The organism is Bradyrhizobium sp. 4 (genome assembly GCF_023100905.1).
Lineage (GTDB): Bacteria > Pseudomonadota > Alphaproteobacteria > Rhizobiales > Xanthobacteraceae > Bradyrhizobium.
Genome location: NZ_CP064686.1, coordinates 1,021,033 through 1,078,703 on the forward strand (window position 1 = coordinate 1,021,033; position 57,671 = coordinate 1,078,703).

Annotated in this window: 40 protein-coding genes, 7 pseudogenes and 1 other annotated feature (2 of these 48 only partly in view); of the genes and pseudogenes, 36 read left to right on the forward strand and 11 right to left on the reverse strand. The window is 60.1% G+C overall.

What is annotated here, in order from left to right; all coding sequences use genetic code 11:
* From IVB45_RS04770 to IVB45_RS04805, 8 genes and pseudogenes are all read left to right on the forward strand, one after another.
* Positions 1-219: the 3' end of a S26 family signal peptidase gene (locus tag IVB45_RS04770; RefSeq protein ID WP_247356746.1), read on the forward strand. The gene continues 261 nt to the left of window position 1, outside the view; 219 of the gene's 480 nt are visible here — the last part of the coding sequence; its start codon lies off the left edge, out of view; the stop codon is at positions 217-219.
* A 305-nt stretch (positions 220-524) separates the two neighbouring features.
* On the forward strand, positions 525-1,118 hold the full coding sequence (locus IVB45_RS04775; RefSeq protein WP_247356702.1) for a lytic transglycosylase domain-containing protein: 594 nt from the start codon (positions 525-527) through the stop codon (positions 1,116-1,118).
* Between the two features lie 193 nt (positions 1,119-1,311).
* Positions 1,312-2,400, forward strand: coding sequence for an IS110 family transposase (locus IVB45_RS04780; protein ID WP_247357292.1), 1,089 nt, complete (start codon positions 1,312-1,314; stop codon positions 2,398-2,400).
* Between the two features lie 500 nt (positions 2,401-2,900).
* Positions 2,901-3,990, forward strand: a pseudogene (locus tag IVB45_RS04785) (IS110 family transposase).
* 547 nt (positions 3,991-4,537) lie between these two features.
* Positions 4,538-6,265: a DUF3363 domain-containing protein gene (locus IVB45_RS04790; RefSeq protein WP_247363313.1), complete on the forward strand. Its 1,728-nt coding sequence runs from the start codon at positions 4,538-4,540 to the stop codon at positions 6,263-6,265.
* Between the two features lie 1,300 nt (positions 6,266-7,565).
* A complete protein-coding gene (locus tag IVB45_RS04795) occupies positions 7,566-9,545 on the forward strand; it encodes a conjugal transfer protein TraG (RefSeq protein ID WP_247807591.1) in 1,980 nt (659 codons plus the stop codon).
* 13 nt (positions 9,546-9,558) lie between these two features.
* Positions 9,559-9,978: a CopG family transcriptional regulator gene (locus IVB45_RS04800; protein ID WP_247359477.1), complete on the forward strand. Its 420-nt coding sequence runs from the start codon at positions 9,559-9,561 to the stop codon at positions 9,976-9,978.
* Positions 9,979-10,550: 572 nt separating this feature from the next.
* The gene (locus IVB45_RS04805) at positions 10,551-10,919 is read left to right on the forward strand and encodes a hypothetical protein (protein WP_247359478.1); all 369 of its coding nucleotides are present in this window, start codon (positions 10,551-10,553) and stop codon (positions 10,917-10,919) included.
* 71 nt (positions 10,920-10,990) lie between these two features.
* On the opposite strand, the gene IVB45_RS04810 is transcribed toward IVB45_RS04805, so the two are convergent.
* Entirely contained in the window at positions 10,991-11,407 is a 417-nt protein-coding gene (locus IVB45_RS04810; RefSeq protein WP_247501306.1) for a hypothetical protein, read from the reverse strand.
* 217 nt (positions 11,408-11,624) lie between these two features.
* Between IVB45_RS04810 and IVB45_RS04815 the strand changes: the two genes are divergently transcribed.
* The gene (locus IVB45_RS04815) at positions 11,625-12,608 is read left to right on the forward strand and encodes a nitrilase-related carbon-nitrogen hydrolase (protein WP_247807592.1); all 984 of its coding nucleotides are present in this window, start codon (positions 11,625-11,627) and stop codon (positions 12,606-12,608) included.
* 1,132 nt (positions 12,609-13,740) lie between these two features.
* Here the strand turns inward: IVB45_RS04815 and IVB45_RS04820 are convergent.
* Positions 13,741-13,956: a hypothetical protein gene (locus tag IVB45_RS04820; RefSeq protein ID WP_247359603.1), complete on the reverse strand. Its 216-nt coding sequence runs from the start codon at positions 13,954-13,956 to the stop codon at positions 13,741-13,743.
* Positions 13,957-14,863: 907 nt separating this feature from the next.
* On the opposite strand from IVB45_RS04820, the gene IVB45_RS04825 reads away from it, so the two are divergent.
* The 15 genes from IVB45_RS04825 (at position 14,864) to IVB45_RS04895 (ending at position 30,205) form a co-directional block, all read left to right on the forward strand.
* A complete protein-coding gene (locus tag IVB45_RS04825; protein WP_247807593.1) occupies positions 14,864-15,526 on the forward strand; it encodes a hypothetical protein in 663 nt (220 codons plus the stop codon).
* Between the two features lie 151 nt (positions 15,527-15,677).
* A complete protein-coding gene (locus IVB45_RS04830) occupies positions 15,678-16,925 on the forward strand; it encodes an MFS transporter (protein WP_247360886.1) in 1,248 nt (415 codons plus the stop codon).
* Positions 16,926-17,144: 219 nt separating this feature from the next.
* On the forward strand, positions 17,145-18,359 hold the full coding sequence (locus tag IVB45_RS04835) for a TlpA disulfide reductase family protein (protein ID WP_247360882.1): 1,215 nt from the start codon (positions 17,145-17,147) through the stop codon (positions 18,357-18,359).
* 533 nt (positions 18,360-18,892) lie between these two features.
* The gene (dctA, locus tag IVB45_RS04840; protein ID WP_247360884.1) at positions 18,893-20,188 is read left to right on the forward strand and encodes a C4-dicarboxylate transporter DctA; all 1,296 of its coding nucleotides are present in this window, start codon (positions 18,893-18,895) and stop codon (positions 20,186-20,188) included.
* Between the two features lie 573 nt (positions 20,189-20,761).
* The gene (trbB, locus tag IVB45_RS04845) at positions 20,762-21,682 is read left to right on the forward strand and encodes a P-type conjugative transfer ATPase TrbB (RefSeq protein ID WP_247296875.1); all 921 of its coding nucleotides are present in this window, start codon (positions 20,762-20,764) and stop codon (positions 21,680-21,682) included.
* Positions 21,679-22,005, forward strand: coding sequence for a TrbC/VirB2 family protein (locus IVB45_RS04850; RefSeq protein WP_247338342.1), 327 nt, complete (start codon positions 21,679-21,681; stop codon positions 22,003-22,005). The genes trbB and IVB45_RS04850 overlap by 4 nt, the downstream gene beginning before the upstream one ends.
* A complete protein-coding gene (locus tag IVB45_RS04855; RefSeq protein WP_247360866.1) occupies positions 22,005-22,268 on the forward strand; it encodes a VirB3 family type IV secretion system protein in 264 nt (87 codons plus the stop codon). The genes IVB45_RS04850 and IVB45_RS04855 overlap by 1 nt, the downstream gene beginning before the upstream one ends.
* Before the next feature lie 8 nt (positions 22,269-22,276).
* Entirely contained in the window at positions 22,277-24,712 is a 2,436-nt protein-coding gene (gene trbE, locus IVB45_RS04860) for a conjugal transfer protein TrbE (protein ID WP_247360864.1), read from the forward strand.
* Positions 24,709-25,443, forward strand: a complete 735-nt coding sequence (trbJ, locus tag IVB45_RS04865; RefSeq protein WP_247360861.1) for a P-type conjugative transfer protein TrbJ — start codon at positions 24,709-24,711, stop codon at positions 25,441-25,443. The genes trbE and trbJ overlap by 4 nt, the downstream gene beginning before the upstream one ends.
* Positions 25,444-25,445: 2 nt before the next feature.
* Positions 25,446-25,817 carry a putative entry exclusion protein TrbK-alt gene (trbK-alt, locus tag IVB45_RS04870; RefSeq protein WP_247360858.1) on the forward strand — a complete coding sequence of 124 codons (372 nt, stop codon included), beginning with the start codon at positions 25,446-25,448 and terminating at the stop codon, positions 25,815-25,817.
* Positions 25,818-25,820: 3 nt separating this feature from the next.
* On the forward strand, positions 25,821-27,056 hold the full coding sequence (trbL, locus tag IVB45_RS04875) for a P-type conjugative transfer protein TrbL (protein ID WP_247360855.1): 1,236 nt from the start codon (positions 25,821-25,823) through the stop codon (positions 27,054-27,056).
* 47 nt (positions 27,057-27,103) lie between these two features.
* Complete coding sequence (gene trbF, locus IVB45_RS04880; protein WP_247360852.1) at positions 27,104-27,784, forward strand: conjugal transfer protein TrbF; 681 nt, start codon at positions 27,104-27,106, stop codon at positions 27,782-27,784.
* Between the two features lie 2 nt (positions 27,785-27,786).
* Complete coding sequence (gene trbG / locus IVB45_RS04885; protein ID WP_247360850.1) at positions 27,787-28,761, forward strand: P-type conjugative transfer protein TrbG; 975 nt, start codon at positions 27,787-27,789, stop codon at positions 28,759-28,761.
* Positions 28,758-29,960, forward strand: a complete 1,203-nt coding sequence (locus tag IVB45_RS04890) for a TrbI/VirB10 family protein (protein ID WP_247360847.1) — start codon at positions 28,758-28,760, stop codon at positions 29,958-29,960. The genes trbG and IVB45_RS04890 overlap by 4 nt, the downstream gene beginning before the upstream one ends.
* A gap of 2 nt (positions 29,961-29,962) precedes the next feature.
* On the forward strand, positions 29,963-30,205 hold the full coding sequence (locus tag IVB45_RS04895; RefSeq protein WP_247360844.1) for a DUF2274 domain-containing protein: 243 nt from the start codon (positions 29,963-29,965) through the stop codon (positions 30,203-30,205).
* Here IVB45_RS04895 and IVB45_RS04900 read toward each other — a convergent pair.
* The 3 genes from IVB45_RS04900 to IVB45_RS04910 all read right to left on the reverse strand — a co-directional run bounded on the left by IVB45_RS04900 (position 30,178) and on the right by IVB45_RS04910 (position 32,643).
* Positions 30,178-31,131 (reverse strand): LysR family transcriptional regulator, encoded by a 954-nt coding sequence (locus IVB45_RS04900; RefSeq protein WP_247360841.1) that lies wholly within the window; start codon positions 31,129-31,131, stop codon positions 30,178-30,180. The two genes, IVB45_RS04895 and IVB45_RS04900, sit on opposite strands and share 28 nt — an antisense overlap.
* 63 nt (positions 31,132-31,194) lie before the next feature.
* Entirely contained in the window at positions 31,195-31,827 is a 633-nt protein-coding gene (locus IVB45_RS04905) for an acyl-homoserine-lactone synthase (RefSeq protein ID WP_247360839.1), read from the reverse strand.
* A gap of 93 nt (positions 31,828-31,920) precedes the next feature.
* Positions 31,921-32,643 (reverse strand): LuxR family transcriptional regulator, encoded by a 723-nt coding sequence (locus tag IVB45_RS04910; protein WP_247360838.1) that lies wholly within the window; start codon positions 32,641-32,643, stop codon positions 31,921-31,923.
* A gap of 96 nt (positions 32,644-32,739) precedes the next feature.
* On the opposite strand from IVB45_RS04910, the pseudogene IVB45_RS04915 reads away from it, so the two are divergent.
* Positions 32,740-33,012: pseudogene (locus IVB45_RS04915) on the forward strand (alanine dehydrogenase); the annotation flags it as partial.
* A 100-nt stretch (positions 33,013-33,112) separates the two neighbouring features.
* Here the strand turns inward: IVB45_RS04915 and IVB45_RS04920 are convergent.
* Entirely contained in the window at positions 33,113-33,730 is a 618-nt protein-coding gene (locus tag IVB45_RS04920; protein WP_247360836.1) for a flavin reductase family protein, read from the reverse strand.
* Between the two features lie 419 nt (positions 33,731-34,149).
* Here IVB45_RS04920 and IVB45_RS04925 point away from each other — a divergent pair.
* Positions 34,150-34,333, forward strand: a pseudogene (locus tag IVB45_RS04925) (TrbI/VirB10 family protein); the annotation flags it as partial.
* A 1,221-nt stretch (positions 34,334-35,554) separates the two neighbouring features.
* On the opposite strand, the pseudogene IVB45_RS04930 reads toward IVB45_RS04925, so the two are convergent.
* Positions 35,555-36,780, reverse strand: a pseudogene (locus IVB45_RS04930) (IS3 family transposase).
* Positions 36,380-36,496 (reverse strand) — a sequence feature (AL1L pseudoknot). It overlaps the preceding pseudogene by 117 nt.
* Positions 36,781-37,017: 237 nt before the next feature.
* On the opposite strand from IVB45_RS04930, the gene IVB45_RS04935 reads away from it, so the two are divergent.
* The 6 genes from IVB45_RS04935 to IVB45_RS04960 all read left to right on the forward strand — a co-directional run bounded on the left by IVB45_RS04935 (position 37,018) and on the right by IVB45_RS04960 (position 46,677).
* A complete protein-coding gene (locus tag IVB45_RS04935; protein ID WP_247807594.1) occupies positions 37,018-38,082 on the forward strand; it encodes a hypothetical protein in 1,065 nt (354 codons plus the stop codon).
* 69 nt (positions 38,083-38,151) lie between these two features.
* Entirely contained in the window at positions 38,152-39,804 is a 1,653-nt protein-coding gene (locus IVB45_RS04940) for a class I adenylate-forming enzyme family protein (RefSeq protein ID WP_247363236.1), read from the forward strand.
* A gap of 403 nt (positions 39,805-40,207) precedes the next feature.
* The gene (locus IVB45_RS04945) at positions 40,208-41,656 is read left to right on the forward strand and encodes an aspartate aminotransferase family protein (RefSeq protein ID WP_247363237.1); all 1,449 of its coding nucleotides are present in this window, start codon (positions 40,208-40,210) and stop codon (positions 41,654-41,656) included.
* An 863-nt stretch (positions 41,657-42,519) separates the two neighbouring features.
* Entirely contained in the window at positions 42,520-44,067 is a 1,548-nt protein-coding gene (locus IVB45_RS04950; protein WP_247363238.1) for an acetolactate synthase large subunit, read from the forward strand.
* A gap of 411 nt (positions 44,068-44,478) precedes the next feature.
* Entirely contained in the window at positions 44,479-45,543 is a 1,065-nt protein-coding gene (locus tag IVB45_RS04955; RefSeq protein WP_247807595.1) for a hypothetical protein, read from the forward strand.
* Positions 45,544-45,885: 342 nt separating this feature from the next.
* The gene (locus IVB45_RS04960; protein WP_247363206.1) at positions 45,886-46,677 is read left to right on the forward strand and encodes an enoyl-CoA hydratase; all 792 of its coding nucleotides are present in this window, start codon (positions 45,886-45,888) and stop codon (positions 46,675-46,677) included.
* Positions 46,678-47,078: 401 nt separating this feature from the next.
* Here the strand turns inward: IVB45_RS04960 and IVB45_RS04965 are convergent.
* Positions 47,079-47,796: pseudogene (locus tag IVB45_RS04965) on the reverse strand (transposase); the annotation flags it as partial.
* Between the two features lie 385 nt (positions 47,797-48,181).
* Here IVB45_RS04965 and istA point away from each other — a divergent pair.
* Together istA and istB (IVB45_RS04975) are read left to right on the forward strand one after the other, a co-directional pair.
* Positions 48,182-49,720, forward strand: coding sequence for an IS21 family transposase (gene istA / locus IVB45_RS04970; RefSeq protein WP_247356440.1), 1,539 nt, complete (start codon positions 48,182-48,184; stop codon positions 49,718-49,720).
* 15 nt (positions 49,721-49,735) lie between these two features.
* Complete coding sequence (gene istB, locus IVB45_RS04975; RefSeq protein ID WP_247356441.1) at positions 49,736-50,497, forward strand: IS21-like element helper ATPase IstB; 762 nt, start codon at positions 49,736-49,738, stop codon at positions 50,495-50,497.
* A gap of 247 nt (positions 50,498-50,744) precedes the next feature.
* Here the strand turns inward: istB (IVB45_RS04975) and IVB45_RS04980 are convergent.
* Both IVB45_RS04980 and IVB45_RS04985 read right to left on the reverse strand, forming a co-directional pair.
* Positions 50,745-51,768, reverse strand: a pseudogene (locus IVB45_RS04980) (IS110 family transposase).
* 370 nt (positions 51,769-52,138) lie between these two features.
* A complete protein-coding gene (locus IVB45_RS04985) occupies positions 52,139-53,170 on the reverse strand; it encodes an IS110 family transposase (protein WP_247807590.1) in 1,032 nt (343 codons plus the stop codon).
* A gap of 141 nt (positions 53,171-53,311) precedes the next feature.
* Here IVB45_RS04985 and IVB45_RS04990 point away from each other — a divergent pair, with 141 nt between their 5' ends.
* Positions 53,312-54,868 carry an ISL3 family transposase gene (locus tag IVB45_RS04990; protein ID WP_247807623.1) on the forward strand — a complete coding sequence of 519 codons (1,557 nt, stop codon included), beginning with the start codon at positions 53,312-53,314 and terminating at the stop codon, positions 54,866-54,868.
* Between the two features lie 1,085 nt (positions 54,869-55,953).
* Positions 55,954-56,725: pseudogene (locus IVB45_RS04995) on the forward strand (porin); the annotation flags it as partial.
* Positions 56,726-56,985: 260 nt separating this feature from the next.
* Here the strand turns inward: IVB45_RS04995 and istB (IVB45_RS05000) are convergent.
* Positions 56,986-57,671, reverse strand: partial view of an IS21-like element helper ATPase IstB gene (gene istB / locus IVB45_RS05000; RefSeq protein ID WP_007605871.1) — the 3' portion only. The gene runs 58 nt beyond the window's last position; 686 of the gene's 744 nt are visible here — the last part of the coding sequence; its start codon lies beyond the right edge, outside the window — the gene reads right to left on this strand; its stop codon occupies positions 56,986-56,988.

The window sequence follows — 57,671 nt, forward strand, 5'->3', positions numbered from 1 at the left end:
GCAATCATCGTTGACAGCATACAAATGGGTGAGGCAATCCAGCGCGATCGCCGCGGCCGGCCGTTGCCGGTCTGGCAGGGCTGCCGGGTCATTGCTGAGGGTGAAGTGTTTCTCATGAACTGGCAGTCGGCGGACTCGCTAGACGGCCGATATTTCGGACCCCTGCCGAGATCGGCCGTCATTGGCCGAGCGCTTCCGGTGTGGACCAGAGAGAAGTGACAATGCCAGATCTCCCCTATTGGCCCGTCATTTCTCCATATGGCCGGTCGCAACATCGTTCCTCCGTCTCGGCCAGCTTCTGGAGAATCGGCGCGCATTGCCCCAGGATCAGGCGACCTCAGGGCCGGCTGGGAGAAACGTTATACTTGGCGGCTGTCCGCACAATGCGATGTGGGGCCACGGCTTGCTTTTTGGGAATTCTGATGACATTCGGACCGCCCTCGACTGCCAGAGCGGAGGTCGCATCGCGGGCACCAGCTGCGCACTCCACAACCCTGCTTCGTAGCGTTGCATACGCCGCGTTCGTGACCGAAGCCTCACACCGGTTCGCGATCCCGGAGCGTTGGATCGATGCCGTGATGCAGGTCGAAAGTGGCGGTAATGCGCACGCCATATCGCCTCGAGGAGCGCTCGGGCTGATGCAAATCATGCCCGCGACCTGGGCCGAACTGAGCGCTCGTCACGATCTCGGTATCGATCCGTTTGATCCGCACGACAATATCATAGCTGGGGCAGCGTACATTCGCGAGATGCTCGACCGGTTCGGATCGAGAGGGTTTCTTGCAGCCTACAATGCAGGACCGAAGCGGTATGACGAGCATTTGGCGACAGGTCGATCGCTTCCAGAAGAAACGCAAACCTATGTAGCCAGACTCGCAGCATTGATCGGAATTGAGCAAAGCAACAGCCGTGGTTCGGCCGCCAGACACGTCGTCCTGTGGCAGCAAGCTCCAGTTTTTGTTGAGCGATACGGCGGCTCGTCCACTGCCGATAGCTTTGCATCAAGAGTGCGCACGATGGATTCGTCGAAGGCAGCGCCTAACGCCGTTGCCAGCGCACTCGTACCTCGCGCGACAGGGCCGTTTGTGCATCGATCAGTCAACGTGCACTCTCCATGATCGCAATCGGATTTGGTCGCATGGCCTCGAAGGTTCTCGCATGTTTGAGAATGGCCGGGAGGGAGCGGGGGGGAGCCGCCCGCCGATGGCCGCCCGTAATCGGTCTCCTGCAGAACTTGCGGCGGCGGAGCAGATGGTCTGCGCGATGAATATTGCGCACACTGCACCGGCTCAGCAACGCGGGAGGCGTGTGATGGAATTCTTCTGTGGTTTGGACATCGGCATGGACGAGACGGCGATCTGCGTGGTGGACGCGACCGGCAAGGTGATGCTGGAGACGGCGGTGGTGACCGATCCGGACGCGATCAAGGTGGCGCTGACGCCCTATCTTGGCCGCTTGCGACGCCTTGGTCATGAGGCGGGATCGCTGTCGCCCTGGCTGCATCCGGAGCTGCTCAGGCTGGGCCTGCCGGCGGTCTGCCTGGAGACTTTGCATGTTCGCGCGGCGCTGAAGGCGCAGCGCAACAAGACCGACCGGGCAGATGCGCTCGGGATTGCCCACATCATGCGCACCGGCTGGTTCCGGCGCGCCCATATCAAGAGCGAGGCCTGCTACCGGCTGCGGCTGTTGTTGACGCACCGGCGCAATCTGAAGCGCAAGTTTGTGGACCTCGAGAATGCGATCCGGCACTCGCTGAAAGTGTTTGGCATCCGGCTGAACCGGGTCGGGCGCGGCGGCTTTGCGCAAGTCGTGCGCGAGGCGGTGGCCCACGATGCGCTTGTCAGCGAGCTGATCGACGCCATGCTGAATGCGCGCGCGGCGCTGTGGAAGGAGTACTGCCGGCTGCACGACCTGGTGGTTCGCCTGGTCGCCGGCCATGAGCTGTGCCGGCGCTTCATGCAGATTCCTGGCGTCGGCCCGATCGCGGCGCTGAGCTTTATGACCGCGGTCGACGATCCCTCGCGCTTCAGGCGCTCGCGCGACGTGGCGGCCTATTTTGGCCTGACCTCGCGGCGCTGGCAGTCCGGCTCGTCTATCGACGTCAAGGGCCGGATCAGCAAGGCGGGCGACGGTGACGTGCGGCGGGCGCTGTACGAGGCGGCCAGCGCTTTGCTGACTCGCTACAAGAAAAAAGACAAGGTCAAGGCGTGGGGGCTGGCGCTGGCCAAGCGCTCCTCGCACCGCAAGGCGACGGTGGCGGTAGCGCGCAAGCTCGCTGTGATCATGCATGCGATGTGGACCAGCGGCACGTTCTACTGCGGCGATCCGGACGCCTCGGCGGCGGAGATGCATGCCGAAACAACAGCTAAGCAGCGCAAATTGCTCGGGCCCTACGCATGAGGCGCGTGATCCTGCAACCTGGCAACGACGCGGTGATGGCCGCGACCTGAACACGGAGCTCCGCCGCCGGCGGATGAGGACTGGTGCAGCACCAACACGACGGAACGCACGTTATCTTGCCTGCGACGATGCATCTTCGGATGCCGACCGATCGCGCCGGATTGCCTGTGATGTGGCTCCGTCACACCGATGGAAAGATGCGCCGCGACGGCGTCCGCGCTGCCTTGCTGCAGCGACACTGTGCCGTCGCTGAGCGCGGAAGACTGCACGGCGCATCAGGACTCGCAAGCCTCGCGGCGCATCGTGTCATGGCGTGGATCAGAGAGGCTTGTCGCAAGCGAGAAAGGAAGCGAGAATGGCTGAGGTCAGACAGACGACACGACCGATTAAGACGGCCGCCCGTAATCGGTTCTCCTGCAGAACTTGCGGCGGCGGAGCAGATGGTCTGCGCGATGAATATTGCGCACACTGCACCGGCTCAGCAACGCGGGAGGCGTGTGATGGAATTCTTCTGTGGTTTGGACATCGGCATGGACGAGACGGCGATCTGCGTGGTGGACGCGACCGGCAAGGTGATGCTGGAGACGGCGGTGGTGACCGATCCGGACGCGATCAAGGTGGCGCTGACGCCCTATCTTGGCCGCTTGCGACGCCTTGGTCATGAGGCGGGATCGCTGTCGCCCTGGCTGCATCCGGAGCTGCTCAGGCTGGGCCTGCCGGCGGTCTGCCTGGAGACTTTGCATGTTCGCGCGGCGCTGAAGGCGCAGCGCAACAAGACCGACCGGGCAGATGCGCTCGGGATTGCCCACATCATGCGCACCGGCTGGTTCCGGCGCGCCCATATCAAGAGCGAGGCCTGCTACCGGCTGCGGCTGTTGTTGACGCACCGGCGCAATCTGAAGCGCAAGTTTGTGGACCTCGAGAATGCGATCCGGCACTCGCTGAAAGTGTTTGGCATCCGGCTGAACCGGGTCGGGCGCGGCGGCTTTGCGCAAGTCGTGCGCGAGGCGGTGGCCCACGATGCGCTTGTTCAGCGAGCTGATCGACGCCATGCTGAATGCGCGCGCGGCGCTGTGGAAGGAGTACTGCCGGCTGCACGACCTGGTGGTTCGCCTGGTCGCCGGCCATGAGCTGTGCCGGCGCTTCATGCAGATTCCTGGCGTCGGCCCGATCGCGGCGCTGAGCTTTATGACCGCGGTCGACGATCCCTCGCGCTTCAGGCGCTCGCGCGACGTGGCGGCCTATTTTGGCCTGACCTCGCGGCGCTGGCAGTCCGGCTCGTCTATCGACGTCAAGGGCCGGATCAGCAAGGCGGGCGACGGTGACGTGCGGCGGGCGCTGTACGAGGCGGCCAGCGCTTTGCTGACTCGCTACAAGAAAAAAGACAAGGTCAAGGCGTGGGGGCTGGCGCTGGCCAAGCGCTCCTCGCACCGCAAGGCGACGGTGGCGGTAGCGCGCAAGCTCGCTGTGATCATGCATGCGATGTGGACCAGCGGCACGTTCTACTGCGGCGATCCGGACGCCTCGGCGGCGGAGATGCATGCCGAAACAACAGCTAAGCAGCGCAAATTGCTCGGGCCCTACGCATGAGGCGCGTGATCCTGCAACCTGGCAACGACGCGGTGATGGCCGCGACCTGAACACGGAGCTCCGCCGCCGGCGGATGAGGACTGGTGCAGCACCAACACGACGGAACGCACGTTATCTTGCCTGCGACGATGCATCTTCGGATGCCGACCGATCGCGCCGGATTGCCTGTGATGTGGCTCCGTCACACCGATGGAAAGATGCGCCGCGACGGCGTCCGCGCTGCCTTGCTGCAGCGACACTGTGCCGTCGCTGAGCGCGGAAGACTGCACGGCGCATCAGGACTCGCAAGCCTCGCGGCGCATCGTGTCATGGCGTGGATCAGAGAGGCTTGTCGCAAGCGAGAAAGGAAGCGAGAATGGCTGAGGTCAGACAGACGACACGACCGATTAAGACGGCAGGATAAAAGCCGCAAGGTGCGGCCGGTCGGTTGTGCGAGAAAGTGTATCGATTTCAATGATCGACTAAACATTGCGGCGGCTCGGAGCAAAGTTCAGCTTTTCCCAAGGCGCTGTTCTTACACGCTTTTCGATGCCTTGCGGCGCCCGGAATGACGCGCGACGATGATCTTCGGATCCGTCCCGGCCGTATCCGTTCCACGCGCGCGCCCCGGACGAAGCCGTTTCTGGCGCAGGTACTCACAGCCGCTCAGAAGGCCGGCGGCCTCTCGCGAGGCAAGGATGGCCATGGCGGAAAGTTTGGACGCGGCCGCGCCGCGAGCATCGCTGCGGCACGGCTCCTCAACGCCCGCGGCCGCAGCGCTATGGTCAAGGCGCGGGTGGTGCGGCGGATGCGTTCGCCGGGCGCGTTGCGCGCTCATATCGCTTACCTGCAGCGCGACGGAGTCACACGCGACGGCGCTCCGGGCAAACTGTTCGACGCTGAGGGGGATAATGCGGACGGTCGCGCCTTCGTCGCGCGTTGCGAGGGTGACCGCCATCATTTTAGGTTCATCGTCTCGCCTGATGATGCTGGTGAACTTGCCAGCCTGCGTAGCTTCACTCGGGAGCTGATGAACCAGGCCTCGCGCGACCTTGGCACACGGCTTGACTGGGTGGCGGTCGACCATTGGAATACCGAGCATCCGCACATTCACATCCTCGTACGGGGCCGTACCGATGACGGTGCCGACCTCGTCATCAGTCGCGATTATATCGCTATGGGCTTACGCGGCCGCGCCAGCGACCTTGTCATGCGCGAACTTGGCCCTCGTTCGGAGCTCGAGATCCGCCAGAGCCTTGAGGCGGACACGACAGCCGAACGCTGGACCAGGCTCGATCGGACGCTTGCCCGGGAAGCGGGGACGGCGGACGGCGTTATCGATTTGAGGTTTGAGCGGGACGCCGGGGGCGGTCCGTTGCGGGAAATTCGGATCGGGCGGATGCGGACGCTCGAGCGGCTCGGCTTGGCGGAACCTGCGGGCCCCGCGGTCTGGATTCTGGCCGCCGATGCGGAGGCGAGGTTGCGCGCGCTAGGCGAGCGCGGTGACATCATCAGGCGGCTGCACAAAATCCTCACGCGGGATGGCGCCGGCCGCACCGCGGCATCCTGGGCACTTGAAGGCGAAACTCATGGTGAACCGATCGTTGGCCGTCTCATCGCGCGCGGGCTTGATGACGAGCTGAAGGGCACAGCCTTTGCCATTGTCGATGGCATTGACGGGCGCGTGCATCACGTGAAGCTTTCTGACCTCGAGGCGGCGGGCGATGGGCCGATCGGTGGGATTGTGGAACTGCGCCGGTTTGCCGAGGCCCGTGGTCGAACACGGATTGCGTTCGCGGTCCGCTCGGAACTCGTTCTGGACCAGCAGGTCGCGGCGGATGGTGCAACGTGGCTAGACCGGCAGCTCGTTGCGCGAGATCCCGCCGAGCTCTCGCGCAACGCGTTTGGCGCCGAGGTCCGTGCGGCACTTGAACGGCGCATCGATGTTTTGGCCGACCAAGGGCTCGCTCAGCGCGATGGCAACAAGGTTCGGCTAAGACGCAACCTGATCGATACCCTCCGCCACCGCGAACTCGACGTCGTCACACGACGTCTCATGGAGGAAACGGGGCTTCCGCACTTGTCATCTGATGTAGGTGAGCAGATTTCCGGGGTTTATCGTCGACGCCTGTCACTGGCTTCCGGGCGCTTTGCGATGATCGACAACGGCCTCGGCTTTCAGCTTGTGCCCTGGTCGCCTTCGCTCGAGCGGGACTTGGGAAAGCAGGTCAGCGGCATCGCCGGTCCAGGTAGCGTCGACTGGGACTTCGGGCGCAAGCGCGGCCTATCGCTCTGAGGTCCTGGCGCTGCACTGCGCCCAATTGCAGGGAGGGAAGACCTGGTTGCCTCGCGTGGACCGGTCAGGGCGGAAAAATGGGCGAGGAGCGATAGTGAGCAGCGATAAGCGAATGGAGGATCCACCGTCCGGAACTATCTCTTCATCGCCTCCGGGTTCCTTCGACTTTGGTGGCGCTCGATCATCAAGTGGCCGCAGCTGTGTGGAAAAATGCCGGTTCACCCCTCGGTCGCCGAGACTCTGAACGGCTAAATCGGACAGCAGAAGCCTTCCAATCTAGATGGCCATCCCGTGTAGCGGAAACGGCATGGGACCTTCGATCTTTAAGTGATCGGAAGGTGTCTGGCTGGGTCGTGATTGCAGTGACGATGCTTCCGTGCGTGCTGCTCTCGGATGCCGATGGTCAGATGCTCTGCAGAAGAGTCCGGCGCTTCGTGCAACGCCTTTCGACCGCCAAAGTCCAGTTTGCTGCACCCAGTTGTGGGCGTGTCATCGAGCGGGCGAATAACGGTTACAACCTGCGCGATTTTGGTCCGGAGGCATTCGCGCGAGGTTATCCGCGTAGGCAGGCCGGCCAGCAATAGGACAGCTCCGGGCCTGCAAGCCGGCTTTGACGGCGGATAGCCGAAGTGCAACGCGATGTTCGCGCAATGAAGATTTGGGAAACGCCAGTTCGCCTGTCCCAGCTTTCAGAGAGACCGCAACAGCTGACCTACAACATCCAAGCATCTGGCTGGCCAAAACACCAGGACACCAATGGGCGACCGGCTGGAGTAGGCCTCGCTCGATATCGATGTGCGGGAGTATCTAGATGACCGTCGGCCCGGCAGTGTCGTCCCGTGGGGGATAAGCTCCTGCCGGGACGCTCCCCGCATGATTCTTGTACTCCGCGAGCTCCCCGCGCCGCGCCGATGTAATCCGGGAACGCCCGCCTCATCAACAACGCGTGGTGGCACGCCGCACGCTCTCTTGATCGCGCGCGCTTGACGGAGAGCGTAGGACAGACGCGAGCTAGCCTTCCGGGCATCTATAACCCGGAGCCTCGCTTCGCGAAGGCCGGCCGGTTCGCCTCGAGCGGCCGCACGGTACGAGTTGATTGTCTCATCACCCAAGCGCCTATCACGGGAAGCTGGTTGGGACGGTGCTTTGAGATGGCCTATTCTACGCGAGGCATGTTTCTCGTCCCAAACATGGCTTGCCGATCTGACCCGCCGATCCCTTCGCTAGCGCGCGCGCGACTACGAGAAGCATAAGCCTCTGATTGTAGCCAACACGTCGATGGTGTCGATATTGGCAAGCCATGTCTGCGACAAAAATCATCTGGCACCAGGTGATCCTGGTTTGCCTAGTCGCGTTCACCTTCCTGTGGGCAGCGACCGAATGGACCGCTTTTCAGCTTGCGTTCCAGCCACAGCTTGGACCGGCTTGGTTCAGCTTAGGGAGCTGGCCCGTCTACCAGCCGTTTGCCTTCTTCATCTGGTGGTTTGAATTCGACGCTTATGCGCCCACGATATTCCTCCAGGGGGGCGCCATTGCCGGGAGCGGTGGGATCGCGGCAGTCGCTGCCGCAATGATGCTTTCGGTCTTGCGCGCGCATGAGGCTCGCGATGTCACGACTTACGGATCAGCGCGTTGGGCCGATACGCGCGAGGTCAAACGGGCGGGGCTGCTAGGCAACGATGGCCTTGTGCTCGGGCGTCTTGATGGTCGATATCTTCGCCATGATGGGCCTGAGCACGTCCTCTGCTTTGCGCCTACCCGTTCGGGCAAGGGAGTCGGCCTGGTCATTCCAACTCTTTTGACCTGGCCGCGCTCGGTGATCGTCCACGACATCAAGGGTGAGAATTTCCAGTTGACCTCGGGATGGCGCGCGCGCCTTGGCGATGTAATCTTGTTCGACCCGACAAACGCGGCAAGCGCCGCCTACAATCCCCTTCTTGAGATTCGCCGTGGTGATTGCGAAGTACGAGACGCGCAAAATGTCGCGGATATCCTGGTCGATCCCGAAGGGGCGCTCGATCGCCGCAATCATTGGGAAAAAACCAGCCATTCTCTGCTTGTCGGCGCTATCCTGCATGTCCTCTACGCTGAAGCTGACAAGACACTTGCCGGGGTTGCCAGATTCCTTTCGGACCCGTGCCGCCCGATCGAGGCCACCCTGAATGCGATGCTTGCGACCCCTCACCTTGGTGATCGCGTCCATCCCGTCGTCGCTTCAGCTGCGCGAGAGCTGCTCAACAAGAGCGAGAACGAGCGGTCGGGCGTGCTGTCGACCACAATGAGCTTCTTGGGCCTTTATCGCGACCCGGTTGTCGCTAAGGTCACCGCGCGGAGCGATTGGCGCATTTGCGATCTCGTCGACAGACCGCAGCCCGTTTCACTCTACCTCGTCGTGCCGCCATCCGACATTGTCCGCACAAAACCCCTGATGCGGCTCATCCTCAATCAGATCGGACGGCGCCTGACCGAGAGCCTGGATCCCGACCGGCGCCGTCAAAAGCTCCTCCTGATGCTCGACGAGTTTGCAGCTCTGGGCCGCCTCGACTTTTTCGAGAGCCAGCTTGCCTTCATGGCGGGCTATGGCATTCGCAGTTTCCTGATCACTCAGAGCTTGAATCAGTTAGAACGCGCCTATGGGCCGAACCACGCGATCCTCGACAATTGCCACATCCGGATAGCCTTCTCCACAAATGACGAGCGCACCGCTAAGCGCGTCTCGGATGCGCTGGGGACCGCGACCGAACTGCGCGCCATGAAAAACTATGCCGAGCATCGCTTAAGCCCCTGGCTTGGACACTTGATGGTGAGCCGCCAAGAGACGTCCCGTCCGCTCCTGACGCCTGGCGAAGTCATGCAGCTCTCATCGAAAGAGGCGATCGTGATGGTGTCGGGCCTCCACCCGCTGCGTGCCACCAAGGTTCGTTACTACGAGGACCCGCAATTTCAGAAGCGCATCTTCAAGCCGGCTACAGCAGGAACAATTCTCTTGTCCTCGCGCCCGGATGAGGACGGGTCAGGGCACCCACCCCCTGCGCCCTCGATCGAACTGCTTGCGACTCGGCAGCGAAAGCGCGGCGATCCGAACGGGGGGCTGCGGCGCGAGCTAGAATTGCCGCAGCACGAGGAGATCGAAATCAAGGCACCGCTCGCGGAACATGAGTTCGATGCTGGTCCCGATGAGCCCGACGCAGATGCGGTCCAGGCACAAGCGCTAAGCCGCGCAATGCAGGGGTTAGCGCGCGCGACCAGCCTCGACCCTGACGATGGCATGGACCTCTGAGTGGGACAAATCGGTGAAAAAGGTTCAGCTCAGTATCTACCTTGATCCGCAGACATTCAGGACCCTTGATGTCTTCGCGGAGCGTCGTGGCCAGCCCAAGTCGCTGGTCGCAGAGGCCGCGATCGCGTCATTTCTTTCGCCTGACGATTCCGACCGACGCGAGGCGGCTATTGCCAAGCGGCTGGATCGGGTCGCGCGGCTGCTCGAGCGTCTCGAACGCAATGACAGCATCACGCTCGAGACGCTCGCCTTGTTCGTTCGCTTCTGGTTGACATCGGTGCCGGCATTACCAGAACAATCCAGTCCAGCCGCTCGCGCCAAAGGCGCCGAACGTTATGATCGATTCGTTGAAGCGCTTGGCCGAAGGCTTTCCAGTGGATCAAGCGTTCTGAAAGAGGTGAGCTTCGATTCGAATGCCGCAATTCCAGAGTAATTCAACAACCGCCCGAGTGGGCGGACGATGCAGGACTACAAGGGAATTTGCAAGGGTGCTCGCGCCGAGTAACGCCGCAAACAACGATAAGGCCGAATCGAACGGTGCGAGCGCGTTAGATCGGAATCGACGGCAGATATCTGAGGGGTAGCAGCCGCATGACATGAATGCTGAAATGTGAAGGGAGTTGAGGCGACGCCCGGCCCCATCGAGCTGCCGCTCAATGGAGTAACGCTGCTTGCTTGAGCAAGGGGAAGCGTAATCCAGAGTTCTGGAAGGTCTTCTCAATGGTCGCCCTACCAGTTTTTGCGAATTGCATTGCAGGTCCTCTGTGTTAGCAGTCCACCTTGTACCGTCTTAGTGTGCGAACATCCTGTCGAAAAATGCGAGCGCGTGCATTGCCCTTCAGCAAACTGATGCGACGTTGTCCGTTTACGTCAGATTGCAATCGGGCATCGCCTGAGACCGCATGCAATATGTTTCCACAATTCCAGAGGAACGGAACTAAATCATCCTCTTTCGATCGAAGGGACAACTGCGCCAAGAGAAGCACATTGGCTTGGAGCCGTTGAATGAGACCCAATTCCCCCGAGATGGCGACGATGGCCAAGCATTCTCACACCAAGATCAATCTGATCAGCTCTCTGGCCTCACGACAAGACGGCGTTACGCAAGCAGAGTTGCGCAACGCCACGGGATGGAAGCTTGTCCCGATGCCCCTGATCACCAAGCGGTGCAAGATGAAGCTGATTACCAAACGTGCGAAGGGCAACGTCACTCGCAAGAATGGTAAGATCGCCAGCAAGAGCGGCCACTTCGCCACGTACTACATGATGGCGCATCATTCGACTACAGCAGTAACCGGAGCGACTACCGACACAGTAGGCAGAAAGCCGTATCCCTCAATGCATAAGCGAAGCGATGCGGAAAACGCGTCATGAGCCAAAGACCTGCAGGGCATTGCGCAGCTATCCGGACAACGAGGCTTGGCTATTGCCGCTTGTCGCGCCGGCTATCCCGCTTCGAAGGAACGCGGAAAAACGTTATAGCCCATTTCGATGCCAATGCCGAAATAGTGAAGCTCGGGTCGCTCGCGGAAACAACGCAGCACAGCTTTGACGTCTTGAGAGTCGATTTCCCTAGATTCTATTTCAATGTTCAGAACGCGCCGCCTCTCGCTCGCTACCGAAACGCGATCGGCTTCACGGCTTCTTTGTCCGATCAGGTCGGAACGGCCGTATGGGCGTCTAAGGCCGCACTGTGCAACTTGCCGCGAGCGCTTTGCGGCGAACTGATCCGCCGAAGCGTTCGGGTAAACGCCGAGAGTTCGAGCCTCATCGAAAGTCCGCTGTTTAGAAACATCGGCATTTCCGAGGCCAGCGTGCAAGACCGCCGAACGGTCCCGGTGGAGCAGATAGCCGCGAAACACTTCGGAAAGCCACGGAAGATCGCGGCGCGTGAGCTTCCTCGCTTTCGGCGACGCATCCTACATCACCGGCAGCGACGTCGCTGTCGATGGCAGACGCACACAGCCCTGAGTCCAACCAGCCCCCATGGGCTCGAAGAGCCCCCGTGAGAGTCATCCGTCATCCTCTACACCAGTTGCAGTGCAACGCTCGGATACTCACAATGTGCAGAAGAAGAGAATGAGAAAAATCGTTAAGGCAGCCGCCGTACAGATCAGCCCCGTGTTGTACAGCCGAGAGGGGACAGTCGAGAAGATCACCAGAAAGATTCGCGAATTGGGCAAAAAGGGGGTGCGTTTCGCCACGTTTCCCGAGACCATCATTCCCTACTACCCGTATTTCTCGTTCGTCCAGCCGCCCTTCACGCTTGCCAAGGAGCATCAGAGGCTGCTTGAGCAGTCCCTTACGGTACCCTCTGCGGAGACGCATGCGATCGGTGATGCGGCCAAGGACGCCCAAATGGTCGTTTCGGTCGGCGCCAATGAGCGGGACGGAGGATCGATCTATAACACTCAGCTCCTGTTCGATGCGGACGGCACGCTGATCCAGCGTCGCCGCAAGATCACCCCCACCTATCATGAGCGGATGGTCTGGGGCCAAGGCGACGGTGCCGGCCTTCGCGCCGTAGACAGCGCCGTTGGCCGGATCGGCCAGCTTGCGTGCTGGGAACATTATCTCCCGCTGGCAAGATACGCCTTGATTGCCGATGGCGAGCAGATCCACTCCGCGATGTACCCCGGCTCGATCTTCGGCCCTCTTTTCTCCCAGCAAACGGAAGTGAGCACCCGACAGCATGCCCTTGAATCGGCCTGCTTCGTCGTCAGCGCAACCGCATGGCTCAACGCCGACCAACAAGCCCAAATTGCCAACGACACGGGCGCTGCTATCGCTCCGATTTCGGGCGGTTGCTTCACCGCTATCGTTGCCCCCGATGGCCAATTGATAGGCGAGCCCCTGAAGGAAGGTGAAGGAGAGGTGATTGCCGATCTCGACTTCATCGAAATCGACGGGCGCAAGAGGGTGATGGATGCAAGCGGTCACTACAGTCGCCCTGAACTGATCAGCCTGCTGATCGACCGGACACCTTCTTCGCACGTCCATCAACGGATTGTTCCTCCCAGGAGCGGGGCGACTAGCGGCCATCACGGCGAGGCCGTGCTCTGACGCCGCTTGAGAGCTAATGGTCGTCCCCGCCAGGGCCGGAGATTGGTGCATCCCGGCTTCGACCCGAACGACCGGAGATACAGGTAATCGTCCGAGAGTCGCATCTGCAAAGAAGGAGCTAGTTTGCAGCAGGGCCCATGCGGCCGCTCGCACGATCCAGACCGATTCTCTATTGGAGAAATGCCGAGCTGCGGAGCCTCGCCGAGGCCTTCAGCCTACAGCGCACCTCGTCACTGCAGCGGCAAGTTCGCTTCAGGTGTTCGAACTGTTACGCTGACCGCCGCATCGCCCATCCTTGCAGCGCCCCGCCTCGAGATCTGAATGTTGCCTCGCTGATCGCTCATATCGCAAGGCCACATTGTCACCGCGAGACGCCTCGTCATGGCAGGTCTTTCCCAGTGGCGCCCAGCGGCGGGGGAGATCAGGTCCAGGCAATCCTCGCCGGGAAGCTGGCGGCTGAAGGTGAACGCGGAGCCAAGCTATGGTGAACTCTATGCGAGGGCATCCAGCATCCTGCTAACACGAGCCCCATTGTTAGGAATTCCATGGAAGACGGTAGAACCAGACTACTCGACGAGAAGGTGCCCACTCTTGCGCGCAACGATTCGGACCCAGTCGCGCGGCTTGAGCGCTGGGCCAAAGAATACGAAAATGGTGTCCTCGACCCGCCTCCAGACGCAATGAAGATTCATAACTGCCGCCGCACGGTGCTCCGGGAGGCGCCGGCACGCTCTGAGTAAACAACCGCAGTTTCAGGGCGCAGTATCCAGGCCTATGCTGGCCGGATGGAGCAAACAGTACTTTTCAGGTGCCCACGCACAGGTACGAACGTGCAGCACCTGCTGACGGCACTGGAGCAGATCGGTCCCGACACTCATCTGCCGCTCGTTTGTCTGGCATGCTCCTCGGTCCATTCGTGAATGCCTCCACCGGCAAGCTGCTCGGCGGCCGCAGTGCTTCCGAAGTGCGGTCAGGGCGGTCGACTGGGCAAGATCCGGGTGCTCACTCCGGTTTGGGTGCGCATCCTTTCCCAACTAGTTCGTGTATCGTCCCTGGAAAATTCAACGCCTTGGAGGGGTGATGCTTGCTGCCGCTGCAGGCATCGCAGTCGACCTCGCTGCCGGGCTCTTCGTCAAGCTTCGCCAGCATCGGAGAAGGCGCTCCCGGCTGGCACGGTGCGGGGCAGCGGCAGCGTGCGTTGAAGATTGCGGCTGGCCGGCGAAGCTTTGCCCAGCTTAGCATCGTATTTCTCGGCGAGCACCAGAAGCCGCTTTCGCGTGAACGGGTCGGCCTTAGCGGCCAGATCGCGGGCCCGCTGTGCAAAGGTCCTGTAGAACTCGCCATCCATGATGTGGCCTCACTCAACGATACCAGGATTGCACTTAAGTACATCGACGGCTCCGACGTCAAGGCGGGCGAGCAAGGTGGACCTTTCGAAGAAGTTCTGCCACGAGCCTGTAGCAGCCGATCTGGCGCAAGTAAGCTCGCCGTCTGCAGGGGCAATTTGCATCTCAGTCCTCCATCGGATCCGGAAGCGATGCCCGGAGTGCGCAGGACCAATGGATCTCCTGGCTCGCGAGGACCGGCACAACGAGCGCTACGGCTGCAGCCATGGCGAGGGGGACCCGCTACGCGATCCACCGCCCGACAGTGGGGCCGACAGTTCCCCTGAGGCCCTGACAAGTGAGTGGTCGCACTGGGCCTGCTGATACGTTTCAACAGCCGTAGGACGGGCTCGACGCGCGGCACGCGAACGGTTGTAAGTCCTATCGCACGCTGGTGATGCATGCCGGAAATGGGTGAGGCGCAGGTGTATTTGGTCGCGCGCATGAGCTGGTGCTCTTCTTACGAGGCGCATCACCCCACAGGGAATAAGGCCGGTGCGTCCGCGCGGGTCGTTCGCGACCTCGAGGGCGTCATCTAGGTTGCGCCTACGCCTCTTTTTGAATCGGTAAGTTTGTCGATTTGAAGTAAGGGTGCACGCACCGTCCGCGAAATCGCGCGTCTGTCGGCGACCTGACGGTCTAGAGGGTCAAGAGGCTACGAGACGTCTGCCGCTGGTCTTTAGGAATCCGCCGTTTCTTTCTTTCGGTACGCCAGACTGCGACCAGAATGTCCCCGCGGTTGAAGCGGCATGCGGTCTCGGCCCATTTGTCGTGCGTCATCGCAGGGCGATTCATCCGTTTCGACCACATCCAGACCATGCGCGTGCAAGCGCGGGCAGTGTGCGGTCGCAGAAAGAAGGAAGCTGGAGTATGCAGATTAGCGGCGGGCGCCGGGAAGAACCGAGCTCAAGTCGGAATGAAGCTGAGGTGGACGCGCAGCCGAGTCCAAGCGAAGCCCAGCAGACCAAAAAGATAACGATTCAACTTTCTGAGTGCATTTTCCAGCAACTCCAAGCAGCGACTGACTGCCCTGGTATGGACAAGAGCGCCGTCGTCGAGGCGGCTCTTGCACGCTCACTGGATCCGGCGCCGCCTATAGAGGGTCTTGTTTACGACGCGATCGAGCGAACGAACGAGCAGGTGCTCAGTCTGCGGACGGACATTGCGGTGATCGCGGAAATAGTGGCTCTCCATGTGCGATACCACCTCACGCTGACGCCGCCGATGCCGCCATCCAAGCAGGACGAGGCGTGCGTACTCGGGCTCGAGCGCTTCCAGGCTTTTGCCGAGCAGGTCGATCATCGCGTACGGTTTGGTCGGCCCTTGCTGCAGGAGGCAATTGATAGCTCGGGAAATTCCAGCCGATCCGGGCTTGAAATGGGCGGCGGAGCGTCACACGCCGTTCCACGAGCGTCAGTTGAAGAAGAACCCTACTGTGTGGCCGTCGTAGGTGAAAGCTCAGACGCGGGTGCTGTCGCCGAGGAGGGCGGCAGCAATATCCACTTTCGACAGCTGCCAAACGCCTTCTGTTAAAGCCGGTGGCCGCGTTTCGAGCAACACGCGCAACGATGCCGCTGGGCTGATATCAGGCGAGAAGCCGGTCAACCGGGGTTGGAGCTGGCGGATCATCTCTTGCGTGTTCCTTCCCTTTGCCGCGGGATATTATCTTTCCTACCTGTTTCGGATGATCAACACGCTCATTTGTGACCGCCTCGCCTCGGAACTGGAGCTTGGTACGGCCGATTTGGGGCTGTTGGGCTCGATCTACTTTCTAGTCCTTACCGGCAGCCAGATTCCGATGGGCATGCTCTTGGATCGCTTCGGTCCGCGCCGAGTCCAGGGTGCGCTCTTGCTGCTGGCTGCCGCAGGTGCTGCGCTTTTCGGATCATCGAGTGGATTTCTGTCGCTTCTGATTGCTCGCGCGATGATAGCATTCGGCACCGCAGCTTCCCTCATGTCTGGCCTGAAAACAGTCGTGCTCTGGTTTCCGAGAGACCGCGTGGCGCTCATCAACGGCTGTATGATCATGCTGGGTGCACTGGGCGCGGTAACGGCAACCGCACCAGCCGAGGCATTGCTCAACTGGATAGGCTGGCGCGGTCTATTTGAGGTGCTTGCCGCATCCTGTGCCTCCGCGGCCGCTTCGATCTATTTTTTGGTTCCAGAGCATGAGTCAACTGCGAAGAGCCCTCCAGCGACAGTCAGCTTGAAGACCGTCTATACGGATGGGCGGTTCTGGAGAATTGCGCCGATTTCTTCAACATGTATCGGGTCGGCGTGGGCCCTGCAGTCCTTGTGGGCAGCGTCCTGGCTCAGCGATGTGGAAGGGTTGGATCGAACAAGCCTTGTCACACAATTGCTCGTCATGGCGATAGCCCTAAGCGTTGGCGCATTGCTGCTCGGCATGGTCGCCGATTCGCTGCGCCAGCATGGCAAGAAAATTGAAACGTTGCTCGCAATCATAGCTGCTGTGTTCATTGCAGCCGAACTCGCGCTGATATTGCATCCGCCATTCCCGTCGCTACCGTCCTGGATCATTGTGGCGGTGGTCGGATCAGCAATCGTCCTCAGCTACGCGATCATCGGAGATTACTTCCCGTCCCAACTGATCGCGCGCGCAAACGGCGTACTCAACGTTCTGCATTTCGGGTGGGCTTTCGTCGTCCAGTACGGGACGGGCTTAATTCTAGAGCAATGGCCGGTAAAGGACGGACACTACCCCTCGATCGCGTATCAGACGGCGTTCGGCATCAATGTTGTGCTGCAGCTGGTCGCCCTGATCTGGTTCTTCGCCCCTTGGCTCAAAGAGTTGAATTGGAAATCTGAGATCGTCGTCAAGCGCAAGTCGACGGGCCAAAGCAGGTCAGTTCACGTCATGATCCCGAGCGCCGAATTGGGGCACCTTGAAACCGATCAAGATGTGGAGTGGTGAACTCGGCCTTTGCCTGACTTCCCACCTCGTCGGTCTACAGGCGCGTCAAGAACGTCCGGCCGACTGATTGGCTTAGAAGCTCCAAACAGCTGGTCCGATATGCGACATGCGTCGCAAGGTCGACAGCAATGATACGAAAAATGCGTAATATCAATGAGCGCTGGCTGGCATGCGACTTGCTGTTGTTTTCCGCAGAGCCAGGTAAAGCGAATTTGAGCAATGAACAGTGTAGCTGAGAGCGCAAGTCAAATCGGTGCGGAGAATGTGCTGAGAGTCGGTTCGCCGGCTCCCTCCATCAAAGTTGATGACTGGCTACGTGGCCAACCCGTTACAAAGTTCGAACCTGGGAAAGTTTACATCATCGAGTTTTGGGCGACGTGGTGCGGACCATGTATTGCTTCGATGCCGAATTTGGTGATCCTGCAAAGCAAATACAGGAGCAACGGAGTTGAGGTCGTGGGCATCGCGGCTCACGAACAAGCTTCGACGGCAGATGAAGCGCGAGCCAGCTTGGACGCTTGGTTGACGAAGAGCTCGCCAAATCTGAACTTCGCGATCGCATTCGACTACGCCGGCGAAATGAACAAACTTTGGATGGATCCCAGCTTTTCTGTGGGGATTCCCTCGTCATTCGTGGTCGATCGTGACGGCCGCTTGGCCTTTATCGGCCATCCGACGCACCTCGATACTGCGTTGCCCAAAGTTCTGAACGGCTCTTGGGCAGTGAGCGACGAAGCCAAAGCCCTGGATGCGGAGAGGATAACCACGGGTCGACGCAGAAAGCGCGAACTGTCGCAAAAGCGAGCGCTGGTGGAGCCGATCTTTGCCAGACTTGAAGCCGCCATGAATAGTAAAGATTGGGCGGCAGCCCTTTCAGCCATTGAGGAGGCACTCGCGGCGATCCCGGACGATGTCACCTTCCGTGGGCTTCACGCGGAATTGTTGCTTCACAAGATGCGGGACATGCGGGCCGGCCTGGCGGTATTGCGCCAATTGGTTCGCGATGCGATCGACAAGAAATCTGTGGTTTGGATGAGCGTGGCCATCCGCCAACTCTTCGACCCCGCGAAAGACTACTCCGGTTTCCCACATGCCGAGCGCTTTGCCATGGGCAAGGACCTCTCCGAACACATCCTGGCGGCGAATCCGCCCCAAGGCAGCGAGGCCGCGAAGTTCCTCTCGTATGGGGCGGTCGCTCGGTATTATTACGAGACCGGTAATAGGAATCGCGCGATCGAATTGGTCGAGGTGGCGCTGCGATGGCTGGACGCAGCGCCTGCCTCAGATGTAGCGAAACGGGAGCTCGTGCAGTGCTCCCTCCAGGCGTTGGCAAGCTACAGGAGTGAGAAGCTCTGTTACGAGGAGTGTTGTTCGACACCGCAAAACACAGCTCCCGAAAAGGCGCAACCGGGATCGCCAATGGAGGCAGCGTGAGCAATGCTGCTGGCCATGTCTTCTCGGCCCTTGTTTTGCGATCGAAGTCGATGCCTTTGGGAATGTCGGGGCATTCACCTGAAGTGAGGATAGGATGAGTCAGTGTGAACGCAGGCGCGCCACACCAGCACAACTCGCTAGGGGTGAAGGTTTCTTCAATGTACGTCGCGGTCCGGCGCGATAGCCGCGAGAATGCCTCAGGTGAAGAGTGGTCGCCGGCTGCTAAAGCTGGCCTCTTAAAGATGCTATTGGCATCTTCGAACAACTAAAAAGAAATAGAAATGGGTGGTGACGCTGATGCATTCGAACTCTCAAGGAAGCTTTCTCAAGTTTTTACCGCTGGTTTCAGACGGGATTCAGGACTTCGTTTCGCATTGGCCGCAAGCCCATTCGGGAGAGGCGGCAAGCCCTGACAACGGATTGGGTTGTTTAAAGCGGTCAGTGCCCTGTGCGCGCCGCGCTAAGGGAACACTGAGCGAAGCCGCGGCTTCATTGTCTCCCCTCTTTGGTACCACGGCGCCGGGTCGAGCGTGATGTACAATCACCGCCAGCGCCGCTCTGTCAAAACCGCCGCCCTGTTCCAGCCATCTGGCCCCTGGTACAATGTTCTTTATATCCAGGTACTCATCGCGATCCTGATTGGCGTTCTCGTTGGCTGGTTGTGGCCTGCTGTGGGGACGAACAGCTGGGTGAAAGCGCTTGGTGACGGATTCATCAAGCTGATCAAAATGGTGATCGCGCCGATCATCTTCTGCACTGTTGTGTCCGGCATTGCGCATGTTCAGGATGCACGAAAGGTCGGCCGAGTCGGCGTCAAGGCGCTGCTTTACTTCGAGATCGTGTCAACCTTCGCGCTGATCCTGGGTCTCGTGATGGGCAATCTCGTTCAGGCCGGCCACGGGCTCGCTCCCAGGGCTGATGCCGCGGCGGTAGCCAACTACGTCAAAAGAGGGGAAGGGCAGAAGGCGGTCGAGTTCCTCCTCAATATTATTCCGGATAGCGTAGTTGGCGCTCTGGCCCGAGGCGACGTGCTACAGGTGCTGCTGTTTGCCATCCTATTCGGGTTCTCGCTGATGGCGCTTGGCGAGCGGGGTAAACGGATGCGCAGTCTGGTCGACGATGCTGCACACGCGGTGTTTGGTGTCATTAGGATCGTAATGAAGGTAGCGCCAATCGGGGCGTTCGGCGCCATGGCCTACACTATCGGCGAATTCGGACCGTCCGCGCTCGGTAAACTCATCGGCTTGGTTGCTCTGTTCTATGTGACAGCCGGGCTCTTCGTGATCATTGTGCTTGGCCTGGTCGCGCGCTTGGTCGGTTTTTCTATTCTAAAGTTCATCTTCTACATCAAGGATGAGCTGTTGATCGTGCTCGGAACATCGTCGTCCGAAAGCGCGCTGCCGCAGTTGATGGAAAAACTCGAACTGCTGGGCTGTTCCAAGCCGGTCGTGGGCCTGGTGGTGCCGACAGGTTACTCTTTCAATTTGGATGGGACCAACATTTACATGACGTTGGCGACCTTGTTCATCGCGCAGGCGCTCGGGGTCGATCTCGACTTCGCCCAGCAGCTCACGATACTCGTTGTGGCGATGCTCACCTCGAAGGGCGCAAGTGGTGTTACCGGTGCCGGGTTCGTCACCCTGGCCGCAACGTTGACCGTGGTCAGTCCTGACCTCGTCCCGGGCATTGCGATCGTATTCTCGATAGACAAGTTCATGAGCGAGGTGCGCGCGCTTACCAACATCATCGGGAACGGTATTGCGGCGGTGTTTGTGTCGTGGTGGGAAGGTGAACTCGACCATGTCTCGCTACACGCGCAGCTCAAGTAGATCTGCGATTTCAGCTCGGCCATTGCGGACTAGAATCACTGTTTGAATGCCTGCATTCTTCGTCGGCAATCGTCGTGCAGTACTGGACCACCCGGATTCCAGGGGGAATGGTGCAGGGTCATGCTACGCTCACGGTGGTGCACCAGACCAGCGTCGGCATTGGTGCCTGCTGCAGCCCGCCGGCTGATGTGGTTCATTATCCCACGTTTGAGCTTCCTCAAAAACTGGGAACTCAATCGTGCCCACGCGAGGGAGCGACATTGGTTCAGGAGAAGCAATGGAGGCTGAGCAAACACCGCGGCCGGGAAAGGCGTAAAAATAGTAAGCTCAGGACCATTGCTCATTGCTGATTTCTCGCCTCGCGGTCGAGGGGCCGGGGCGTCAAGCCGGCGCTCTTTTCAAATGTTCCTTTCTCTACGCTAGACTACGAACAGCATATTCCCTTTGTTGCGGTAACACGCGATCTATCTTTTACTTGCCTTCAGATGAGGACGCCGAAGCGGCCTCAGCAGCTTGGGGCAAATCGTGGCGATCCATTCCTTTGATTCAGAAGCGAACTTGCGCGGAGCGCGTATGCTGCGTACCGCGTTGGGGCCCGCCATCGCAGGGTTTTTGGAAGATCCGGCAATCGTCGAGGTGATGCTCAATCCCGACGGCCGGCTGTGGATCGACCGACTGTCGAGCGGCCTTACAGACACCGGAGAGAGCCTTTCGGCAGCGGATGGCGAACGAATCGTCCGACTGGTCGCGCACTATGTAGGAGCAGAAGTTCATCCCGGCTCGCCCCGGATTTCGGCTGAGCTGCCGGAAACGGGGGAACGTTTCGAAGGATTGCTGCCGCCGGTTGTTGCCGCGCCGACCTTTGCCATCCGCAAACCGGCGATCGCCGTGTTTGGCCTCGACGAGTATGTCGCCGCGGACATTATGAACGCGAGCCAAGCGAGCGCGCTTCGCAACGCGGTCGCCGCACGGAAGAACATCTTGGTCGCCGGCGGCACCTCGACCGGCAAGACCACGCTGACAAATGCGCTGCTTGCCGAGGTTGCCAAAGGTTCGGACCGCGTCGTTCTCATCGAAGATACCCGGGAGCTTCAGTGCAGGGCACCAAATTTGGTGGCGCTGCGGACCAAGGACGGCGTGATCTCGCTCTCCGATCTTGTGCGCTCCTCTCTTCGCCTGCGCCCTGATCGCATTCCGATCGGCGAGGTCCGTGGGGCCGAAGCGCTGGATCTTTTGAAAGCCTGGGGCACAGGACATCCCGGTGGCATCGGAACGATACACGCCGGGACCTCGCTTGGCGCGCTGCGCCGGCTCGAGCAGCTGATCCAGGAAGCTGTCATCACCGTCCCGCGCGCCCTGATTGCAGAAACCATCAACGTCATAGCCGTTCTCTCTGGCCGTGGCGGCGAACGGCGGTTGAGCGAACTCGCCAGCGTCGACGGCCTTGGATCATCGGGCGACTACAGCCTTTCGAACATCGGAGATCAGTCATGACCACACGATCGTCTCTCGGGCGCGGCTTCATCTCAATTGTGGCGTTCGCCAGCCTTGCCCTAGCCAGCGCGCCGGCCTGGGCCGCCGGCTCGAACATGCCTTGGGAGCAGCCGCTGAACCAGATCCTGCAATCGGTCGAAGGTCCGGTCGCAAAGATCATTGCGGTCATCATCATCATCGTGACCGGGCTGTCGCTCGCCTTTGGCGACACCTCGGGTGGTTTCCGGCGGCTAGTCCAGATCGTGTTCGGCCTCTCGATCGCATTCGCCGCATCGAGCTTCTTCCTTTCGTTCTTCTCATTCGGCGGCGGAGTGGTGATCTGATGGACGAGCCAGTTCCGGAATTTGTGGCTCCCGTCCACCGCGCGCTCACCGAACCGATCCTGATGGGCGGCGCGCCCCGCGCGGTTGCCATCCTCAACGGCACACTGGCCGCCGCACTCGGTCTCGGCCTGCGCATGTGGCTGGCCGGCCTTCTCCTCGCTTTCGTGGGTCACATGGCTGCGGTCTGGGCCGCAAAGCGCGATCCGGAATTCGTGGAAGTCGTGCGCCGGCACGTTCGCGTTCCCGCTCACCTGAACACTTGAAGCATCCCATGATGAATCTTGGCGAATACCGCCGTTCAAGCACGCGTCTTGCCGACTTCCTGCCCTGGGCTGCCCTGGTCGATGAAGGGATCATTCTCAACAAGGATGGATCGTTTCAGCGAACGGCCCGGTTCAGAGGGCCGGATCTCGACAGCTCCGTGCCTGCCGAGCTTGTTGCGGTCGCAGGCCGCCTCAACAATGCACTCCGTCGTCTCGGATCGGGCTGGGCCGTGTTCGTCGAGGCGCAGCGGCATTCGGCCGGACGATATCCGCCGGATACATTCCCGGACGTCGCCTCGGCGCTGGTGGATGCGGAGCGGAAGGCGCAATTCGAGGAAGCCGGCAGTCATTACGAATCGAGCTATTACCTGACCTTCCTTTATCTGCCTCCGGCAGAGAGTGCGGCGGCGGCAGAGCGCTTGCTGTACGAGGGCAGCCAGCGCACTGCGGGAGCGGATGCACGCGAGGTGCTCGCCGGCTTTAGTGACCGGACCAGCCGCGTGCTGCAGCTGGTCGAGGGTTTCATGCCGGAATGCGGTTGGCTTGATGACGAGCAAACGCTGACCTACCTGCATTCGACGGTCTCGACCAAACGGCACCGCGTGCGCGTGCCAGAAATCCCAATGTATCTCGATGCGCTGCTGGCCGATCAACCGCTGGCAGGCGGTCTTGAGCCCATGCTGGGCGACGCGCATCTGCGCGTTCTGACGCTCGTGGGGTTCCCAACCGTGACCACGCCCGGGATTCTCGACGAGCTGAACCGGCTGGCATTCCCGTATCGCTGGTCGACGCGGGCTATCATGCTCGACAAGACAGATGCCACAAAGCTCCTCACCAGGATCAGGCGGCAATGGTTTGCCAAGCGCAAATCGATCGCCTCGATCCTGAAGGAAGTGATGACGAACGAGGCCTCCGCGCTTTTGGACACCGATGCCCACAACAAAGCGATGGATGCCGATAGTGCGCTCCAGGAATTGGGTTCGGATCAGTTCGGCGAGGTCTTCGTCACGGCAACGGTCACAGTCTGGGACAGGGATCCGCGCGCAGCCGACGGAAAGCTCCGCCTCGCCGAAAAGGTCATCCAGGGCCGGGACTTCACTTGCATGGCCGAGACGGTCAATGCCGTCGAGGCGTGGCTCGGCAGCCTGCCTGGACAAACTTACGCAAACGTCCGCCAGCCCCCGGTCTCGACCCTGAACCTCGCCCATATGATCCCGTTGTCTGCGGTATGGGCCGGAGAGGTGAGGGATCACCACCTCAAGGCGCCCCCATTGTTCTTCGGCAAGACTGAAGGGTCCACGCCATTCCGGTTTTCTCTGCATGTCGCAGATGTCGGCCACACGCTGGTCATCGGACCGACGGGCGCCGGCAAGTCGGTCCTGCTGGCGCTCATGGCGCTGCAGTTCCGCCGCTACAGCGCGGCGCAGATCATTGCGTTCGACTTCGGCGGCTCGATCCGCGCATCGGCGATCGCCATGGGGGGCGACTGGCATGATCTCGGCGGCGCGCTCGAATCGTCAGAACTCGTCGCCCTCCAGCCGCTTGCGCGCATTGATGATATCGGCGAGAGAGGCTGGGCATCCGACTGGATCGCATCGATCCTGACGCGCGAGCGGATCGAGGTCACGCCTGAGACCAAGGATCATGTCTGGTCGGCATTGACCTCGCTCGCCTCGGCGCCGGTTACGGAGCGGACGCTGACTGGACTATCCGTTCTCCTGCAATCCAACGCTCTCAAGCGCGCCCTGCAGCCCTACTGCCTCGGTGGGCCATACGCGCGGTTGCTGGACGGCGAGCACGAACGGCTGGGTGAAGCCTCCGTCCAGGTGTTCGAGACCGACGGATTGATTGGGACCTCTGTCGCCCCCGCAGTTCTGGCCTATCTGTTTCACCGGATCGAGGACCGCTTAGACGGCCGTCCGACACTGCTCATCATCGACGAAGGCTGGCTCGCGCTCGATGATGCCGATTTTGCCGGCAAGCTTCGCGAGTGGCTCAAAACGCTTCGCAAGAAGAACGCCTCCGTCGTTTTTGCGACCCAGTCGCTTGCCGATATCGACGGCTCCAAAATCGCGCCTGCCATCATCGAGAGCTGCCCGACCCGGATCCTGTTGCCAAACGATCGCGCCATCGAGCCGCAGATCACGGCGATTTATCGGCGCTTTGGGCTGAACGACCGCCAGATCGAGATCCTCGCCCGCGCCACCCCCAAGCGACACTACTACTGCCAATCTCGACGCGGCAATCGCCTGTTCGAGCTCGGACTTGGCGAAATCGCGCTCGTCTTCGTGGCCGCCTCGTCCAAAGCCGACCAGGCTCTCATCGATCGGGTGCTTGCCGAGCACGGAAGGGACGAGTTCGTCACCGGTTGGCTCAAGGCGCGCGACCTCGGCTGGGCCTGCAACCTCATTCCGCAGCTCGCCAAACAGGGAGCACTCACATGAACCGTATCCTGCCGATTCTGGTGGCAAGTATCATCGCCATGACCATGGTCCAAGCGCCCGGCGAAGCGAAGGCGCAGTGGATGGTGTTCGATCCCAACAACTACGCTCAGAATGTGCTGACCGCCGCGCGTGAGCTGCAGCAGATCAACAACCAGATCACCTCACTCCAGAACGAAGCGCAGATGCTGATCAATCAAGCGATGAACCTGGCGAGCCTGCCTTATTCGTCGTTGCAACAGCTCGAGCAATCGATTCAGCGCACCCAGCAGCTACTCTCGCAGGCACAGCGAATTGCCTACGACGTCCAGCAGATCGATCGCGCGTTTTCCACCACCTATGCGCCGGCATCGGTCAGCATGTCCAATGGGCTCCTTGTCGGAAGTGCGCAGACGCGTTGGCAGAACTCCGTTGCCGGGCTGCAGGACGCCATGCGGGTCCAAGCGAGTGTTGTCGGCAATCTCGACACCAACCGCACCCAAATGTCGGCCCTGGTGACGGCGAGCCAGGGAGCATCGGGTGCGCTTCAGGCAAGTCAGGCCGGCAACCAGCTCCTTGCGTTGCAAGCTCAGCAGCTTGCGGACCTTACGGCTACTGTCGCGTCGCAAGGTCGTGCGCAAACGCTCGAGTCTGCCCAGCGCGCAGCTGCGCAGGATCAGGGCAGGGAGCAACTGCGGCGCTTTCTGACCCAGGGGCAGGGCTACCAACCAACAACCGTGCAGATGTTCCACTGATCATGAAGAAACAACTTGAACGACTGCCCGCCGCGGCAGCGCTTGGTCTAGCTGTCCTGGTGGTTGGCGTCTGCGCCATTCGGTTGGGTGAGGACGGGAGCGCGACCCAATCTTCCGTCTACCTCGCGTCAAAACCCGATACGACCGCGGCAAAGCTCGAGCAATGCCGCACCGTCACCTACGAGCAGAAAGAGACTCTCCTGGAATGCCGGAAGATTTGGGCCGAGCAGCGCAGGCAGTTTTTGGCAGGAAGTAGATTGACAGGTGATCCGGACACCCGGACAGGCGCGGCGCCATTCCTCTCTCCTGTCCCGCGCAAGGACGAAAGTCGCCACCCGTCCGGTTTTCCCTCCATTCCAAGCCAAACCGAGTGAGCCATGGGTGGTACCTCCGTCATCGATCAGTTCCTGGAAACCTTCACCCGCTACATTGATTCCGGGTTTGGCCTCGTCGGAGGCGAAGTGAGCTATCTCGCTACGACGCTGGCCGCGATCGACCTCACGCTCGCGGGCCTGTTCTGGTCCTTTGGCACTGATGAGGAGATTCTTGCCCGGCTCGTCAAGAAGACATTGTTTGTCGGCGTCTTTGCATATCTCATCGGCAACTGGAACAGCCTTGCCCGCATCGTCTTCGAGAGCTTTGCAGGCCTTGGGCTAAAAGCCTCAGGCACAAGCCTGTCGTCGGCAGATTTTCTGCGGCCAGGCCGTATCGCGCAAGTGGGGCTTGATGCCGGCCGCCCCATCCTCGACTCGATCTCGGGGCTCATGGGTTATGTCAGCTTCTTCGAGAATTTCGTGCAGATCGTGGTCCTGCTGTTCGCCTGGATTGTGGTGCTGTTAGCCTTCTTTATTCTCGCCATCCAGCTTTTCGTCACGCTTATCGAGTTCAAGCTGACGACACTTTCGGGCTTCGTTCTGATCCCCTTTGGCCTGTTCGGCAAGACCGCCTTTGCGGCCGAGCGCGTGCTGGGTAATGTCATTTCCTCCGGCGTCAAGGTCCTGGTCCTTGCCGTCATTGTCGGCGTCGGTTCGAGCTTGTTCCCGCAGTTCACGGCAGGCTTCGGCGGCAACCAGCCGACCATCGAGAACGCGATGGCACTGGTGCTCGGTGCGCTCACACTTCTGGGACTCGGGATTTTCGGGCCCGGTGTTGCCAACGGCATCGTCTCCGGAGGTCCGCAGCTTGGCGCCGGGAGCGCTGTCGGGACGGGCATCGCCGCCGGTGGCGTTGTTGCGGCTGGCGCAGGTCTTGCCGCCGGCGCGGCCGGTCTCGCGGGCAGCGCGATTGCTGGCGCGGCACGTGGAGGCAGCGCGATTGCAAGTGGTACGACGAGCGTGTCGCGAGCGGGGAGCTTGTCCGGCGCAGAGGCAAGTGCATCAGGTGCGGCTAGTCCTTTACGTTCGCTCGCCGCTGGTCTTGGTGGATCGTCGAGCCATGCCGGTCGGGAAGAGGGGGACTCTTCCGCCGCGGCTTCCGACGCGCCCCCTTGGGTTCGCCGGATGAAGCGGGGGCAGACGATCAGCCATGGCGCATCAGCGGCTACCCACGCGATCCGTTCGGGCGATCACGGCGGAGGCGGCGGATCTGTCGACCTCTCCCAACAGGACCGCTGACGCTTCACATCGACCATTTCCATTCCTGAGCATCTTGAGGTCAAACAATGTTCAAACGATCGGCCGTTCACTATGGCCGCATGCCGGAGCCTGTCACTCCGTATCAACGCGCCGCCCAGCTCTGGGATGATCGTATTGGGTCTGCGCGCGTCCAGGCCAAAAACTGGCGCCTGATGGCGTTTGCCTCCCTCTTCCTGTCCGCTGGTTTTGCCGCCGCCCTGGTCTGGCAATCCGTACACGGGACGATCACGCCCTGGGTGGTTCAGGTCGATCAATTGGGGGAAGCTAAGACTGTCGCTCCGGCAAATGCCAGCTACCAACCGACCGACCCTCAAGTCGCTTTTCACCTGGCGCGGTTCATCGAGCAGGTGCGTGGTCTGCCGATGGACGCCATCGTACTGCGCGAAAACTGGCTGCGCGCCTACGATTTCACGACGGATCGCGGTGCCGCGGCGCTCAACGATTATGCCCGCAATAACGATCCATTTGCCAAGCTTGGCAAAACGCAAGTCGCAATCGAAGTCTCGAGCGTTATCCGGGCCTCGCCTGAGAGCTTTCGTCTGGCCTGGATCGAGCGGCGCTACGACAACGGTCAGCTTGCCGCAACCGAGCGGTGGAGCGCAATTCTCACCATTATTCTCGAAATGCCGCGCGATCTGGACCGCTTACGGAAAAATCCGCTCGGTATCTATGTCAATGCCATTAACTGGTCGAAGGAGCTGGGCTAACAATGCCGTCATCTTGCATCTTTATGTCGAAGAGCATCCGGCCAGGCTTGCCTTTCGCTCTTCTGATCTGCGTGTCTAGCCTTGGCGGTTGCGCTACGTTCAAGCCCCCGCAGATCAGCTATGACATCGACCTTCTTCCCGCGCCAGACTTGCCGGCACCTGCCGACGATCGGCCGCGGCCGCTGCATGTGCCGCCAGCCTGGAAGCCAACACGCGGCGGCAAGAACGCGGAAGCCAAGGAACCCGCCGAGCGCATTGCGGCAGCCAATGATGCTTCACGTGTGCAGCCTCGCAAAGCGGGCTACTTCAACGCCGTGCAGGTGTTTTCCTATAGCCCGGGGGCTCTGTATCAGGTTTACGCTGCGCCTGGGCAGATTACCGACCTTGCCCTCGAACCTGGTGAGCAGCTGATCGGCTCAGGACCGGTCGCCGCAGGCGACACCGTGCGTTGGGTTGTCGGTGATACCGAAAGCGGCAATGGCGACACACGCCGTGTCCACATCATGGTCAAGCCGACGCGACCGTCGATTGAGACCAATCTCATCGTCAACACCGATCGCCGTACTTATCTCATCGAACTCCGCTCCCGCGAAAAGCCCTACATGCCATCGGTGGCATGGTTTTATCCGGCGCAACGGGGTGCGCACGGTGAAACGCTCCCGCCGACACCCTTCATTCCGGATCAGGCAGCACGCCGCTATCGTTACGCCATCGAGGGGGACAGCCCACCCTGGCGCCCCGTCAACGCCTATGACGACGGCCGCAAGGTCTATGTCGAGTTCTCGCCCGGCATCGGCCAAGGAGAGATGCCGCCGCTGTTTGTGATCGGACCTGACGGCAAGACCGAGCTCGTCAACTATCGTGCTTTCGGTAATGTCCTGATCGTCGACCGGCTGTTCGCAGCCGCGGAGCTGAGATTGGGCGAGGAGCACCAGCAGAAGGTCAGGATCGTCCGCACCGACGGGAGGTCGCTGTGACTGATAAGGGTGAAGCGGATGATACAGCAAAGGATGCATCGCAGCCCAAGCGTCCGGAGCACATTGCCGAAACCTTGCGGCTACGCCCAGAACCGCCGCAAGTTGCGCGTCTGTCGCGCAAGGTCCTTGCAGGTGGCAGCGCCTGTGTGCTCGTGCTGATCTGTGGTGCGATATTCTGGGCTTTGCAGGAGAGGCGCTCGACACGGCCTGCTGCCGAGGAGCTCTACGCAACCGACCACCACAACGTCGCCGATCAGCTTGCGACCTTGCCGAAGGATTATACCGAGGTCCCAAAGGACGTGCCGCGTCTTGGACCGCCGTTGCCCGGCGATCTTGGACGGCCGATCGCCGCAGCACAAGGCTCGTCGGCAAGTCCGCTCGGTATGGACGCGGAGCAGCAGCGCGTCAATCAGGAGAGCGAGGCGGCGCGCACCAGCAAGGTGTTTGCGAGCACAAACGTCCGCCCATCGAGCGCTGCAACGTCGGCCAATGAAGCTCCTTCAAACGGGTCGACATCGAGCGACGAAGCGTTTGCCCAGAATGGCCAGGACCGAAAGCTAGCCTTCGTCAGCGCTTCCGTTGATCGCCGGACAACCAGCCCCGATCGGCTCACAAGGCCCACTTCGCCCTTCGTGGTCCAGGCCGGGACCGTCGTTCCAGCTGCTCTCATTACCGGCATCAGGTCTGACCTGCCAGGCCAGATCACGGCGCAAGTCACCGAAGCGGTGTATGATTCCCCTACCGGTCGCGCCCGGCTTATTCCCCAGGGAGCCAGGTTGATCGGCACATACGATAGTCAGATCGCATTCGGCCAATCGCGCGTGCTGCTGGTATGGACCCGCTTGATCATGCCCAATGGTCGGTCGATCGTGCTGGAGCGGCAGCCCGGCGCGGACGCAGCCGGTTACTCCGGTCTTGAGGATGAGGTCGACAACCACTGGAACGAGCTCTTGGGCGCAGCAGCGCTCTCGACGCTGCTCGCCGTTGGTACTGAGGTGAATTCGGGTGCGGACAGCGGTAGCACGAACAGCGACGTCATTGCCGCGCTACGACGCGGAGCTGGGGATTCGATCAACCAAACCGGCCACCAATTGGCACGCCGCAACCTCAACATCCAGCCGACATTGACGATCCGTCCCGGTTTCCCGGTACGGGTGATCGTCAATCGTGACCTGGTGCTTGAGCCGTACAGGGGATGAGAATGGATAAGCTTAAACTCGGTGCAATTGAAGACGACAAGCCAGTTAAGGTGACGCACGAACTACCCGCGGGCATCCACCGGGATCTCGTGGCTTATGCCGAGGTCCTTGCCCAGGAGACGGCGCAGCCGATCGCGGATCCCGCCAAACTGATCGCGCCCATGTTGGCGCGGTTCATGGCAGCCGATAGAAAATTCCGGAATGTCCGACGAGCGCGTCAGCGTTCGAACGCGGACGAGGGATAGCGCTCGGAGAGCATTTTCAGGAAGGCCGCGAGGGCAGGGTTTTCGTTGTCGGCTCGCCAGTATGCGGAGAAATCGAACCGGCTCGAACCGGAGCCGTCGCGCAGCTCTCGGTAGACCAGGCCTGCATAGTTGATGCCCATGTCAGATTCCAGCACCAGGCTGATTCCCCCGTTCATGCTGATCAGGCTATTGATGATGCCGCGGCTGACGTCGTGACGCTCGATCTTGGGTCGATCCTCAGGCGAGACAAGCTTGGAAATCAAAAGATCTTCAAACTCCTTTCCGGGATCGTAGTAGCTCAGCAGCACCGTCTCGCCGCGCAGGTCGGTCCAGTAGACAGTATCGCGCTCGCTGAGGGGATGATCGTGATGGAGGGCGACAAGAACACGCTCGCTCCATAGCGACGTCGTTTGATTGTCGAGCAAAGGGAAGTGTCCTGTGACGATCACGACATCGAGAACGCCATTTCGAAGTGCCGTCCCCAAGCGTGTTCGTGATCGTTCGACCGTCTCGAGTTCGATGTACGGGAATCGCTGCCTGAAATCCAGCAAGCTGGTCTGCAGGTTGCCAATAGAAAGTGAGGTGCAGAATCCGACACCCAGCCGCCCGGCCTCGCTGTTCCGAACCGCCCTCGCGCTCGCTATCAGACCGTCGAACTCCTCCAGGATTGTCCTTGCCGCGCGAAGAACATTGCGGCCTGCCTTCGTTGGGCGCACACCGCCACTAAAGCGCTCAAAAATCGCAATTCCCAAGTGATGTTCAATCTCGCTGACCCTTCGGCTGAGGCTCGATTGTTGTAGTCTGAGCAATTCCGCCGCTTGACGAAGGCTGCCACAATCAGCCGCAGCCACGGCGGATCGCAGGTGCTTCAAATCAAGCGCTTTGCCGGCCTGAAGAGAAGGCCTTGATCGAAGGAAATCGTGCATCCTTAAAGCTCAACCAGAGGGCTCCGATATGTGCGCCAATGCCGCGCCCTTCTTGCTTCAGGGTTAAGCCGCCGCTCGGATGACTGGAGCCCAGAGCACCGGACCCAAGATCCGCCCTCTCTTGCGGATACGCTCCAGAGCATCGGTCGATACCTCAAGATAGCCGGCCATGGCAGTGGTATTTCCGAGAGGATGAGCTTTTCCGATCGGGCGGAGAGGCCAGGCCGCGCGCCTAAGAATGCGTTCCATCCGCGCGTCGGTGACAGTGACAATTTCGGTCAAGCCGATGGAAAGGCCGAACTCAATCATTCCCGCAAACAGCTCGTACGTGGCAGCGGCAAGCCCGCCACTCGCCTTCGGCGCATCTGGAGGAACATCGAGCGCAAATCGGCTGCTTTCCCAGATCCGGTCGCTTCGTGGCACCGGTTGCCCGTCCAGCAGAATCGGGAACGTGTCTCTCAGCATGGTCGGACCGGTCGAAGGCAAAAGCCGGACGCAACCTTGGATATTTGCGGCAGTCGAGCGGTTCAGTAGATGCACTGGTCGAAGGACATCGAACTCGTCGAGCTCCATCTCGCCGGTGGCCTCGACGTTCCAGTCGAGGCGCTGTTTGAAAACGCGGTAGCGCAGCCGGTGCATCTCGGCGAGATCATGTACGAAGTCGCCGTAGTACTCCGGCGTGATGAGCTGCATCATGCTCGTCCCCTGCTCGGTTTCGGCAATCAAACAGCCAAGCCGAGGCAAGCGCATCCTGTGTAGTTGCCCAGGTGACCACCGAGGTTCGGGGCACTATCTTCGAGACTTTGATTCGGTTAACAGCGCGATGGCCTGACGGAGCGAACTGACTCCGAGCTTCGCACGGGCGTTATCCAGGTGAAAGCCCGCAGTTCGCTCCGCAATGCCCAGAATGATCCCGATTTCACCGGCTGTTTTGCCACGCGCGGACCATTCGAGACATTCAAACTCACGAGGAGATAGCACGGCCCCACCGACCATGCGATCTATCGTCCAGAACCGCCTTGCATGCGCATGGAAAAAGCTTGCGATTAGCCGCAGGCTCTCGGCGTGCTCGACCAACGAGCGCTCGAAACCAGTTCGACGCTCGTCCGTGGCAAAGCTTAGCGCAGCGATCGCGCCCTTCCCATCGTGAATTGGCAGTGAAAATCCGCAACGAATCCCATATTTGGCGGCTTCCTCGAACAGCGCGCGTTCGGAATCCGACTGGCTTTGTGGTTCGTATCCAAGTCCCCATCGAAAGGGCCTAGGCGCGGCGATGGCCTGACGCACCACTGGATCGACGGACTCGTATCCGCGCTGCAAGTACAGAGCGGTCCAGGAGGATGGATATGTTGAGATCAGGTTGGGAGCACCACCGGGTCTGCGGGGCAGAGCAAGATATGCGAAGTATGACAATTTGAGCGCGGCGGTGATATCGGCCATGCTCTGCCGAGCGGCATCTGGGTGTGTGCTTTCGCTCAATCGCTCAGCAAATTTTTGGAAAACGCGATCCATCGTCGATGAACCCACGGGCCTCCCTCGTAAGCGCTAGTCGCGGAACCGGATCCAGCATCGTGCCGACATTGGACTGATGACAATTAACCTGAGGGCGGCGCTTCGATTGCGGCTAATGCTGGCGAGGTCTTCACGTCGAGCGAAACGATCGCGAAGATCAAGGAACCCAAACCGCCTGAATGGACGCAGCTGCGAGACACCAAGATCCTCTTCACCTGTCTGCATCTGGCACCGGAGCAGGCCAAGGGCCTCATGAAATCTGGATGCACGACAATCGCCTACGCAACTGTAACTGAAGCGTATGGAGGGCTCCCCCCGCTTGTTCTGATGAACGAAGTTGCAAGCAGGCCCGCAATCAACCCGGCAGGCGAAGCACCCACAGGCTACACTCGCGAAGCGCGCCTCGATAATGCTGCCTTGGGCCAGCGGCTTTGCTTCCCGTTGTGTTCGTTGCTTCGTCGAGAACCGCCTATGTGATAGTCGGGCCTTCGGCTGGCGGAAACACAATGCGGTCGTCCGTGCGGCAATAGGAATCAACGAACATTCGTCCGACTGGGTGATAGCGTTCCATATGCACGCGCATGGTTTCGTGATCCCATAGTTCGTCGCGGACATGGAAGTGGATCCCTTCGCCCAAGATGAGTCGTCGAGTGTCACCAACGTCGATTGCCTTCCAGGTCTTGCACTCCATCGCCCATGGCGCATCAGCAAGCCTTGGTGGCGCAATGCCGGTCGAGGACGCAAGCTTTAGCCCGAAATAATTCGGCTCGCCGATTTCGGGCGGAAAGTCGCCACTGGTCTCATGCATACTGCGCGCAAGTGGCTCGTCGGCCATGTTGACCACGAACTCGCCGGTACGCTGGATGTTTGAGAGTGTGTCCTTGATTCGCCCGTCGGGCCGCTTGCCGAGCGAGATGATGCAAAGCGGAGGGGTATCGCAATATACATTGAAAAAGCTGAAAGGCGCTGCATTGACTATGCCGCTGGGGCCGACCGATGTCACCCAGGCGATTGGTCGCGGCAACACAAAGGAGGTCAAGAGCTTGTAGCGATCGCGGGGCGAGAGATCAGCAGCCGCATATTGCATGTTTTAGATCCTGGTCTCTATTCCAATTGTTGTAACTTCACCAAAGCAGTTTTGGGGGCGGTTTCGCATTCGGAACGGCCACGGAGGTTCCGGCGGAGAAGGGGCGTATACACATAGTTGTTGAACCGTGGCTCATTTCAGCATTGTCTAGTCGCGGCCTTTAAAAGCAACTACGAATGAGATATTGCATGGCAATAGCTTGTACCGTATTCAGAAGTGCGAGGCAAATTGCATCGAGACGTTTTAGCTGACGCGGTGAAGCTCATCGAATACTCGACCTCTTCGCGATTCATCTTTTCTCGGCCCGAACATCCATGCGACGACGAAGACGCGCGTTGGGTCATACTTGTGGCATCAGCTTGAGCTCGGCGCGGTGCTCCGACGGGAGCCGTGCCTGTCGTATAGACAGCACGACCTTCACGACGCAAGTGACGGAACCGGTGCACGATTCCCCCACCGGTCGAGCCGGCTCAGCCCGCCGGGAGCAAGGCTCCTCGGAACGTACGATAGCCAGGTGGCATTTGGCAGTCGCGCGTGCTGCTGGTCTGGACGCGGCTGATCGTGCCGAACGGGCGTTCGATCGCAGATGCGGCGGGCTACACCATCGTCCCATTGGCGCCCACTAACTGACTCCGCGATACGCGTGCAACGGTCGTGCGCAGACCAACGAGCGAAGTCTCCTCCGTGACCAACGAGCGATGGCGGTCATCTCCCAGACCCAGACCTCGATTCAAAACTACAGGCGTTCTTAGGGGCAATCGGCATAAATAAGATGTATTGACTTGCGATACGATGTGGTTTAATGATAAAATTTGCGATCGATACCGCATTTTTCGTTGCGCGCGTGGTTCCACGAAAATTTGGGGGCGATGCATGCAAATCCGACAGGAGGCGAGAATGCGTAACAGCGTCCAAAAGCACCACGACCGTCCGTAAAGTGCTGCGCGATTTGCGGCGGAAAATTCGATCTGATCCGCCACTATTATTGGCGGACCGCCCTTTGCTCCAGGAAATGCGTCGACCGCTTCAGCACGCGGCGCGAGGCTGACCAAAAATGGCTTCGCTTTGCGCGAGGACTGGTACATGCCACCCAGACGCAGGCGGAGTTTGAAGGGAAGTCCTTAGAGGGCGAGTCCGTGAAATATCATCATGACTTTTACTCGGATGGGCCGTCCCTCCGTTGAAACGTGGGCCATGCGCAGAACAACGGAAGGCGGCCCATGCGATGCCGCAACAAGCAGATCCGAGCGGAACGCGCGGACCGATCCGCCCCATGAAGTTTATAGCTGTAAATCAAAGGACTTCGCGCGGCGATCGAACCTGATCGAACGTTCTCGCTCCCTAGCCCTTTTCTGGTGATCGCTCCTAACATTCAGGCTGAATCTACAGCAGGTTGTTCCTATATCGCACCGGAAAGAGCGCTCAATTCGATGGTCAGGATGTCCTGGTAGAGCTGAGCTATCGTTTTCTTGTGGTCGAAGCCTGTCCTGGCCTTCAAATCTATCCTCAACCGGGGCGATTGCGTCGGTCGATCCTCAAGGTACTGTCGCTCATCCAATCGAGTAAAGCCTCCAACGATCAATTTTATCGCACGTGACGTAAGACCGCCATCAACGTTTCTCAAGAACATCACGCATAGCCGACGGCTCCTTATGAAATTGAATTACTCCTGCAAACTGCGCGGCGAGGCCGCTTTGAGTATCAATACATGGCCGCTTGCGAACTATTGTCGTTAGAGTAAGAAAGCGCATCGATCTTTAGTTGGCGCGAGAGATGGAGGGGGTATGAACCGCTCCGGGTTTGCCGGAGGCCATTTGGTTTAAGTTATGCCGCGATGGCAGGGTGTTCCAGCATGGCGTAGTAGCGTTGCTCGGCTTCGGCCGACGGGATGTTGCCGATGGGCTCCAGGAGCCGCCGGTTGTTGAACCAGTCGACCCATTCGAGGGTCGCGAACTCGACGGCCTCGAAGTTCCGCCACGGTCCACGCCGATGGATCACCTCCGCCTTGTAAAGGCCATTGATCGTTTCGGCGAGAGCATTGTCGTAAGAATCTCCGACGCTGCCGACAGAGGGCTCGACACCAGCTTCAGCCAGGCGCTCGGTGTATTTCATGGATACGTATTGGGCTACCCCTGTCGCTATGATGCACGAGCCCGCCACGATGGACCGGCCGTCGATCATGCAATGCCTGCTCCAGCGCATCGAGCACGAAGCCTGCATGCGCCGTGCGCGAGGCTCGCCAGCTCACGATCCTGCGGGCATAGGCGTCGATGACGAAGGCGACGTAGACGAAGCCGGTCCAGGTCGCGACATAGGTGAAGTCGAGAGCCAGAGGACGTGCGGCCTCGGCGCCTTGAACTGGCGGTTGACGTGATCCAGCGGGCATGGCGCGGCCTTGTCGCTGATCGTGGTCTTGACGGGCTTGCCGCGGATGACCCCTTGTAGGCCATGTCCCGCATCAGTCGCGCCACGGTACAGCGGGCCGAACCCTTCACGCTTGAGCTGCCGCCAGACCTTGCGCACGCCGTACACGCCGAAGTTCTGATCGAAGACGCGCCGGACCTCGATCTTCAGCGCAGCATCCTGCCGGGCGCGCGCCGACAGCCTGGCGGGATCTCGCCGCTTGGCCACATGGGCGTGATAGGTCGAGGGGGCGATCGGCAGCACCTTGCAGATCGGCTCGACCCCATGAGCCCCACGATGATCGTCGATGAAGGCGATCATGGCTTGGACCGGCGGTCGAGCTCCGCCATCGCAAAATAGGCGCTTGCCTTGCGCAGGATCTCATTGGCCTGCCGAAGCTCGCGGTTCTCCCGCTCGAGCGCCTTCAGCCTCTCGGCCGTGTCGGTCGGAACGCCGGCCCGCTGCCCACTATCGATCTCGGCCTTCTTGACCCAGTCATGCAGCGTCTGCGGCGTGCAGCCGATCTTGGCCGCGATCGACATCACTGCCGCCCAGCGTGACGGGTGCTCGCTGGCGTGATCCAGAACCATCTGAACCGCTCGGGTCCGGACCTCGGGTGAGAACTTGTTTGTCGTCTTGCTCGTCATGGCTCCATCCTCTCAGGAGTTGGAGCCTCCGGCAACCCGGGGCGGTTCACTGCAAACGTTACGCGCGCTTGCTCTGGTTCGCGTTGGTGCGAACAAGTCAGCAAACTTTACCATGCCGTTGAAGGATGCACATCTAAATTTGGGGGCAAATCTTCCCCGCGATTGACAGTTTTCTGGAATTGGCCTATCCTCAATATAACGTATTTCAATACGATACCAAATGTCGGAGTGAGGAAGATGACCGATCTGGACGAATTGCGCAAAGCCACACTGCTGGCGGAGAAGTTCTGGGGCCGGATGTTTGGTGGTTTCCTGGCCACTACGTATCAAGATAAGGGCGAGACCGCCTATCTTGATACTTATTTCCAGACACTCCGCTCTCATCAGAATGTCAAATTCCTGGAAGGGCTGAAGAAGCTCGGCGTGCGCGAGGATGAGCCCCCAGCGGTCAAGGCATGCAAATATCACTATTTCAGCAACATACTTGGCGGTCTGAAGCTGCAGTACATTGAGGAATCGCCCAAGAAGTGTTGGATCCGTTATCTGGCTCCGAGGGCGACGTTCACGGGGCTGGCTATCCTAGCCGTGCCCGCACACACCGCGAAGACGGTGGCGCATTCCTGGCATCCTAGAAACGGCGAGCTGCTGGGCTGCGACCGGCTTCAGTATGTGCGGACCAAAAACATGATGGAGGGAGACCCATACGACGAGGCGTATTGGGTCGAACTCGATCGACCGGTCGCTCCCGAGGAGCGGCTTATATTCAGGCCCGAGATTCGTACGCCGGAGTTTGACCCGGCGAAGGCGCCGCAGCTCGATCCCAAGCTCTGGCCGGAAGGGCGCAGGCTGAAGGCGCGTGCAAACTATTCAGCGGGTTATGTGAGCCGCACGACGAGCGTGCTGGTGTCGAAGTTCGGGGTTGAGGCTGCGGCCGACATCGTGGGCAGGACCATGCGGGGCTTGGCCATTCAACACATCAACGAGCTCAAGGCTGACCAGGGGATCGAGGGCGCCGACTTGCATTCTGTGGTCCAATTCTTCGCCGGCATTCTCACGGCATGCCGTCAAGAATTCCAGATCGAGAAGGTGTCGCCAACCAAGACGCGGATCGTGCTCAAGAGCTACAAGCCGTTCGACTGGGAGGTGCCGGAAAAGCTGCGCGACGCGTTTTTCGAGTACCAGCGCATTGCGGTTCGCATCATGAACGGTCGCGTGAAACTCTTTCGCTCGGTCGCTCCCGAATTTGGTGCGACCGAGGCTGAAACTTGGGAGTTCGAGGATACCGGACGCTGGCTCTGGTGAGCCGCGAGCTTCGAGCCCAGTCAAGGCAGCGATGCCTCTCGCCAGTCTCTGAATTCCAAGGATGCTATAATGACCTCTACAAAATCGTCTCAGCTGCGGGATCGGGTGGCGGGCGCCTTGCGCAAGGTTGAGGCGCTGGAGGCGGCATACGAGACGATCACGGTTGGACAGCTTGTTTCAGAGCGAGCGCGAACGCACGGTACCGCCACTGCGATCAACGTCTTCGAGCGCGGCGAACGCGCAACGTACGCGGAGATGGACCGCTGGTCCAATAAGTATGCCCATGCTTTACGGGCATTTGGAGTGAGCAAGGGGGATCGCGTTGGTGTGATGCTGCCAAATCGGATCGAGTTCCCGATCCTTTGGTTTGCCTTTGCAAAACTCGGTGCCGTGATGGTGCCAATCAACAAGCGCCTGACGCCAAGAGAGATTGAATATGTTCTTAGCGACACGCAGGCCAAGTTTGCCGTCGTTGATGAGTCCTCATGGGCAGTGTTTTCGGCTATGGATCCATGGCCGCGAGATCTCTCGAAGGAGCGGGTCATTGTTGTTGGGCAATGCCCATCGACGAGCGGGGCGTGTGCTTCCCTGGATGATCTGCTCAAGGGCGCGGAAGAGTCTCCAGTTAACGAGGATGTCGGCCCCGACGATCTGCTGAACATCAACTACACCTCGGGGACGACGGGTTTTCCCAAGGGTTGCATGTTGACGCACGAACGGTGGGGGATAGGGTCCTACCAGTGGGCGTCCATGGATCGCGAGCCGTACAAGAGCTATCTCTCCATGGGGCCCTTCTCCTACGGTGAGCCGCAAGCCCATCTTCTGAAGTCATACCGGCAAGGCGGAACGCTTTACCTGGCTCCGCAAATCAGCTCGACGCGGTTGCTTGGCTGGATCAAGCAATACAGCATCGAGTGGTGTTCGTTTCCCGAATTGGTTGCACGCCAGGCAGAGGCCGAGGATATCGACGGAACGACTTCGCTCAAGCAGACCATAAATTGGGGCTGGACTCCCGAGACGCTAGCCCGCTTCCGAAAGCGGTTTCACGTGGCTAGCGGCGACGGCTTCTCGATGACAGAAATCGCGTTCGGCACCATATTGCCCAACGATCTTGGCGAGATGGCGGAATCCGGTTCGGTGGGGATACGCGCACCCTTTCGCGAGGTGCGGCTGGTCAATGATGACGGCAGTCCTACGCCGGTTGGCGAGATCGGTGAGGTTTGGGTGAAGGGACGCGGAATCCTCAAGGGTTATTGGAATAACCCGCAAGCGAACGCGAACTCGTTCGAGGGGGACTGGTTCAAGACGGGTGACCTGTTACGCTGCGACGAAAATGGCTTCTATTGGCTGGTCGGACGCAAGAAGGACATGATCCGTCGTTCGAGCGAGAATATTGCTGCGCGCGAGGTCGAGGCGGTCATCTGCGAAATCCCCGGGATCTCGGATGTCGCCGCGGTGCCAGTTCGCGATGTCAAGCGGGGCGAGGAGGTCAAGATCTACGTGGAGCTCAAGGAGGGCGTCACGCGAGCAGATCTGCCGGTGGAGCGCATTCTCGAGCATGCGCGTGCGCGTTTGGCTGCCTTCAAGGTGCCGCGATACATTGCTTTCATTCCAGCTCTTCCCCGGCCCGATACCAAATCGAGGGTGCTCAAACGAGAGCTGATGGCCATCGCAGATCCCATTGCCGGCTCCTTTGACACTGAGGAGATGCGCTGGTGTTGAAGTCCCTTTCAGCCAATTCGCTGGCGCGATCGTGGTCGGAACCATCTACATGCGCAGACTACTGCGAATGATCTCGAGATATGAACACAATGGGATGGCACGCGCCGCGCCACGCATTCGGCGATCATAGCTCGGTACCGACGATTTCAACCACTGGATCGGCAGCGTGCGGTCCAACCTGCGAAGGAAACCCTCTTTTCCTAGGTTGCCCGCAATTGGCTGAAAGCTCGCTAAACTTTGCTGGTCGGCGTGCAATGCATAAGACGATCGAACGCCGGACCAACCCTCGAGCTAGCGTAGGGTACGGCGGAGGCCTGAATGGGTCTCTCTCTGAGCTCATTCACTTCGCGGCCCGTTCTAGCGAAACCCAAAAGACGAATCTCTCCAGCAAAGCATCGCGAGCTTGAGCATTGAACGCGAAAACCATGACATCCGCTGTCGCAAACCAGTCACTGACGATCTTGAGGAGCTATCGATGAGTACGCCTGGAAACATCGCTACGAATGATAAGGGACACGGCCACAATCGGGTGTCCCCGATCGGGCCGCAATCGAAAATGGCCTTCGAAAAGTCTAAAGTGATCACGCCGGGGGGCAGTATGCGGGGAGCAACGTTCTTTGCGCCCCAAGCGCCGTATGCTTTGCGTGGCGAAGGCGCTTGGGTGATCGACGCCGATGGTCGCCGTCTGTTCGACTGCAACAACAACATGTTTTCGCTGATTCATGGACACGCGTTTCAGCCGGTTGTCGACGCTCTTCATAAGGTGATCGATGCCGGTACAGCATTCGGCTTGCCGACGACGGCAGAAATCGATTTAGCCGAGGAATTGTGTCGGCGTGCCCCACGGCTGGAGCAGGTACGGTTCGTCAATTCCGGTACCGAGGCCGTCATGTTCGCCATCAAGGCCGCGCGTGCGATCACTGGTCGTCCGGCAATCGCCAAGTTCGAAGGTGCTTATCACGGCGCCTACGACTGCGTTGAGGTCAGCCTGGATCCGACTCCCGCTAACTGGGGTGACACAGAGCCATTGGGCGTAGCTCACGATGCGGGAACGCCCGCTGGCGTCGTTAATGACACGGTCGTGCTACGACTAAACGACGTCGATGGCTCCCGCCGTCTACTCGAAGCAAATGCGGGGCGCTTGGCGTGCGTGGTGTTCGACCCGGTGACCTCGCGTGCGGGCATGGTCCCCCCAACCGAGACGTTTCGTGATATGCTGCAGAATACGTGCCGACAGCTCGGGATTCTGCTGGTGCTCGACGAAGTGATTTCTTTCCGCTTCGGGTATGGTGGCTCACATAGCGTTTTTGGGCTCGAGCCCGATCTTGTGGCGCTGGGCAAGATGATTGGCGGCGGGCTGCCGGTCGGCGCGATTGCGGGGTCGGCACACCACATGGCTGTTTTTGATCACACCAAGGCCAAGCCGCTCGTCTCCCTTGGCGGTACTTTCAGTGCAAATCCGCTTACCATGGTGGCTGGCACCGCAGCGTTGCGAGCCTTTGACGCGCAGGCAGTCGAGCGCCTTAACGCGCTGGGCTCCACCTTGCGGCAGAATTTGAACGAAGCGTTCAAGCAGGACCGAATCCCCGCGCAGGTGACCGGCTTCGGCTCGCTGTTTCGGCTACATCCCTTTACTAACCCGATCACGGATTATCGCAGCTGCTACCCTTCGGCGATTCAAAAGGCTGCCCTCAGCAAGATACAATTCAAGCTGCTCGGGGAGGGACTTTTGCTCACGCAATACTGCGCTGGTGCCCTATCCACGGCAATGTCACGGTCTGACATCAACGACCTCGCGGAAGCAATCGTCCTTGCCACAAAATCTGTTTTCATCGAGTCTCCGTGGGGTTAAACGCTGCGGCCAAACATGACGGTTGCCTGATTGATGGCGGTCGCCTGCTGCAGACGAACCAGCCCCCACGCAGTGTTCGGGGTGCCGTCCGACGGTTGGCATCGGCCAACTTGCTACCGATGGCAATAACTTCTTCTGAGATGTCGAGAATGTCCGCGGACCTCCGCCCGCGGTATTACGGGGCGCATTTCAGTGTAAGTTCAAGTTTCGTCATCGCAGCGGCGGATCTCGTAGAGCGAGCAAGCAAGCAACTGCTCGTTACTCGACTTGCGGATACCGGTTGCTATGACGTTGGGATGCTAGCGCCGGGCCCGCGCGAGCAGCCGGCCTAAGGATTGGCGAGGCGCTGAGGAGCCCCTCACCCCGGCAAGTTTAATTGGAAGAATGAAGCGGCCACTCACGCTTGACCGCTTCGCCTTATGCATAGTGCTCGCCAACTCGATCAGTCGTCAGGCTGACCGAATTGCAACGTCGACCTAATTTTATAGGCAGTCACAGCATGCGATCGGCGCGCGCGATGATGCCAGTGTGTGTCGTTGTTCCCAGTCCAGGAGCGAGACGCTTACCCATGAGACTATCCGTGTGAGCCTGAAAATTGTCGATCCTGTCGCCGTACGCCCGCGCGGCAGCGATTGACATGCCGATTCAAGTGGTGTAGCGGAGTGCAATATCTTATATTGGAAACCGATTGCGGAATGCCATAGCGCGCCGCGGCGATTTTCAGGGCTATAGCGGTTCATGTGCCACGTGTGGTGGTTCAGACAGATCAGCAACAGGCGGTAAGCCCGCGGCGCGTTTGGAGACTCGGCAGCTTATGTCGGCTCTCAAAGCAAACGCGACCGCTCGTCAAAGGGAGTAAACATATGAATGGTGCGGAAAGCCTGGTGAGGACGTTGGTGGCGGGCGGCGTTGACGTCTGCTTTACCAATCCCGGGACCTCGGAGATGCATTTCGTGGCCGCGCTGGACAAGGTCGCAGGCATGCGCTGCGTGCTCGGCCTGTTCGAGGGCGTCTTGACGGGCGCCGCCGACGGCTATTTCCGCATGAAGGGCACACCGGCCTCGACGTTGCTGCATCTCGGGCCGGGCCTCGCCAATGGTCTTGCCAATCTGCACAACGCTAAGAAGGCCAATTCCGGCATCGTCAATATCGTCGGCCAGCATGCGACCTATCACATCGGCTACAACGCGCCGCTGACGTCAGACATTGAGGGCCTGGCGCGGCCGATGTCGGCCTGGGTGCGCACCTCGCCGGATGCCAAGTCGGTGGCCGCCGACGGCGCCGCGGCGGTCGCCGCTGCCAAGAGCGCGCCGCCGCAGATCGCGACCCTGATCCTGCCCGCTGATACCGCATGGAATGAGGCGGACGGCATCGCCGAGGTGCCGCGGCAGAAGCAGCGCCCGAGCTATTCGCCGCAGGCGGTCGAGACCGCGGCGAAGATCCTGCACGAGGATGCGGTGCGGACGCTGTTGTTGGTGACCGGCAGCGCGCTGACCGCGCAGGGGCTGGCGCTGGCCGAGCGCATCGCCGGCAAGACCGGCTGCACCGTGATGGGCCAAACCTTCCAACCGCGCATGGCGCGGGGCACCGGCCGGTTCTCGATCAACCGCATTCCCTATGTGATTGATCAAGCGCTGCCGATCCTGGAAAAGTTCCGACACATCGTGCTGGTCGAGGCCGACGATCCAGTGGCCTTCTTCGCCTATCCGAATAAGCCGAGCATACTGAAGCCCGCGGGCTGCGACGTGCATCGCATGACCTCGTGGGGCGAGAATTCGGTCGCGGCGCTGGAAGCGCTCGCCGGCGCGCTGCATGCGATTGCCAAGGACGTCAAGCCGCAGGCTTTGCAGGAGCTGGCCAAGCCGACTGGTGCGATAAATTTCACGACGATCGCGCAGGCGATCGCCTACGCAATCCCGGAGAATGCGATCATGGTCGACGAGTCCGTCACGACCGGCCGCGGCTTCTTCCCGCCGACGGCCGCCGCGGCACCGCATGACTGGCTTCAGAACATGGGGGGCTCGATCGGCTTCTCGACGCCGGTCGCAACCGGCGCTGCGATCGCCTGCCCGGACCGGAAGGTGATCTGCATGGTGGGCGACGGGAGCTCGATGTACACCATCCAGTCGCTGTGGACGCAGGCCCGCGAAGGGCTCAACGTCGTCACTATCGTATTCGCCAACCGTATCTACCAGATCCTCCGCGGCGAGTTCGACAATGTGGGTGCCGGTGAGCCGGGCCAGCGCGCGCAGGACATGCTGAAGATTGACCGGCCGACGATCGATTTCGTCGCCCTCGCCAAGGGCATGGGCGTTCCGGGTCGCGCGGTTACCACCGCCGACGAATTCAACGATGCCTTGGCGGAAGCGATATCGGAGCCCGGCCCAAGGCTGATCGAAGTGCAGATGTAGGGTCAGTCGAAGCTCAGGACGTCTGACCCATTTCACCTAATCCGAACGCGCGATCCTGACGCCAGCGAGAATGTCAAATCTGCTTCGCTGAAGATCAACCCTCGGCGGCCTCCACCCACCTCACCGACAACTTCGCTCGCTCGGTCAGGTGCCGCCGCTTACCAGATTTACGACGCCTCAAATTCGCACGCAATCCTGCTGCTCAGTCTCGGCACGCATCAGTGAATTGGATGCCGTCGAAGACAGCGGAGCTGTCCGTGAACACTGCCTGCAGATTTGAATGATACGATCTACAGCTGCTTTCGACGATGCTAGCGCTGCTCGAGAATTGTCCGATGCCCGTTGACAGTTCTGCGAGCTACTCTGAATATAGAAGATTTCAGTACGATACTAAATGTCGGAGCGAGGAAGATGACCGATCTGGACGAATTGCGCAAAGCCACACTGCTGGCGGAGAAGTTCTGGGGCCGGATGTTTGGTGGTTTCCTGGCCACTACGTATCAAGATAAGGGCGAGACCGCCTATCTTGATACTTATTTCCAGACACTCCGCTCTCATCAGAATGTCAAATTCCTGGAAGGGCTGAAGAAGCTCGGCGTGCGCGAGGATGAGCCCCCAGCGGTTAAGGCATGCAAATATCACTATTTCAGCAACATACTTGGCGGTCTGAAGCTGCAGTACATTGAGGAATCGCCCAAGAAGTGTTGGATCCGTTATCTGGCTCCGAGGGCGACGTTCACGGGGCTGGCTATCCTAGCCGTGCCCGCACACACCGCGAAGACGGTGGCGCATTCCTGGCATCCTAGAAACGGCGAGCTGCTGGGCTGCGACCGGCTTCAGTATGTGCGGACCAAAAACATGATGGAGGGAGACCCATACGACGAGGCGTATTGGGTCGAACTCGATCGACCGGTCGCTCCCGAGGAGCGGCTTATATTCAGGCCCGAGATTCGTACGCCGGAGTTTGACCCGGCGAAGGCGCCGCAGCTCGATCCCAAGCTCTGGCCGGAAGGGCGCAGGCTGAAGGCGCGTGCAAACTATTCAGCGGGTTATGTGAGCCGCACGACGAGCGTGCTGGTGTCGAAGTTCGGGGTTGAGGCTGCGGCCGACATCGTGGGCAGGACCATGCGGGGCTTGGCCATTCAACACATCAACGAGCTCAAGGCTGACCAGGGGATCGAGGGCGCCGACTTGCATTCTGTGGTCCAATTCTTCGCCGGCATTCTCACGGCATGCCGTCAAGAATTCCAGATCGAGAAGGTGTCGCCAACCAAGACGCGGATCGTGCTCAAGAGCTACAAGCCGTTCGACTGGAAGGTGCCGGAAAAGCTGCGCGACGCGTTTTTCGAGTACCAGCGCATTGCGGTTCGCATCATGAACGGTCGCGTGAAACTCTTTCGCTCGGTCGCTCCCGAATTTGGTGCGACCGAGGCTGAAACTTGGGAGTTCGAGGATACCGGACGCTGGCTCTGGTGAGCCGCGAGCAGATTCGATGCCTCCGATCGTCGCGAACGGGGGCCTTGGGTTGGACGCGCATCATTGGGCCGGGCGCACCCTGATGAGCTTTCCACCCCAGAGGTTTTGATCTTGATTAGCGCAACGAAGCCGTTTCTCAGCGATCGGGTACGGATGAGAAATTGCAATACTCTAATCCCAGTGCCGTACGAGCAATAACTATAGTCATGAAGCCGCTAAGCTCGCTGTCAAGACGAGTTTGAATCGTTTCGTCCCAATCGGAACGTCCGGGGCGGGGCCGTGCAGCACATACCGAGGTAGCTCGGAATTCGACTTTAGAGAGGACATATATATGAGCTACGATTGTATCGCGGTGGAGCAGCGAGGGCGATCGCTTGGCTATTTCATAATCGACCTGAGTCGCGAAATGCGGAAAGTCGACAGTTGCTCGACGAGTTGGATACCGCGCTCGCCAACGCGGTGAAGGACGACTCAGTTAGGGTGATCGTGATCGCCGGAAAGGGGGATCACTTTTCCGCAGGACATGACCTTAAGGAAGCGCAGGCAACCCGGGCCGGATTCACCGTCGAGGAGCGTTATGCTTATGAGGAGCAACGCTACCTGGACTACGCGCTTCGGATTTGGGATTGCCCTAAGCCGACCATTGCATCTGTTCAGGGAGCCTGCGTTGCGGGCGGCTTCATGGTCGCCAATATGTGCGACATCGTGGTTGCCTCTACCGACGCCTTCTTTGCTGATCCTGTCTGTAAAAGCCTTGCGTCAGCCGCAGTCGAAGTGCTTGTTCATCCTTGGGTGATGGGGCTGCGCGCTGCGCACGAATTCCTTCTAACTGGTAGAAGGATGTCAGCTGTAGAGGCGCATCGTCTAGGCATGGTAAATAGAGTTGTACCGCGCGCGGACCTTGAGGTCGAAACAACAACGCTCGCCGAGGACGTATCTTCCGGTTATCCGTTTGCGTCGAAGCTTATCAAGCGCTCGTTAAAGCGCGCGGCCGACATCCAAGGCTTTCGCGCTTCGTTGTTAAGCCACTTCGATACTCATCAGCTTTCGCATGTGTCAGACGAATACCGCCAGATGCGGGAAGGGGGAATTGCCGCAGGAATTGCGCGCGGCAAGGAAGCAGCAAAGAAATGATCAGCCAGACGCATGCGTCTCATGGCTTATTTTGAGCAAGTCATTTTGCGGTCTCCAAAAATGCGAGAACTTGGGCGCCTCCAGCTTCGAGCGTCGAGTAGGGTACAGTATACCTGAGAAGTTGGTTACTGCCTGGCGAACGATACTCAGTCCACGACATGTAGCGAAAGGTAAGCATCCTGCCGTGGACGACGGGATAATTGTTGCGCGGAAGCCGTCGGTCTAGCGATGATTGGTCTTACGCGGCCTTCGCGGGTTCGACACCGCGCTGCTTGCACTCCCATGGCAGAAGCTCATGCAGTTGGCCCTGCGGGAGGCCGGCAATCCGGGCAAAGACGTCCGCAGCCAAGCCAGCCGGTCGACGTCGTCGAGCTTCGCCGTCGTGATGAGCGTGATCATGATCGGCGGTCGCGCGAGGCATAATAAACAGCCGCCGGCGGTACCCGGCCGCCGAAGGTCCAATCGTTGCGCACATAAGCCCAAATCCGCTGGGTCACGGTCCTGGCTGGTGCGAGGATCGGCACCTTGGTGTCATCGCCATGCAACCACTCGGCCGACAGCGATGGGTCTCGATCAGACGGGTAGAGCGGCATCGCAGCCCACACCCCGGCGTCGACCTGATCGGCCAGCGTCGAGACCGGCAGCCGGGAGGTCGATCCCTTCGCATTTGAAGCGTCGACTCTGGCGCTTCAGCGGCAAATGATGATCGAACTGTCGGCCGGGATGGTCGCGAGCACGGCCCAACAGAGCCGCGCGGCGTCGCATGGAACGGTGCTGGCGGCTGCGTGATCGTCTCGCAGTCCCGGCTGGTGAACTTTTCGCGGACCCTTTCGGTTACGTCCTCGCCGAGGTTCGACCGCCGCGATGAGCCACAGCATGAGTATTGCCCGGGAGCTTCGATCACCACCCGTTTGCGCGGGATGTTGTCCCGGAAGGGCTTGCGCATCAGCCGCCGGCGCTGGAACAACCGAACCGTCTGCGCCGTCGCCGCCGTAGCTTCAGCCGCGAGCTCGCCCTCCGTCGCCGCTGCCTCAAGCTATTCCGGCGTAAGCTCCATCTGGTCGAGAAGGCGTTCCCTGCGTTCCGAACGTAGCCGTAAAGGTCGCGGTGCAGCTTTTTGTCAATCGGCCCCTTAATTGCGGATTGATGTCAATTCTCTTTTTGAAGCCATTCGGCAAGACGGTAGCGCTCGACCCGGCCGAGCGGGTCGGGGTTGCGGAGACGGGGCGAGCGCGGCTGGTAGATCGATAGCCAGCTCGTAGTCATGGGCCGATTAGCCGTTACCTATATCTCAATGCGATCAGGTGCCGTCGCTGGGGTCATGGTCCTTTTCGAGGTCGCAAGCGCCTCATGATTGCGCGTTTCGCGGGATCGTGAGCACGGATTTCAGCGCATCGTGAGCAACGATTTCAGAGGATCGTGAGCAACGTTTGGCGGTGCCGGACGCTTCGACCGACAACTCAACCGGGCTGCGGATTTCTCATTCAACCAGTGAGGAAGCCTGATGCCTACCGAGAGATTGTCGATGCGCCGGATCCGAGAAGTTCTACGTTTGAGGCACCAGGGCCTGACCGAGCGCGTCATCGCGCGGACGTTGGGAGTGAGCAATGGGGTCGTACACGGTTATGTGCGTCGCGCCCGCCTTGCGGGGCTGACCTGGCCGCTGCCGGAGGGCCTGGACGACGAGAACCTTGAACTGCTGCTGTTTCCGGCGCCGACGGCAGCCTCGCAAAGCGACCGGCGCCCGACACCGGATTGGGCTTATGTCGAGAAGGAGCTGCGCCGCCGCAGCGTGACGCGCCTGCTGTTGTGGGAAGAGTATCGCGCCGCCAATCCGGACGGCTTTGGCTATACCTGGTTTTGCACGACGTTCGAGGCCTGGAAGCAGCGGGCCCGGCCAAGCATGCGTCAGACCCACGCCGGTGGGGAGAAGGTATTCGTCGATTTCGCCGGCGACACCATCGATATCTTCGATCCCATCACCGGCGAAGTGCGCGCCATGAAGCTGTTCGTCGCGGCGATGGGGGCCTCGAACTACACCTACGCCGAGGCCTGCCCAAGCGAGAGCCTGTCCGACTGGATCGGCGTGCATGCCAGCCTGTTCAGGTATCTCGGCGGCGTGCCGAAGTTCGTGGTCTGCGATAATCTCAAGGCCGCCGTGACCAACCCCGATCGCTACGATCCCGGGATCAACCGCACCTATGCTGAGATGGCCGGCCATTACGGCACCGCGATCCTGGCGGCCCGGCCGAGGCGACCAAAGGACAAGGCCAAGGTTGAGATCGCAGTCCAGATCGCCCAGCGCTGGATCCTGGCCCGCCTGCGCAACCAGCGCTTCTTTTCCCTGGCGGAGCTCAATACCGCCATCCGCGGGCTCGTCGTCGAACTCAACGCCCGCCAGATGCGCGGCTTCGGCTCCAGCCGGACCGAACTGTTCGCCGAGATTGATCGCCCCAGGTTGAGAGAACTGCCGGACCAGCCCTACGTCTTTGCGCGCTGGAAGCGTTGCCGTGTCGCCCCAGATTATCACGTCGAGATCGACGGCCATTGGTATTCCACCCCTTACCGCCTGATCCGTGAACTCGTCGATGTCCGTATCGCCGACAAGACCGTCGAGGTCTTCCACAAGGGACAGAGGATCGCCAGCCACGCCCGTGCGCCCAACCGGCGCGGCCACACCACGATTGCCGATCATATGCCCAGCGCCCACCGCCGCTACGGCAAATGGACACCGGGAGGGCTGATCGCCGCCGGCGAGAAGATCGGTCCATCGACGGCGGCGTTCTTCCAGGTCGTCATCGAAGCCCGGCCGCACCCCGAGCAAGGCTTTCGCACCTGCCTCGGTATTCTGTCGCTGGCCAGGAGCTACGACCATGCGCGCGTCGATGCCGCCTGCCGACGCGGCATCCTGATCAAGGCTCGCTCCGTCGCCTCGATCCGTTCGATCCTCAAGAGCGGCCTCGATCGCGCTTTCCTCGACGAGACGTCCGACCACCAGCCCCTGCGCCACGGCAACATCCGCGGTCAGGGCTATTTCCACTGAACCAGGGAGACTCCAATGCTGACACACCCCACCCATGAACGGCTGATCACGCTTGGCTTGACCGGAATGGCCAAAGCCTTCGAGGAGCAGCGACGATCACCGGACCTCGACGCCCTGCCGTTCGAGGAGCGCATCGGGCTTCTCGTCGATCGCGAAGCCGCCGAGCGCGACACCAAACGTCTCACGACCCGTCTCAAGTTCGCCGCGCTACGCCAGAGCGCATGCGTGGAAGACGTCGATTTGCGCACGCCACGCGGCATCGACCGCAGCGTCTTCGCCAGACTCGTCGGCGGCGACTGGATCGACCGCAACGAGAACCTGCTCATCACAGGGGCAACCGGGCTCGGCAAAAGCTGGATTGCCTGCGCCCTCGGCCACAAGGCCTGCCGCGACACTCGTTCGGTCCAGTATCACCGCGTCCCGCGCCTGTTCGAGGCGCTCGCCCTGGCTCGCGGCGACGGCCGATATGGCCGGCTGCTCAAAACCATCGGCCGCGTTCAACTTCTGATCCTCGATGATTGGGGCCTGTCAGTTCTAAATCCGCCCGAACGGCGCGACCTTCTGGAGATCCTCGATGATCGCCACGGTCGCGCCTCCACTATCGTCACCAGTCAGGTCCCTGTTGAACATTGGCACGACGTTATCGGCGACCCAACCCTCGGCGACGCCATCCTGGATCGCCTCGTTCACAACGCTCACCGTCTGCAACTCTCCGGAGAAAGCATGCGAAAGCAGAACGCCCGCAATCAAACTCTTGACGCCAACTCAAACCCCTGAACCAATCACCCATGTCGGTCAAAGCCGCTGCTCACCATCGCGCGAAACAGCTGCTCACGATCGCCTGAAATCGCCGCTCACCATCAGCGAAATGCGCATCATGATGATGTCCGGATCGGGTGCCTCATCGTTTGCAACGGCGTGCGGGCGAGCCCGCCACCAGCCGAATGACCGAGGTCACCACGACCACCGTCCCAGCGGGACATCGCCGGCCCGGCGAACCGGGCCAGGAACTTGCAAAATGAGGTCAGGCCGGGGCGTGGCCCCAGTCGAACGACGTGCCATCAACCCAAATGCAGTGGAGGATCACAGCGATCTTGCGCGCAATGGCGACCTTTGCCTTTTTCATACCGACCCGCTTCGCGAGCTTTATTCCCCAGGCCTTGAGGGAAGACCATTTTTTGGTCCGATAGAGAAGGACGGTCGCTGCCTCAAACAGGTAGGTTCCGAGAAGCCTGTCGCCCCATCGGGATATTTTGCCACTAGTGTCTATTTCACCGGATTGGTTGCGCCGAGGTGTAAAGCCGAGATAGGCGCCGACTGTCGAGGCTGATCGGAAGCGGGAGGGTCATCGATCGTATGGCGGAAGGTCAAGGCAGTCACCACGCCAACACCAGGAACCGTCATCAGGCGACGCGTCGTCTCGTCAGACTTCGCCAATCGGCGGACCTCGTCGTCGAATTTGCTCTGCTCCTTGCAGATATGTTCATGAATCGACAGGAGCGGCTCGATCACGTTGAGGAGTTGATGATCTTCGCCCAATAGCTCGCCGACCTGGTTGCGGAACTGTTGGCCAATCGCGCGAGGGAATAGCAACCCACTTCCTTGATCAGACTGCGGACCTGGTTCTCGATATCCCGGCGCATGGACACAAGGCGGAATCGCGCGACAAGGATCGCTCGAACCTTCTGGCTCTCCTCGCTCTTGATTTTGACTTCTCGATACCACCCAACCCGCACCAGTTCGGCAAGCCCCCGAGCATCATTCCGATCGCTCTTGTTCATGCGGACCGACAGTGCTGCGTGTCCATGCCTTGCATCGATGCAAACGACGGGGAGGTCAACCCTACGAAGTTCGTGCCAAAGCCAGCTTGCCATCGCGCCCGTCTCAAAGCCGATCCGCTCCGCCAATGGCGCATGCTTGCGAAGCAGCTTGGACAGATCCCCGGGATCAGAATTGGCCCTTCCTTCAAAAATCGCTTGACCAGTCTCGTTGACCACGCAAACCGAAGTCTCTCTTTGCGAGACATCCAGGCCGACGTATTGCCTCATGACAGCTCCTCCGAATCGCTTGATTGCGAGAGCTCGACGATAACGGAGCTTTCGTGGCCGCGAGCGCTGACCGCAATTACGTCATCGTATTCAAATTTGGCTCTGACTCATATGTGGAACCGGGCTGCAAGATCTTTCTCTGGTTGAACAAGGGATGACGGTGCGGTCATATGTTCGCCCTGTGAACGCGGCGCCTGGCCGCTGGCCACGATGATATCCGCGGAAGCAATCGCCCAATCAATTTCTCGCGCTCGAAGCGCAGTGAGTCAGGCGGTCTGATTGCCACCGGGAATGACGTCATTCGGGGTTCATCCAGATTTGCACCTTGCCTCCTCGGCAGCTTTCTTCTTCCGCCGGAGAGCTCTTAAGATTAGGATTTCAGCATTGCGGCCGGCGCCTGATAGATGCCGCCTCTGACCAGCAAGGCCCAGATCGTGCGCGCAATCTTATTGGCGAGCGCGACCGATACGACCTTGACCGGCCGTCTTTGCAGCATGGTCCGAATCCAGAGTGGGACTTTCAAGCCTCGTTTAGCAAGCTTGATGATAGACGTCGCACCAACGATCAAGAGCGTCCGTAGTTGCCGATTTCCACGCTTTGATATCGCGCCGAGCCTTTCTTTTCCGCCGCTCGACTGTGCCCTCGGTGTGAGCCCCGTCCAAGCCGCAAAATCTCGTGCAGTCGCAAAATTGCGAGCGTCCAAAACCGATGTCCGAACGGTAGCGGCGATGAGAGGACCGACACCCGGAATGCTCATCAGACGCCTTGCATCGGGGTCCTTTCTGACGGCAACCAAAATCTCTCTGTCGAGCTTCTCTATGCGGGTTGTAAGCAACTCAATCTGTTCAGCGAATAGGATCAGGGCAAAGCGGGCGGCGCCGGGGATCCTATTGTCTTTTTCGTCCCGGAGAAGCACCAGGAGTTTTGCGATGCTTGCCATGCCTGTGCCGGCGATAATGCCCAATTCGGCCATATGAGCACGTAGGGCATTTGCAGTCTGGCTGCGCTGCCTCATCAGCAGCTCTCGCGTTCGCAAAATCATGCTGGCCGCTTGTTGTTCGGCAGTCTTCACCGGTACGAACCGCATTGTCGGGCGGGTGACCGCCTCACAAATGGCTTCAGCATCCGCCACGTCGGTCTTGTTTCGTTTGACGTAAGGCTTCACGTAGGCTGGCGGCATCATGCGGACAGCGTGGCCCAGCGCCGCGATATCGCGTGCCCAGTGATGGGCACTCGCACAGGCCTCCATATCTACCAAGCAAGCTGGAAGGCTCCGAAAGAAGGGCAGAACCTGCGATCGCCGCAATGTGCGGCGAACCAAGACTTTCCCGTTTTCGGCGATGCCGTGAACTTGAAAGATCGACTTGGCCAAATCCAAACCCACCGTGATAATCTTCTCCATGGAACGGTCCTTCCTTTGTGGCGCCTCTCTACGCGACCACGTTAGGCACTTTTGATGCCGGTTCGAAGGGCCGTTCCACATCATCATCAATTTCTGATGAAGTTCGCCGGCGACTGTGGTTCTTCAACGGAGAATCGCGCCATGCGGACAGGCTTTCGAATTTCATCGCTCGTACCGAGTGGTTTGGTGTTTGATGGCGTAAGTGATTCAGAGGATTCGGTTATTCTGGCTGTTCGGTCAGAGGCTACGGAGGCCCAGTGCCCTTTGTGCACGACAGCATCGCGCCGAATCCATAGCCGTTACATCCGGCACGTGGCCGATTTGCCATCAGCGGCCAGAAAGGTGCGCCTCCGATTGCTCACGCGGCGCTTCACATGTGAGGTGCCGCATTGCCACCGGAGGATCTTCTCAGAGCGGTTTGGAGAAGACATCGTTCCGCTTCGACGGCGCCGGACGGCACGGCTGGAATACATCGTCCATCACTTGGGGTTGGCGCTCGGCGGCCGGCCGGCGGCAAGCTTCGCCAAGCGGCTCATGCTGCCCGTTAGCAACGATACCTTGCTACGGGTGGTCCGCCGGCGGGCGGCGATGCCGACAGATCCATTGCTTGTTGTGGGCATCGATGACTGGGCGTTCCGGAGAAACCATCGATACGGGACGATCGTGTGCGATTTGGAGCGCCGGCGGATCGTTACCCTGCTGCCCGACCGGGAAACTGCGACCGTTCGGGCGTGGCTATCGAGGCACCCAGCGATCAACATTGTGTCGCGAGATCGCGGTGGTGGATACGGCGAGGCAGCAGCCAAGGCGCTGCCGAACGCCATCCAAGTCGCCGACCGCTGGCATCTGATGGAAAATGCGAGCGCGGCCTTCCTTGATGCGGTGCGCCGCTCCATGAACAGAATCCGAACCGCAATCGGAGCGACAACGATCAACCCGGAATTGCTGACCTATGCGGAAAAGCTGCGCTATCAGGGCTATCTGCGGCGCCAGGACAGCCATGCCGCAATTGCGGCTCTCGTCAGCGACGGTGTGCCGTTCAAGGAGATCGTCCGCCGCACAGGACATAGTCGCAATCTGGTTCGCCAAATTAGCCGCGGTGGCGGTACGGATATCTTCCGCACCCGTCAAAGCACCCTGGATGGGCACCTGCCGTTCCTGGACGCACAGTGGTCAGGCGGCTGTCGTAACGGTGCCGAACTCTGGCGCCGTTTGAGAGGGCAAGGCTTTAAGGGATCGCTGCGCGTGGTGGCGGAATGGGCGACGCGACGGCGACGCGCCGAGACCATCAGCCGTCAACAATTGCAGAGGGTCCCCGCCGCCAGGACGATAGCGCAGCTGATGACGACGAAGCGCGACCACCTGACCAGGGCCGAGACCGTCACGCTTGCCGTCATCGAACAAAACGTTCCTATGCTGGCCGATGCCCAAGCTCTCGTTGGCCGCTTCCACGCGATGATCCGAAAGAAGGCTGAGATGGAGCTCGAACCTTGGATTGAGGAATCCAAGCGGAGCCTCATTGCCTCGTTCGCGAATGGAATCGCCAACGATAAGGGCGCGGTGCACGCCGCTATTACGCAACCATGGTCCAATGGCCAAGTGGAAGCGCAGATCACTAAGCTCAAGCTGGTCAAACGGCAGATGTACGGGCGCACTAAGCTCGATCTCCTTCAGGCAAGGCTGATTGGCGCGCCATAAAAACAATCACGATCATCGAATATGCGTCAGAGCCAGTATTGCAGGCCGAATGACAGCTTTTCGATCATGAGCTGCTGATGCACGATCAGCGCTTCCTGGCTGACAGGTCCGCCTGGCGCTTGCCGCAACGGCTTCTGCTTCCAGACGCGCGGCGCACTCGGAAAGATCGGTAGGAAGTGATTCAGGGGCGGTCACGACGGCGATGGCATCAGATCCATCACCTTCGGCAAGCAAAAATTACTGGCCCACCGATGTCGGGCGCCGGGTTTCTTGCGGATGGCGCCTCTGAGGCAGCAAATAGGAAATCTGTGCCGTCGAAATTCAGACGGCGCCGTTTCGCCGGGCGATGGCAAAACCAAACGACCTCTCCAGTTTCTTCGTAAGCAGACATGCCCTCTGGGCATCGGGTCAGAGCATCTTCAAAAGATCGCCACGTCGCCCGAGGAAGCAAAACAGATGACCGCTCAGCGGTTCGCGCCTCAGAATCTCGGGCGCCAGGCAACGACAGACCTGGGAAGCCGTATCGCATGTCTATATAGCCCGTCGCGCTCCAAACTCGAAGAGCTGTTGGGCCGGAATCATCGAAGCAATTCCAGTGCATGAAGCGCCGGGACTAGCGCACCAACTCAACATCGCGAGCAACAATGACATGTCATGCGTTTGTGCCCACGGTCTCATACGGCGTTGGCGCTGCGGCCTGTCTACCAAACGATTCGATCTCCCACACCACGACGGCCGGCACAAAAGCGTCCATCACGGCGTGCCCGAGCTGCCCCTCTCGAAATGCCTTGCGCCAGGAAATGCGTCGCTATCCATTTCAGTATGAATCATACCGTTGTGAGGCGAATAGAGCACAGTCGCTGAGCACGGGTGAAGGTTCGTCTGTTTCCTACGCAGTTTTCACGCCGATAACGAACGCGATCTGCCAACGTGACGATGCAAGAAGCGGAATGGTCCGCACCGCGTCACTGGGGTTGGCGTTTAAGCAACGCCCTCTACGTCGAGAGTGATTGGGGGCGAGGATGGTTGGCCTCCACGGTGCGCTCGGGCGACCACCTTTGAGATGCAACATTTGGGGGATTGGTATGAACTTGGTGAAGAACCTTTTGCTCGGTTCGGCCGCGGGTCTGATTGCAGTCGGTGCAGCACGAGCCGCTGATCTGCCCGTCAAGGCGAAGGCGATCGAATACGTGAAGGTCTGCTCACTGTATGGCGCCGGATTCTATTATATTCCGGGGACCGACACGTGCCTCAGATTGGGGGGCTACCTCCGCGTTGAAACAGTAGTGAATACCAGCGGCCACTATAACGCTGCCACCGATGGCGTAAGTGGAGCTCGCAACCGCTTGACCGACTACTACAGCACCCGCTCTCGTGAATACCTTTCCATCGACACACGTACTGCAACCGAATACGGCGTAGTCCGTACCTTCTTCGATGGGGGGGGTTACCTGGACCAGGGGTACCTATACCGGGGCGGGTACAACTGGCTTGAATGGTTCGACAGCGTATACCACGTCGATCGGTTCTGCGGTTGGCGCCGGTTCGCTTGGCGTTTATGACGCCTTTATCCAGTTCGCTGGGTTCACTTTCGGTGAGGCGGCCTCGCAGTTTAGCTCGCCCTGGACCCCTTATCCCGGCAACTTCTTCGAGCTACCCGGTGGTGGCGGCTGGGAGCCCGTAAACCAGTTTACTTACACGGCTGACTTCGGTCGAGGCATCACAGCCTCCTTCTCGGCCCAGGACCAAGTCGTTAATTACACAACCAACATCTGGAACGTGAGCGGTGCGACCGCAACTGGTCTCGCCACCGGTGCGTACGCTGCCAACGACATTGGTGGCACGCGAGCGCCAGACTGCGGATTCCGACGAAGTCGCCCAGGCGTACCGATATGAAGTCGCCCGTGGATTCCGAGACGATGTCGCCCACCTTTCCGATTTGATCTCGCCCAGCGGCGAGGCGTTCTGGCCGGCTGGTTCTCTGGCATCGGTCAAGCCGCGTGGTCAATCTGGAATCGCGACTTCAACCTGCTTTTCTTCTTCTGCGGTTGCTGTGGGCATGTGGGCAACGCGATTGCGTTGTCCAAGCGCAGCGGCATGTCCACAGCGCCACGGGCTCAGGTCTTTCGGGCGGATTGCCGGGTTCGGCGCAGGCTCTCACCGGTGAGGTCGAGCCGATGGGCATTGTGGACGAGGCGATCGAGCACGGCGTCGGCATAGGTGGGATCTCCAATGAGCAGATGCCACTGGTCCACGGGGAGCTGGCTGGTGACGATGGTGGAGCGATGACCGTAGCGATCTTCGAGGATTTCCAGGAGGTCGTGACGGGCACCGGCGTCGAGCGGCTCGAGTCCCCAATCATCGAGGATCAGCAGATCGACACGGCCAAGGCCGCGCAACAGGCGTGGATGGCGGCCGTCGCCGCGGGCGAGCGCCAGATCGTCGAACAGTCGCGGGACGCGCTGATAGAGCACGGAGCGATTGTCGCGACAGGCCTTGTGGCCGAGCGCCGAGGCGAGCCAACTCTTGCCAACGCCGGCCGGGCCGCAGATCAGGAGATTGACGTGGTCGTCGATCCAGCGGCCCTCGACAAGCTTAGCGAACAGCGGGCGGTCGAGACCGCGCGGGGTGCGGTAGTCGATGTCCTCGACGCACGCTTGCTGGCGCAGCTTGGCGTAGCGCAGGCGAGTGGCGAGCCGTTTGTCGTGCCGCAGCGAGGCTTCACGTTCGAGCAGCAGCGCAAGCCATTCGGTGTGACCGAGGCTTGCGGCCTCACCGGTGGCTTCGATGTCGGCGAAGGCCT

What these genes read in the sequence shown, in the direction of transcription:
- trbK-alt (WP_247360858.1), top strand. Translation starts at nt 25,446, where the DNA reads ATGAAGAAACAACTTGAACGACTGCCCGCCGCGGCAGCGCTTGGTCTA.
- istB (WP_247356441.1), top strand. Translation starts at nt 49,736, where the DNA reads ATGCTGACACACCCCACCCATGAACGGCTGATCACGCTTGGCTTGACC.
- IVB45_RS04955 (WP_247807595.1), top strand. Translation starts at nt 44,479, where the DNA reads ATGACCGATCTGGACGAATTGCGCAAAGCCACACTGCTGGCGGAGAAG.
- trbL (WP_247360855.1), top strand. Translation starts at nt 25,821, where the DNA reads ATGGGTGGTACCTCCGTCATCGATCAGTTCCTGGAAACCTTCACCCGC.
- istA (WP_247356440.1), top strand. Translation starts at nt 48,182, where the DNA reads ATGCCTACCGAGAGATTGTCGATGCGCCGGATCCGAGAAGTTCTACGT.
- IVB45_RS04790 (WP_247363313.1), top strand. Translation starts at nt 4,538, where the DNA reads ATGACGCGCGACGATGATCTTCGGATCCGTCCCGGCCGTATCCGTTCC.
- trbG (WP_247360850.1), top strand. Translation starts at nt 27,787, where the DNA reads ATGCCGTCATCTTGCATCTTTATGTCGAAGAGCATCCGGCCAGGCTTG.
- IVB45_RS04825 (WP_247807593.1), top strand. Translation starts at nt 14,864, where the DNA reads ATGCAGATTAGCGGCGGGCGCCGGGAAGAACCGAGCTCAAGTCGGAAT.
- IVB45_RS04940 (WP_247363236.1), top strand. Translation starts at nt 38,152, where the DNA reads ATGACCTCTACAAAATCGTCTCAGCTGCGGGATCGGGTGGCGGGCGCC.
- IVB45_RS04935 (WP_247807594.1), top strand. Translation starts at nt 37,018, where the DNA reads ATGACCGATCTGGACGAATTGCGCAAAGCCACACTGCTGGCGGAGAAG.
- IVB45_RS04990 (WP_247807623.1), top strand. Translation starts at nt 53,312, where the DNA reads ATGCGGACAGGCTTTCGAATTTCATCGCTCGTACCGAGTGGTTTGGTG.
- IVB45_RS04805 (WP_247359478.1), top strand. Translation starts at nt 10,551, where the DNA reads ATGAGACCCAATTCCCCCGAGATGGCGACGATGGCCAAGCATTCTCAC.
- IVB45_RS04905 (WP_247360839.1), bottom strand. Translation starts at nt 31,827, where the DNA reads ATGATGCAGCTCATCACGCCGGAGTACTACGGCGACTTCGTACATGAT.
- dctA (WP_247360884.1), top strand. Translation starts at nt 18,893, where the DNA reads ATGTACAATCACCGCCAGCGCCGCTCTGTCAAAACCGCCGCCCTGTTC.
- IVB45_RS04920 (WP_247360836.1), bottom strand. Translation starts at nt 33,730, where the DNA reads ATGCAATATGCGGCTGCTGATCTCTCGCCCCGCGATCGCTACAAGCTC.
- IVB45_RS04950 (WP_247363238.1), top strand. Translation starts at nt 42,520, where the DNA reads ATGAATGGTGCGGAAAGCCTGGTGAGGACGTTGGTGGCGGGCGGCGTT.
- IVB45_RS04900 (WP_247360841.1), bottom strand. Translation starts at nt 31,131, where the DNA reads ATGCACGATTTCCTTCGATCAAGGCCTTCTCTTCAGGCCGGCAAAGCG.
- IVB45_RS04910 (WP_247360838.1), bottom strand. Translation starts at nt 32,643, where the DNA reads ATGGATCGCGTTTTCCAAAAATTTGCTGAGCGATTGAGCGAAAGCACA.
- IVB45_RS04835 (WP_247360882.1), top strand. Translation starts at nt 17,145, where the DNA reads ATGAACAGTGTAGCTGAGAGCGCAAGTCAAATCGGTGCGGAGAATGTG.
- IVB45_RS04780 (WP_247357292.1), top strand. Translation starts at nt 1,312, where the DNA reads ATGGAATTCTTCTGTGGTTTGGACATCGGCATGGACGAGACGGCGATC.
- IVB45_RS04795 (WP_247807591.1), top strand. Translation starts at nt 7,566, where the DNA reads ATGTCTGCGACAAAAATCATCTGGCACCAGGTGATCCTGGTTTGCCTA.
- IVB45_RS04850 (WP_247338342.1), top strand. Translation starts at nt 21,679, where the DNA reads ATGACCACACGATCGTCTCTCGGGCGCGGCTTCATCTCAATTGTGGCG.
- trbJ (WP_247360861.1), top strand. Translation starts at nt 24,709, where the DNA reads ATGAACCGTATCCTGCCGATTCTGGTGGCAAGTATCATCGCCATGACC.
- trbF (WP_247360852.1), top strand. Translation starts at nt 27,104, where the DNA reads ATGTTCAAACGATCGGCCGTTCACTATGGCCGCATGCCGGAGCCTGTC.
- trbE (WP_247360864.1), top strand. Translation starts at nt 22,277, where the DNA reads ATGATGAATCTTGGCGAATACCGCCGTTCAAGCACGCGTCTTGCCGAC.
- trbB (WP_247296875.1), top strand. Translation starts at nt 20,762, where the DNA reads ATGCTGCGTACCGCGTTGGGGCCCGCCATCGCAGGGTTTTTGGAAGAT.
- IVB45_RS04895 (WP_247360844.1), top strand. Translation starts at nt 29,963, where the DNA reads ATGGATAAGCTTAAACTCGGTGCAATTGAAGACGACAAGCCAGTTAAG.
- IVB45_RS04985 (WP_247807590.1), bottom strand. Translation starts at nt 53,170, where the DNA reads ATGGAGAAGATTATCACGGTGGGTTTGGATTTGGCCAAGTCGATCTTT.
- IVB45_RS04855 (WP_247360866.1), top strand. Translation starts at nt 22,005, where the DNA reads ATGGACGAGCCAGTTCCGGAATTTGTGGCTCCCGTCCACCGCGCGCTC.
- IVB45_RS04815 (WP_247807592.1), top strand. Translation starts at nt 11,625, where the DNA reads ATGAGAAAAATCGTTAAGGCAGCCGCCGTACAGATCAGCCCCGTGTTG.
- IVB45_RS04820 (WP_247359603.1), bottom strand. Translation starts at nt 13,956, where the DNA reads ATGGATGGCGAGTTCTACAGGACCTTTGCACAGCGGGCCCGCGATCTG.
- IVB45_RS04830 (WP_247360886.1), top strand. Translation starts at nt 15,678, where the DNA reads ATGATCAACACGCTCATTTGTGACCGCCTCGCCTCGGAACTGGAGCTT.